Raw genomic sequence first — 56,398 nt, forward strand, 5'->3', positions numbered from 1 at the left:
CTGTAAGGCTCGAACCGCGTGAAAAAAGAGACCTTCGGGTCTCTTTTTTTGCCCGAAATTCCCCGGTGCCAGGCTGGCAATACACCCCATGTGGGAGGGGGCTTGCCCCCGATAGCAGTGTGTACAGCAACCTACAAATTGGCTGGTACACCGCCATCGGGGGGCAAGCCCCTCCCACATTTGACCGGGATCACCTCAGGATGTGTGACAATGGCCGCCACTTTGAGCCAACACCAGAATCATCATGACCGCCCCCAGCACACCAAAACCTGCGCGCAAGAAGCCTAAAACCGCTACCCCGGCCAAGCCCGTGGTACCCCGCAAAGAGGCTACCCTGCACCCGCGTAACCGCCACACAGGCCGTTACGACTTCCCGGCGCTGATCAAGACCACGCCGGAACTGGCGAAATTCGTGATCATCAACCCCTACGGCAAGGAAAGCATCGACTTTGCCAGCCCGGATGCGGTGCGGGTGTTCAACCGGGCGCTGCTCAAGTCGTTCTATGGCATCCAGCATTGGGATATTCCGCAGGACTACCTGTGCCCGCCAGTGCCTGGGCGTGCGGACTACGTGCACTTCCTCGCCGACCTGCTGGCCAGCGTCAACGACGGCAAGATTCCACGCGGTTCGATCGTCAAGGTGCTGGATATCGGCATGGGCGCCAACTGCGTCTACCCGCTGATTGGCTACATGGAATACCGCTGGAACTTCCTTGGCTCGGAAGTCGACCCGATCGCCGTGGCCGCCGCCAAGGCCATCGTGCAGTCCAACGACCTGAGCAAGGTCATCCAGCTGCGCCAGCAAGCAAACCCCAAGCACATCCTGTTGGGCCTGCTGGAGCCGGGCGAGCGTTTTGACCTGACCATGTGCAACCCGCCGTTCCATGCGTCCATGGACGAAGCCACCAAGGGCAGCGAACGCAAGTGGCGCGCCCTGGGCAAGGCGGATCCCAAGCGCAAGTTGCCGGTACTGAACTTCGGTGGCCAATCGGCCGAGTTGTGGTGTGAAGGCGGCGAAGCGCGCTTTGTGACGCAGTTGATCGCCGAAAGCGCCAATTTTGCCCACAAGGTGCTGTGGTTCAGCACCTTGGTGTCAAAAGCGTCGAACTTGCCCGCGATTGAGACAGCCCTGAAAAAAGCCGGCGTGCTGGAAAGCCAGGTAGTAGAAATGTCCCAGGGCCAGAAGCAGAGCCGTTTCGTGGCCTGGACCTTCCAGACCAAGAACGAGCAGCAGATCTGGCGCCAGCGCTGGGTTCGCGACTGAGTCATTGTGGCGAGGGCGCTTGCGCGCTTACCACACCAACCCGGCTGCCACAGTAAATCGCAGGCAACAAAAAACCGTGCCCGGATCGCTCCGGAGCACGGTTTTTTTTGCTGCGTCTTACTTGTTAACAGCGTCGGTCAGGCCTTTGGCCACAACCAGCTTGATAACTTTCTTGGCAGCGATTTCGATGGCAGCGCCAGTCGAAGGGTTACGGCCAGTACGGGCTGGACGCTCGGTCACTTTCAGTTTGCCAACGCCTGGCAGAGTGATTTCGCCGCCGTTTTCCAGCTGATCAGCAACAACTTGGCTCAGTTGGTCCAGCAGAGCGCGCACGGTAGTTTTCGGTGCGTCTACAGATTCAGCCAGGTCAGCGATCAGTTGGTCTTTAGTAATAGCCATTGTGGTGTTCCTTCCCTATCAAATTCATATGGATTGCAGAGTGCAGTGTCAGCCGTCGAGCCCGACCGTCTAGGCCTGGCACCCCAGGCTTATAACCTCGGAGAACGGGGTTATAGATGCTTGAAACGGGGATTGGTTCGACCTGACAGATGCTGAATGCACGCTTAACGCCGAGACTTGGCGTAAGACGGGGCAAAACTAGCACAGAGACGGGGAAATATCCGCCTCTACCTACCCATTTGGTCAGCTTTATCGCTCTAAACCGTGAAAAAAAGGCATATGCAATGTCAGACGGCGGTCAAAACCGCCTTCGAGGCGTGTCTTGACCAATGGGTGCGGTACACTGGGCGACTTTTCGGGGAGGCCAACCGCTCCCCTTCAACCAGCCGAGAAGCCCATGCCGATCCGTCATTGCATCGTCCACCTGATCGACAAAAAACCCGACGGCACGCCCGCAGTTCTCCACGCCCGCGACTCGGAGCTGTCCGAATCCGCTGCCATCGAGAACATGCTTGCCGACCTCAACGAGAGCTACAACGCCAAACAAGGCAAGGCCTGGGGTTTCTTCCATGCCGAGTCCGGCGCGCACCCGTTCAGCGGTTGGTTGAAGGAATATTTCGAGGGTGGCCAGGATTTCACCAGCTTCAGCCGCACCGCCGTCGAGCACCTGCAAAAGCTGATGGAGGAGTCCAACCTCTCCACCGGCGGCCACGTGCTGTTCGCCCATTACCAGCAAGGCATGACCGATTACCTTGCCATCGCCCTGTTGCACCACAGTGAAGGCGTGGCGGTGACCGACGAGTTGGATGTGACGCCGTCGCGCCATCTGGACCTGGGTCAATTGCACCTGGCGGCGCGGATCAACGTCTCCGAATGGCAGAACAACAAGCAGTCCAAGCAGTACATCTCGTTTATCAAGGGCAAGAATGGCAAGAAGGTCTCGGAGTACTTCCGCGATTTTATTGGCTGCCAGGAAGGCGTCGACGGCCCGGGCGAGACCCGCACCCTGCTCAAGGCCTTCAGTGACTTCGTCGAAAGCGAAGACCTGCCGGACGAGTCCGCCCGCGAAAAAACCAAGACCCTGGTGGACTACGCCAGCAGCCAGGCCAAGCTCGGCGAGCCCATGGGCCTGGAAGAATTGTCCGGCCTGATCGATGAAGATCGGCCAAAAGCGTTCTACGACCACATCCGCAACAAGGACTACGGCCTGTCGCCGGAAATCCCGGCCGATAAGCGCACCCTCAACCAGTTCCGCCGCTTCACCGGGCGCGCCGAGGGTTTGTCCATCAGCTTTGAAGCGCACCTGCTGGGCGACAAGATCGAATACGACGAAGCCGCCGGCACCTTGATCATCAAGGGCCTGCCCACCCAACTGACCGACCAGCTCAAGCGCCGCAACTGATGCTCGGCGGGGTCCTTAAAAAAGTCCTGCTGGTGTTGCTGGTGGTTGTCGTGATCCAGAACTGGGGCAAGATCGAGCGCCTCTTCAACCCCTCGCAGGTGGTTTCAGAGCAGGTCCGCACTTCGGCGCGGGTGGTGCTCTATGCCACCGAGTGGTGTGGTTACTGCAAGCAGATCCGCCGCTTTCTGGACCAGAAAGGCATTCCGTACCAGGCGTTCGACATCGAGAAGGACGCCCAGGCGCGCAAGGCGTATGAAGCGCTGGGCGGCGGTGGGATTCCGTTTGTGCAGGTGAATGGCACGTTGATCCGGGATTTCAATCACGACGCGATCATGGCCGCGCTGAAATAATCAGCGCACCACGATCACCCGCCCCAACAGGCTGTGCTGCTCAAACCCCAGCACCGCCTGCAGCGCATTCAGTACTGCCTGCGGGTCTTTGCTCGGGAAGCTGCCGCTGACGCGTTTGGCGCCCAGCTCTTCGTTGAGCAACAGGATGCGGCCGGGGTAGTAACGCCCCAGATCCTTCACGACATCGGCCAGCGGTGCCTTGTAGTAATTGAGCCAGCCGTCGCGCCAGGCCAGGCGGGATTCGCTGTCCACCCCATGCATCGGCTCGGCAATGCCGTCGGCGTAGGCCACTTGCTGGCCGGCCGTCAAAATCTGCTGCGGGCCCTGTTTCGACGGGGTCACACCGACACGCCCCGACAACACCGTCACTTGCGCCCCCGCCGGTTGCAGGCGCACTTCGAATTGCGTGCCAAGCACCCGCGCTTCACCGCTGCCCGCCTCCACCACAAAGGATTCGCCGGTGTGGGTCACGCTGAAAAAACCGGCACCACGCCGCAACTGGATATGCCGCTCGCCCTGGCTGAAATCCACGGCAATCGCGCTGTCGGCGTCGAGGGTGACTTTGGATTGATCGGCCAGGGTGATGGTCTTCACCTCCCCTGGCGCGGTCACGTAATCGGCGCCAATGTCGTCGATCCAACGAGACGGCTGCCAACCGGCGCCCATGGACACCATCAACAGCAGGCAAGCAGCCATGGCCAGGGCGCCGGACCAGCGCACTACACGCGAACGTTTGGAGGTGTTCATCGCGTTGAGATAGCCCTGCAACGCCAGGGCGTCTTCCTCGGCAAGTGCGCGTGCGGGCACTTCGCTCAATTCCCACAGCACTTGGGCCTGGGCGTAGGCCTCGACGTGTGCGGGGTCGGCGCGCAGCCAGTGGCTGAACGTCGCCTGGTCGCCGCTGCTGGGCTGGTCGTGCAACAGGCTCAGCCAGGCCAGCGCGGCGTGTTCCTGGTCGGGCGTGGGGGTGACGTTCACGGTGCTTTCCCTGGCGTGCGTGGGGGCAATGGGTCGCGAAGGCTGGCCTTGCAGGCTTCGAGGGCACGCATCATATGTTTTTCCACGGCACTTTGGGACAGCCCCATGGCCTTGGCGATTTCCGCGTATTTGCGGCCATGGATGCGATTGAGCAGGAAAATCTGCCGCGTGCGTTCGGGCAGGCTGCGCAAGGCCGCTTCGACATGGCGCAGATCGTTGCCCGCCTCCAGTGCGGCCTGGGGTTCGCAGCCCTGGTTGTCCTGCTGCTCGGGCAACCAGCCTTCGCTGCTGCGCACCCGCGCGCCTTCGCTGCGCAAGTGGTCGATGGCGATATTGCCGGCGCAGCGCAGCAGGTAGGTGCTGAGCTCTTCGACCTGCACCAGCGGCCGGCGCCAGAAGCGCAGGAACAGGTCCTGCACCAGGTCGGCCGCCGTGGCGCGGCAGCCGACGCGGCGGCTCACCAAGGCTTCCATCTGCGAACGCTGGGACAGAAACACCTGCAGAAAATGCGCACGCCCACCCGCCGCATCAGCCTGTGGGCTGTCCTGGGATTCGGGTGGGGTGCGGATCATCATGGCGAGGGCTCAGAGGGTGGCGAAGGCCGCAACGGGGCTGGCCAACAGACCGGCGCCCGCGAGGATCAGGGCCAGCCTTGGCCGATACGGCAACAGCAGCACCAGCAACAGTGCGCTGAGCATCAATACGGCGCACCACTGCACCAATCCCTGACCCCAACCAGCCACACTCACGGCGGGCCAGAGCGCAACGGCAAGCAGCGACCATCCGGCCACACGCAACCCCAGGCGTCGCCGGGGCGAGGGCTTGCTGTGCAGCAGTTCGCCGTGATGCCGGTCGGTGGACAGGCACAGTGCGGTAAACCCGGCATAGCACATCAGCAGCGCGAGGAGCATTCAGTTGGCCTCTTGCTTGAGGTTGAGCGCACGCGTCCGTTCAGCCTTGGGTTGCGCTGCAGTGCGGTGCTGCATCTTCCAGGCGGCCCAGGCGAGGAACACGCCGCTGCCCAGGCACGTCAGGTCGAAGCCGGCCATCGCCCAGTCGCCACTGGCCAGGGACACGCCCAAATGATGATCGGTGGTGATTGCGTTGAGCAGGGGTACCGCGACAAACAACATTGCACCGAAGCTCAATTGCTCGACCCACCCTTGGCGGCCGCGACGCACAACGGCGTGCATCAGGCTCAGGCCCCAGGCGATAAAGAACGCCTGCACTTCCCAGTCGGAGCGTTCGGCGAAGCTCACCGGCAGCAGACGGTTGGCCCAGAAGAACGCCGCAATGGCGATCAGCAGCCCGGACATGCTGGCGATGTTGAGCACTTCCACGAGTCGCAGCTCAAAGGGCATCACACCGCTCTTGGCATGCTTGAGCTGGCGCTTGCCGAGCCAGATCACCAGCCCGGTACCGATCATCGCCGTGCCCGCCAGGCCGCAGATAAAGTACAGCCAGCGCAGCACCGGCCCGGCAAAATGGCCCATGTGCAGGCCATAGAAGCTGCCGCCGACAATGGCGACCAACGATTGCCGTCGCTGGCGCGCAGCAGTTCGCCGGTGTGTCCGTTGAAGGACACAATGCTGTCGAATTCATGCACCACGCTGTCGGAACCTGCGCGGAACACATTGACCGACGCGTTGACATCACTGGGGTTGTTCACCCCGATGCGCCCCACGTGGCCGCCGTCCCAGTGCGCCCGCGCTTGCTCGTACATCGGCAGCAGCGGCGCCAGTTCGCCCGGCTGGCCCGACGCCGGCGCATTGTTGGTCGCGGGGAATATTTCGTTGAAGAACGCACGGGTGTCGTTGCCATAGGAGGCCATGATCGGCGCCGGCATCACCATGCTCATAAAGATCACCAGGCTGCTGTAGGTGATCATCAAGTGGAATGGCAGCACCAGCACACCCACCGCGTTATGCCCGTCGAGCCACGAGCGCTGGCCTTTGCGGGGGCGGAAGGTGAAGAAGTCCTTGAAGATTTTCTTGTGGGTGATGATGCCGGTGATCAGCGCCACGAACATCACCATCGCGGCGATGGTGGACAGCCAACGGCCCCAGGGATGCGGCATTTGCAGCTGGAAGTGGAAACGGTAGAAGAAATCCCCGCCCATGCTTTCGCGGGCCTCTACCGCTTGGCCGCTGACGGCGTCGAGGGTTTTGCGCATGAAATTGCCGCGCCGGCCGGGGTCGACCTTGTCTTGCCACATGACCAAAAGGCCAGGGTCGCGGCTGTCCGGCAGGGCGATAAACCAGCGCGCTGCCGTGGGTGCCACGTGTTGCAGGTAGTTTTGCGCGACGCTGAGGCTGCGCGCATCGTCCAAGGGATGGGCCTGCACCTCGGGCTGCATCCAGTGGCTGATCTCATCTTTGAAGTAAGACAGGGTGCCCGTGAGGAAAATCGCAAACAGCAGCCAGCCGAAAATCAAGCCCGCCCAGGTGTGCAGCCAGGCCATGGCTTGGCGAAATCCTTCTTTCATGTGCGCGCCATCCACAAGCCCACACCCGCCAGGGTGGCAAACGCGGCGCTGGGCAGCATCACGCCAAACCAGGCGCGCCATGCCGTACGGCAGGCGAAGCACCAGAGTACGGCCAGCAGATAGAACACAAATGAACTCATCATCCCGGTGATCACGGCATCGGCGCGAGAGGTCGGCATCCACAACGCCAGGCAGATGGCGGCGAGCGAGGCCATGAGGTAGCCACCGACCACGGCGGCCAGCACGCGGGACGTGACAGCCAATCGATACAGCGCGGGAAGTGAGGTTTTGCTTTTCATGCGGGAGGCGCCAGGTTCATCAGCGCGCAATATTAATGATAAATATTCTCATAAGCAAAACAGAACGGATGAATCACCTGCCCTGACGGATTGCCGAACGGTGTCACGAGCCATACAATGCGAACAATTCTTGTTCTCTGAAGCATGCCGATGCTTGTGGAGTGTTTGCGTTGAGCCCGTCCAACACCGTCGAAGTTCTGTACAACGACCATCACCACTGGCTCACCGGCTGGTTGCGACGCAAGCTCGGCTGCCCGGAAAGTGCTGCCGACCTGGCTCAGGACACCTTCATCCGTGTACTCACCGCACGGGAAACGCCCACGCTGGTCGAGCCGCGCGCGTTTCTCACCACTATCGCCAAGCGCGTGCTGTTCAACTTCTACCGCCGCCAGGACCTGGAGCGCGCCTACCTCGACGCCCTGGCGCAGATGCCCGAACACGTGGCGCCGTCGGAAGAAGAACGCGCAATCATCCTGCAAACCCTGGTCGAACTGGACCAACTGCTCGACGGCCTGCCCACCCAAGTCAAACGCGCCTTCCTGCTGGCCCAACTCGATGGCCTGACCTACGCGCAGATTGGCGCTGAACTGGGCATCTCCATCGCTACCGTCAAACGCCACCTGAATAAAGCGGCCCTGCGCTGCTACTTTGCCCTATGAATTTTTCCACGCAAGTCGCCGAACAGGCCGTGCACTGGCTGATGGAAATGCAGCAAGGCGCACTCAATCCTCGCCAGCAAGCCGCCTGGCAGCGCTGGCTGAACGCCCACAGTGAGCACCAGCGCGCCTGGGACCATATCCAGCGCGTCAACCAGCGCCTGCGCGGCATGCCCTCGCCCCTGGCCCATGCCGCGTTGAACGCGCCGACCTCCACCAGCCGGCGCCAGGCGCTCAAGCTGCTGCTGATCCTCGGCGCGGGCTCGGCCGCCGCCTGGAGCCTGCGCCAGCAACATATCCTGCCGCCGCTGACCGCCGACTACCGCAGCCCCGTGGGCCAGCGACGCAAAGTGCAACTGGCCGACGGCAGCCAGTTGCAGCTCAACACCGGCAGCGCGGTGGATGTGCATTTCGACGGCCAGCAACGGCTGATCCGCCTGCTCGAAGGCGAGATCATGCTGAGCGGCAGCGCCGGCAACACACCCTTGCGCGTCCTTACCGGCCAGGGCCTGCTCAGCAGCCAGGCTGCGCGCCTGAATGTTCGCCAGTTCAACGACCACACCCAACTGGCGGTGCTCGACGGCCAGGTCGAGGTGATGCCCAACACCTACAGCGGCCTGCCGTTGACGGTCGGGGCCGCGCATCAAGTCAACTTCACCCGCAAAGGCTGGGACACCCCGCGCCCGACTGACGTCAACAGCGGCGCCTGGGCCGACGGCATGTTGGTGGCCGCCCATATGCGCCTGGAGGATTTCCTCGGCGAACTGGGCCGCTATCGTCGCGGCCAGGTCAATTGCGATCCGCAGGTGGCCAACTTGCTGATCTCCGGCAGCTACCCGCTGGACGACAGCGAACGCATTCTTGAGCTGCTGGAAGTCAGCCTGCCGGTCAAAGTGCGGCGTTTTACCCGCTATTGGGTGACGGTGCAGGCGCGCGCCTGAAATTATTTTCCAAACCTGTGAGCCGTTTTCCACCCCTCGCGTGACAGAGAAGGAAAGCCACCTTGATCCTTCCTTCTCAGGACCGCTCTTCATGCCCCAGCAGCCGACCCTAATCGCCCGCACCTTGCGCCAATTGTTACTGGGCGCCAGCCTCAGTTTCGCGGTATTGCCTTCTGTGATGGCGGCCGACGCCAAGCCTTATCACATTGCCCCCACGTCGCTGGAAGCGGCCCTGAATCAGTTCGGTCGCGAAGCCGGCGTGTTGATTTCCTTCGGTTCCGAAGTCACGGCGGGCATGCAGAGCCGTGGGCTGTCTGGCAATTACAGCGCCGCCGAAGGCCTGCAAAAACTGCTGGAGGGCACCGGACTGCAAGCCCGCCCTGAAGGTGACAACGCCTTCAGCCTGCAACCGGAAAAAGCAGCGGCTGCGGTAGAGCTGGCGACGTCCAGCGTGGTCGGCGACTGGCTCGGCGATGCGGCGCAAACCAACGTGTTCGAACACCCCGGCGCCCGTGACGTGATCCGCCGCGAAGCATTCGAACGCCAGGGCGCCACCCAGGCCAAGGACGTGCTCAACCGCATCCCCGGCGTCAACGCTCCGGACAACAACGGCACCGGCAGCCATGACATGGCGCTGAACTTCGGCATTCGTGGCCTCAATCCGCGCCTGGCGTCACGCTCCACCGTGCTGATGGACGGCATCCCGGTGCCCTTCGCGCCGTACGGCCAGCCGCAGCTGTCCTTCGCCCCGATCAGCATGGGCAACATGGACGCGGTGGACGTGGTACGCGGAGGCGGCGCAGTGCGTTACGGCCCGCAGAACGTTGGCGGCGTGGTCAACTTCGTGACCCGCGCGATCCCGGATGCGCCCACGGTCAAAGGCGGCCTGCAGACGGAAACCAGCCCGTCCTCCAGCCACGACGGCTTCAAGACCACCGGCAACCTGCTGGCAGGCGGCACGGCCGATAACGGCCTGGGCGGCGCGATCCTTTATTCCGGCACCCGAGGCGGCGACTGGCGCGAAAACAGCAACACGCGCATCGACGACTTGATCCTCAAGGGCAAGTACCAGCTCGACGACGCCAACAGCTTCAACGCCATGGCGCAGTACTACGAAGGCCAGGCCGACATGCCCGGCGGCTTGAACGTGGCGGACTACAAAGCCGACCCGTACCAGTCCACCCGCCCCTACGACAAATTCTGGGGCCGCCGTACGATGTTTAACGTCGGCTACCGCTACGAGCAGGATCGCCGCGAATTCACCGCGAATACTTTCTTCACCAAGACCCTGCGCAGCGGCTACCTGGACCAGGGCACGTTCCTTTCGCTGTCGCCACGCGAATATTGGGTACGCGGCCTGGAAACCCGCTTCGCCCAAGGTTTTGACCTGGGCCCGACCAGCCATGAAGTGGGCGTCGGCTACCGCTACATCAACGAAGCTGGCCACGAACTGCGCTACCGCACGCCGATTTCGGCCAACAACCAGCAAATCCCCAGCACCGACAGCCGCAACGACCGCGACACCCGTGGTGGCACCGAGGCCAATGCTTTCTTCGTCGATGACCGGATTGATATCGGCAAGTGGACGATCACCCCGGGCATTCGCTACGAGATGATCGAGTCCCAGCAGAGCAACAACCTGACCAACGTCAAATACAAGGGTGACTACAACACCGCGCTGCCGGCGTTGAACGTGCTCTATCACCTCACCGACAGCTGGAACCTATACGCCAATACCGAAGGTTCGTTCGGCAGTGTGCAATACAGCCAGATGCCCAACCGCGTCACCAGCGGTGAAGTCAAACCGGAAAAAGCCCGCACCTGGGAACTCGGCACCCGCTACGACGACGGCACCTTGCGCGCAGAGATCGGCGCGTTCCTGATCAACTTCGACAACCAGTATGAAAGTAACCAGACCAACGACTCGGTAATCGCCCGTGGTGAAACCCGCCACCAGGGTATCGAGACCAGCGTCAACTATGCCCTCGACGGCTTGAGCCCGGCGCTGGCAGGCTTCGATGTGTACGCCACCTACGCCTACGTCGACGCCACCATCCGCGAAGACGGCCCGAACAAAGGCAACCGCGTGCCCTTCTCCTCCAAGCACAAAGGCACCCTCGGCGTGGGCTACACCGAAGGCCGCTGGAAGCTCAACCTGGACAGCAGCTACCAGAGCAGCCAATTCGCCGACAACGCCAACACCCAGGCCGAAAGCGCCAACGGTGCCAACGGCCGCATCCCCGGCTACATGCTGTTCAGCAGCCGTGCGGGGTACGATTTCGGCCCGCAATTGTCGGATCTGAATGTGGCGGTGGGGGTGAAGAACATCTTCAACACCCAGTACTTCACCCGCTCATTCGACGACAACAACAAGGGCAAATACGTGGGTGAGCCGCGTACGGTGTATGTGCAGACGTCTATCGCGTTCTGATCAACTGCCCGCCAGGCACGACGGCGTGCCGGCCACCAAGGCGTCGATGGCACAGCGCGTCTTGGCCGGCATATGGGTCGCCGTGGGCCAGATAACATGGATCGGTGAAGGCTGCTCGCGGTAGCTGGGCAGTACGGCTTCCAGTTGTCCGCGCAGCACATAGTGCGCAACCAGCCAACTCGGCAACCAGGCCAGGCCCACGCCCGCGATAGCGGCGTCGGCCACGGCCTGGAGGTCGTCCATCAGCAGCGGGGAGACCACGCGGGAACGGTGTGGGGTGTTGCAGCGGTAGGCGATGCCTCGGTGGCCGGCGAGGTCGTCGATGGATGCAATTGGCCCCACACGCTGCAAATACGTCGGTGCAGCCGCCAGGCACACGGACTGTTCACCCAGGCGTCGCGCGCTCAAGCGATCGGTGTCGGGCAGCGGGCCGATTCGCACGGCCACGTCGAAGCCTTCCTGGGCCAGATCCACCAGCCGGTCGGCGAAGCAGATCTCGATCTCCAGTTCTGGATAACGCGCCATCAAGCCCCACAGGGCGGGCGCCGCGTAGTGATGCCCGAACGCCAGCGGCAAGCTCACCCTCAAGCGCCCGCGTGGTTGTTGGCGGCCACTTTCCAGCACCGATTCGGCGGCCTCCAGTTCCGCCAGCGCACGCAGGCAATGTTCGTAGTAGGCCTGACCGTCTTCGGTAAGCCGTTGGCGGCGGGTCGAACGCTGCAACAGGCACGTACCAAGCCGCGCTTCCAGCCGCGCCAACCCCTTGCCCACCGCCGAGCGTGTGAGATTGAGCCGTTCGGCGGCCTCGGTCAGGTTGCCGCTTTCGACGATCTGCAAAAAGAGTTCAACGCCATCAAATCGTGGTGTGGCCATGCGGTAATTGTCGCCCTTAAGTCCCTTATCCAAAGAAAACTTATCACGAATAAAGAAATGGATTCCCCTGAGAATAAGTCCGTCGTTTATCCACAGGAGAATCCCATGCCACCCGCCGCCACCTTATCGGCCGTCAGAACGCCCAGCCATGCCAGAAACAACCTGGCCCTCACCGCCGTGTGCCTGGTGGCGCTGATGTTCGGCCTGGAAATATCCAGCGTACCGATCATCCTGCCCACCTTGGAACAGCAACTGGGCAGCGGTTTCCAGGACGCCCAATGGATCATGAACGCCTACACCCTGGCCTGCACCAGCGTGCTGATGGCGGCAGGCACCTTGGCTGACCGCTTTGGCCGTCGGCGCATGCTGGTGCTGTGCCTGTGGGTATTTGCCCTGGCCTCGCTGGCGTGTGGGCTGGCGGACAGCGCTGCCACGCTGATTGTGGCGCGGTTTGCCCAGGGCATCGGCGGTGGGGCAATGATGATTTGCCAGTTCGCCATCCTGTCGCACCTGTTCCGTGAACCGGCAGCGCGGGCGCGGGCCTTTGCCATATGGGGCGTGATTGCCGGCGTGGGCCTGGGCTTCGGGCCAATGGTCGGTGCGTTGATCCTGGCCGTGGCGGATTGGCGCTGGGTGTTCCTCGTGCATGTGCCACTGACGTTGTTCACGTTGCTGCTGCTGCGCATCAGCGTAGAAGAATCCCGCGACCCGGCCGCGCATCGCCTCGATATCGCCGGCATGCTGACGCTGACGCTCGCGGTGTTTGCGCTGGTCTACTTCATCACCCAAGGCAGCGAAAATGGCTTTGCACCGGGTTGGGCGGGGGTGTCGCTGGCTGCATTGCTGTTGTTTATCGTGATCGAACGGCGCAGCGCGCACCCGATGTTCGACTTCGCGGTGTTTCGCATCCAGCGTTTCAATGGCGCATTGATGGGCTCGATTGGCATGAACTTCAGCTTCTGGCCCTTCATGATCTACCTGCCGTTGTACTTCCAGGCCGGCCTGGGTTACGACACGCTGACCACCGGCGCGGCCCTGCTTGCCTATACCTTGCCGACCCTGCTGGTGCCGCCGCTGGCCGAACGCCTGGCCCTGCGCTACGGCGCCGAACGCATCATCCCTTTGGGCCTGGGCCTGATGGGCATGGGGTTTCTGGCCATGGCCGCCGCCAACATCGCCGAACACCCGAGTATCGGGCTGATATTGGCCAGCTGCGTAATGGCCGGCGTGGGCCTGGCGCTGACCAACTCGCCCACCACCAATACCACCACAGGCTCGGTATCGGCCGACCGCGCTGGCATGGCGTCGGGGATCGACCTCAGCGCGAGGCTGATTACCCTGGCAATCAATATCGCGCTGATGGGCTTGGTGGTGTTGCTGGGCATCAGCCATCAACTGGCAGAGGTGATGCCGGCCAGCACTGCATTGGAATGGCCAGCCATCAGTCAGGGCATTGCAGCGGGCAAGTTGCAATCGCCAGGACTGACGTTCAACGATGCCCAGGCGGCACTGCGCCACGGCGCCGGTTGGGCGATGCTGTTCGCGGGGTTGGGGGCTGGCGGACTGGCACTGCTAAGCCGGTATTTTTTCCGACGCAGCTAAACGAAAACGGGCCTGCAAATGCAGGCGTTTGTAGGGGATGAAAAATCGGTCAGCCGTTGATCACAGCGTTTTCGTTTTCCAGGAATTCCTGTTCCAGTGCGTCTTCATTCACTTTGTTGATTGGCTGGTTTTTCGCGGCAGCGCGTGGCTTGCCTTGCAGTCGGCCAAACAGATGTTCCAACGCGTGGTCCAGTTTGGTGGCCGCGCTGTCGATCGCCTGTTCCAGGGTATCGCCCTTGGCGGACACCGACAGTGGCTGGTGACCTTTTGGCCGCGCTTCCAGGCGGCAACTCAAATCGTGGGGACCAGGTTTGTCGCCGTTCTCATCCCGCAGGTAGACCTCAACGCGGGTCAGGTCTTCTTCATAACGTTCGAGCGTGCTCTCAATGGTAGTACGTACCCACTCCTCCAGTCGGATGCTGCTTTCAATATGGTTATCGCTATTGACTTGGATTTGCATAGTTCTTCCCTTATTTCAGCTAGCTCGCGAGAGGTCACAACTGCGACACCGGGGTGGTGAAACCATGACCTCTTGATTACACAATTGAGCAGCCAGAGAAACAATTCAACCCCTTTGCAAAGATAAATCCCACATTACAAATTAAGCCTGACGACGAGCAAAAACGCTGTTAGGGTGGGGAGTTAGTTACATCTTCTTACGCTCTGTAAACATCACAATTGCCCGTCTCCCAACGGGTGCAATCCGCGAAAAATCCCCGCTTCCTCCACCAGCCAGTCATGCACCGCCCGCACGCCCGGATGGCTCAGCGCACCCGGTGCGTACAGCAACACGTAGCGTTTGTGGTTGGGCACCGCCAGGCCGAACGGCACGATCAAGGTGCCGCGCTCCAGCTCATCGTTAAGCAAGGTACGCCGTGCAATGGCCACGCCCATGCCGGCGATGGCGGCTTCGATGGTCAAGTGGTTGCGGTTGAAGGTATGACCACGGCGAACATCGGCGTCGTGGTAGCCGATAGCGTTCAGGTAAAACTCCCACTCGGCGTACTCATAACTCCCACGCCAAGCGGTAATGTCGTGCAGCAAAGGGAAATGCACCAGGTCGGCCGGGCCATGCAACGGCGGGCGGCCGCGCAGCAGGCTGGGGGCGCACACCGGGAATATCTGCTCATCCAGCAGGGCTGTGGATAACAAGCCTGGGTAGCTGCCGTCGTTCAGGTCGATGGCCAGGTCGAAGTCGCCCTCATGCAGGGCAATGCTGCTGTCCTCGGCGACCATGCGCAACTGGATGTCCGGAAAGCGTTGCTGCAAGCGCGGCAAACGCGGCGTCAGCCACTTGCCCAGGAACGACGGAATCGAGCGCAGGCGCAACGTACCGCTGATCATCCCTGCATCCAGCCGCTGCAATTCGGCATCAATGCTGCCGTAAGCCTCCCCCACCGTGGCCGCCAATCGCTGGCCCTCGGCACTCAGTTCCACTCCCCGCGCCCGTCGATGGAACAGCCGAAAGCCCAAACGCTCCTCCAGCTGACGGATTTGCTGGCTCACCGCCCCCGGCGTGATGTGCAGTTCCTCGGCACAACGGGTAAACGACAGATGCCGCGCCGCGCAGGCAAACACGTGCAGCCAGACGTAAGTCTGACCATGGAGAGGGCGAGCCATAGGGTTTAGTCCTGCTAAAGGGTGTCTTAGGATAATTCGTTGGTCAGTGCCGATCCAGAGGCTCAGTATCGCGCCAATTGCGCTCGTCCTACAAAACATGGCAGCGATTCCTACTCCATTGCTTGTAAGGGTTTAGCATGGCTATCAGTGTTTTTGATCTATTCAAGGTCGGTATCGGCCCGTCCAGCTCCCATACCGTCGGCCCCATGCGGGCAGCGGCAACCTTCGCCCAAGCCCTCAGCGACCAGCAATTGCTCACTGAAACCCGACGGGTGGAAGTGCGTCTGTACGGTTCGCTGTCCGCCACCGGCGTCGGCCATGCCACCGACCGCGCCTGCGTGATGGGGCTGATGGGCGAATGGCCGGACCGTGTCGATCCCACCTCGATCAACACACGTATCCAGCAACTGCGCGAATCCGGCCGCTTATTGCTGGCCGGCACCCAGGACATTGCCTTCAACTGGCGCACCGATCTCCTGCTACTCGACGAAAGCCTGCCCTACCACCCCAACGCCATGTCCCTGCACGCCTATGGCGACAGTGGCCTGCTCAGCGAGCAAACGTACTACTCGGTGGGCGGCGGTTTCATCATCGAAGCGGCTGAGGCGGAGTCAGACATCGCGCCGACCAGCGATGTGCAGTTGCCCTACGACTTTTCCAGCGCCGTCGAACTGCTGGCCTTGTGCAACAAGCACGGCCTGCGCGTCTGCGAACTGATGATGGCCAATGAACGCGCGTGGCGCAGCGACGAAGAAATCCGCAGCGGCCTGCTGCATATCTGGTCGGTGATGCGCGAATGCGTGGAGCAAGGCCTGCGCGATGAAGGCATCTTGCCTGGTGGCCTGGATGTGCCACGGCGTGCAGCGAAACTGCACCGCAGCCTGTTGGAAATCGGCAAACCCAATGTGATCACCTCGACCTTGTCGGCCATGGAATGGGTCAACCTGTTCGCCTTGGCCGTCAACGAAGAGAACGCCGCCGGCGGGCGCATGGTCACTGCACCCACCAACGGCGCGGCGGGGATCATCCCGGCGGTGCTGCATTACTACATGAAGTTCAACGCCGACGCGTGCGACGACGATGTGGTCAATTTCTTCCTGGCCGCCGCCGCCGTCGGCATCCTGTGTAAGAAAAACGCCTCGATCTCCGGCGCCGAAGTCGGCTGCCAGGGCGAAGTCGGCTCGGCCTGCGCCATGGCCGCCGCTGGCCTTGCCGACATCCTCGGCGCCACGCCCGAGCAACTGGAAAACGCCGCCGAAATCGGCCTGGAACACAACCTCGGCCTGACCTGCGACCCGGTCGGCGGCCTGGTGCAAGTGCCGTGCATCGAGCGCAACGCCATCGCGGCGGTCAAGGCCATCAACGCCACGCAAATGGCCCTGCGCGGCGATGGCAAACACTTCATTTCCCTCGACCGTGTGATCCGCACCATGCGCGATACCGGCGCCGATATGCATGACAAATACAAAGAAACTTCACGGGGCGGCCTGGCCGTGAGCTGGGTGGAGTGCTGAGGAGCACCCCCTGACCGCCCCAACGTGAGCCCGCGCAAAAATAATAACGAGGCAATAACGATGACCGATGTACGTACACCTGCTGCCGAAAATCCTGTTGAAGTAGAAAACACCGTAACCACCGGCTGGACCAAACACGACACCACCTGGATGCTTGGCCTCTACGGCACCGCCATCGGCGCGGGCACCCTGTTCCTGCCGATCAACGCCGGCGTCGGCGGTTTCTGGCCGCTGATCGTGCTGGCGCTGCTGGCCTTCCCGATGACCTTCTTCGCCCACCGAGGGCTGACGCGCTTTGTGCTGTCAGGCAAATCCGGCGACATCACGGAGGTGGTCGAAGAACACTTCGGCGTCGGCGCAGGCAAGCTGATTACCTTGCTGTACTTCTTTGCGATCTTCCCGATTCTGCTGGTGTACAGCGTGGCACTGACCAATACCCTGGGCAGTTTCATGGAGCACCAGTTGCACATGACGCCGCCGCCACGGGCAATCCTGTCGCTGGTGCTGATCCTCGGTTTGATGGCCATCGTGCGCTGCGGCCAGGGCGTGATCGTCAAGGCCATGAGCGTGCTGGTGTACCCGTTCGTCGCCGCCCTGCTGTTACTGGCATTGAGTCTGATCCCCAACTGGAACGGCGCATTTTTCGCCTCCGCCAGCGAAGGCATGCCGCTGCCAATTTTCTTCAAGACCCTGTGGCTGGCGATCCCGGTGATGGTGTTCTCGTTCAACCACTCGCCGATCATCTCCGCGTTCGCCGTCGACCAGAAACGCGTGTACGGCCCGCAGGCCGAGCGCAAAAGCAGCGGCATCCTCGCCACCGCCCACGGCATGATGGTGCTGACGGTGATGTTCTTCTGCTTCAGTTGCGTACTGGCACTGTCGCCGGCGGACCTGGCCGCGGCCAAGGCCCAGAACATTTCGATCCTGTCGTACCTGGCGAACCACTTTCAGACGCCGGTGATTGCCTACGCCGCGCCACTGATTGCACTGGTGGCCATCACCAAATCTTTCCTCGGCCACTACATCGGCGCCAGCGAAGGCTTCCAGGGCTTGATCGTCAAATCCCTGCGCGGGCGTAACCGCTCCATGTCGGCCAAGTGGCTGGAGCGCTGCACCGCACTGTTCATGGTGCTGACCTGCTGGGCCGTGGCCACCTTTAACCCAAGCATCCTGGGCATGATCGAGACCCTGGGCGGGCCGATCATCGCGTGCCTGCTGTTCCTGATGCCGATGTACGCGATCCGACGCGTGCCATCCCTGCGCCAGTATTCGGGCCAGGTGTCGAACGTGTTTGTGGTGGTGATCGGCTTGATTGCGCTGTCTGCGATCGTTTTCTCCGTGCTGCCCTGAAATAGCCCACGGACTCAAGCACAACCGAAATCAAATGTGGGAGGGGCTTGCCCCCGACGGCGGTCTTTCAGCCGAGCATCTATTGGCTGACACACCGCTATCGGGGGCAAGCCCCCTCTCACATTGCGTGTACGGCACGCCCCTTGCTGTACAGCTTCTGAGGGAAACGGACTTTGGCCGGTGGTCAGGAGACGCGAACTAATCCCGATACCGGTCGTCAATGACTGCATGTTCTTATCAGGCGGTAACGCACCATGGACAATCCTTTTCAGATCATCACCGACACCTTTACCCCAACCTATCGGGTCAACCTGAGTATCCAACGGCTGGACGGCAGCATCATGCTCACCCTCTCGAATGAGGATGGCGTGGTTGCCAAACGCATGATCAGCGCCGCACAACGCAACGACCCGCAACGGCTCAAACGCCTGGTGCAGAGCATCCAGTTCGGCATCGCCATCGAGCAGGGCCACAGCGCCATGGAGATCCTGGCGGTGATGACAGATGGCGATCACCAATTGCTGCAGCGACCGCCCACCCGTACCCTGCCCTTCAGCGTCGGGCTTTAAAGCTCGCCTTTCTCGGTTTCAAGGCTCGCCTGGCCCTTGCGGCGCGGGCCTTCGACCTTCACCGACGGGAACGCCGACGAGGCGTAGCGCACCACCAGAATCGCGAACGCCAACAGCAAAATCCCACCGCACAGGTAGATGATGCCTACGTCCGGCGGGTTGTGATGGGACACGTTGGAGATCAACAGACGGGTCAGCGCAGTGATCGCCACGTAGATCAGGAAGCGCACGGGCATGTGGTTGGTCTTGAAGTAAATCCCGACCATGGCGCCCAATTCCAGGTAGATGAACAGCAGCAAGATGTCATCGATCTTGATGTGTCCGTTCTCCAGCATCCCCAGAAATTCCATCACCGCCGCCCAGGCGGTGACCGCACCAATGGCGAACAACGCCAGGTAGTGGAACGACTCCACGAACAGATTGCCCAGCGACTCAGCCAGCCCATGGACTTGCAGACGCAGCTTTTCGGCCCAGTTGATTTTCACGAGGGTACTTCCTTAGGTCGACTCGACCGGATAATGCGGGTTGGACGTGACGGTTGTTCTGCATGCAGAAAAAAGGCCAGCACTGGCATGAGATGATGGCGGCGTGACATGAGGCACGCCAAACCTGTATTTACGGGCTACATTAAAAAACTGCTACCCAAACCACACGGTTTGGCTTACCCTTTTCGCTGTATATAAATACAGTAGTCGAAAAAGACAACTATCGTGAAGGCATGTGAGGTGGTGAATGGCCGTCGAAGTGGTATACCGCAGCAGCCGAGATCTGGAGCGTTTGTTCATGGATAAAGCCGAAGCTGACCGTCATGACAAAATGCTTGAACTCGCTGAGTTGCTGGCAGAAGTGTTGCAAAAAGCCGTGCCGTCCCTGAGCGAGCAGCAGGTGGAAGAAGCCGGGATCTACATGGCGAAGAATCGCGATGTGTTTGCCAAGGCGTTCAAGAGCCAGCCGGACGCGTTGTCCGAGTTGCTCAACGCAGCGGCGGAATAAAGCCCGAATTGAACAGGCCCTGAATCATTGGTTCAGGGCCTTTTTAATGCGTGCTCATCCGTAGAGCAGGCGTTCGGCCAGTTCATCCGCCACCCGTGCGGGGGAGCGTTTTTCGGCTTGGGCGTGGGCGTAGATTTCGGTCAGGCGCTTGCCGATGTTGGACAGGTGCGCGGTGATGGTCGGCAGTTCGGCACCGCTGTGCTTGAGGGCGACGTAGATCAGGCCCCCGGAGTTGATCACGTAGTCCGGGGCGTAGAGGATGCCGCGCGCTTCCAATTGGTCGGCCACTTGCAGGTTGGTCAGTTGTGCACTGGCGGAACCGGCCACGGCGGCACAGCGCAGTTGGCCGACGCTGGTGCGGTTGAACACCGCGCCCAGGCCGCAGGGCGCGAGGATGTCACAGGGGGTGCTGAGCAAGGCGTCGTTGGCGATGGGGTGTGCGCCCAGTTGTTCCATGGCCAGTTGCACCTTGCCGTGATCGATGTCGCTGACCAGCAATTCGGCACCGGCGGCGTGCAGTTGTTCGGCCAGTGCATAACCGACGTTGCCCAGGCCCTGGACTGCCACGCGCAGGCCTTCGAGGTTGTCGCTGCCCAGGCGGGCCATGGCAGTGGTGCGAATGCCGGCGAACACACCCATGGCCGCATGGGGCGATGGGTCGCCAGCGGCGGTCGTGCTGGTGACAAAACAGGTGTGTTGGGCGATGCAATCCATGTCGGCCACCGAGGTGCCGCTGTCGATAGCGGTGATGTAGCGCCCATTGAGTTGCTCTACACAACGTCCAAACGCTTCAAACAACGCCGCCCGGTTCTCCACATGGGCGGGGCGCAGGATTACCGCCGTGCCACCGCCTACCGGCAACCCGGCCAGGGCCGCCTTGTAGCTCATGCCTTGGGCCAGGCGCGCGGCATCGGCCACGGCGCTTTCGTCGTCGGGGTAGGCGATATAACGACAGCCGCCCAAGGCTGGCCCCAGGCGGCTGTTGTGAATGGCGATGACCGCCTTGAGCCCGGTGACCGGGTCGACGCTCAGGTGCAGCGATTCAAGGCGGGTGCTGTGCATGAGAGCAAACATCGTCAAGCTCCCGAATCACTTCTGGTGTCGCCAAGTATAGGCTTGCGGTAGAAAACTGCCGAAGTGCGCTGGAATAAGCCGGCCGGTTTTGCAGGCCTTGCGACATAAGCGTGCAGGATATTTCCTATGCCACTGGACGAAAATTCCCAGCAAGGCTAAAACGGGGGCATCTGCCGGAGAACGCAATGAAGCCCCGCCAAGCCTTTTTCGCCTGCCTGCAACGTTCACCGCCGGCGCTGTTCGAAGCGGCGCTATGGATCGCCGCCGAGCACGACGCGGCAGTGCGGCCGCTGGAGATCCTGCAGAACCTGAGCTTACTGCAACAACAGGTCAGCCTGAGCATGCCCACGCTGCCAGTGGATGAACTGGGTCAACCGCTGCTGCGGTGCATGAATGACCTGGGGTTTGCCCAGGATGACTTCACCCCGCTGCGCCCTGCCGCCGCACTACTGGACAAGGTGCTACAGCGCAAACGCGGGCAACCCCTGGCCATGGGGTTGATTGCCATGGAACTTGCGCGACGCCTGGATATACCGATGGTTGGCGTGAACTTCCCCGGGCACTTCCTGCTGCGGGTGCCCGGTGCCGATCACCTGCTGGACCCGTGCGGCGGGCGGCGCCTGTACCCCAACGATTGCCGTGAACTGCTGCAACGCCAGTACGGGCCCAACCTCAAGTTGCAGGCCGACCACCTGCATACGGCCGACCCGCGCTCTATCCTGCAACGGCTGTCGCGCAACCTGCGCCAGTTGCACCTCGCCAACGACAACCCGCTGGCAGCCCTGGTGGACGCCGAGCGCGTATTGGAACTGGGCAGCGCCAATGCCGCCGACTACCTGGCACGGGCCAGCCTGTATCAACGCCTGGACTGCCCGAACGCCGAGCGTTTTGACCTGGAACACGCGCTGATGCTCAGTGAAGACCCGATCCAACGCCTGCGCCTGACCGAGCGGCTGGGGCACCTGCCGCCCAATTCAGTGGTGCACTAGCCCTCAGGCACCTTGAGAATATCGCCAGGCAGCGCGCTCTTCGGCCCATCACCCCCTGGCGACCGGACCTGAATAATCAACAATGCCGCCATCACCGCCGGTATCGCGCAGAAGAAAAAAATCTGCTGCACCGGAATATGCATCGCCAGCAGCATGCTGCCAAACAGCGGCCCCAGGATCGAACCAAAGCGCCCCACACCGAGTGCCCAGCCGGTACCGGTAGCACGCACATGTGCCGGGTAAAAGTTGCTGGCGAAGGCATTGAGGGTCAATTGTCCACCGATGATGCAGAACCCGGCCGCAAACACACAGGCCACCAGATAGCGCGGATTGTCGTGGTTCAGCCCCAGCAAAACGGTGCACACCGCAGCCGCCGCCAACACACCGGACAGCAGGCGCACCTTGCTTTTGAGCCGGTCGGCAAACCAGGCCATGCCGATCGCGCCCAAGGTGCCGGCAAACAGAAACATTGAGGTCACCAGGTTGGCTTCCTTCAACGCCAGGCCGCTCTCCAACAGCAGCGACGGAAGCCAACTGATCATGAAGTACAGCAGGATCAGGCTGACAAAAAAGGTCGACCAGATCAGCAGCGTCGGCCGTGCATAGCCGTTGCGAAACAGCTCCACCACCGTCAATTTGCTGCCCTGTTCTTGCAGGTTTTCTGCCGCACTCGCCAGTGGCGGCTGCCAGTCGGGCAGCATGCGGCCGGTCACTTTGCGCAATCGCACGTAGGGTGGCGCATCCCGCAGCAAACGCGGCAGGGACTCGGGCAACAGCCACAGCAAAAACGGAAACAACAGCAACGGGGTGACGCCACCTGCCAGGAACACCGCCTGCCAGCCAAAGCTGTCGATAAACCCCGCCGCCACAAACCCACCTGCCGCACCGCCGAACGAGAACCCGCACGCCGCCAAGGTCACCATCAAGGTGCGCAGGCGCGGTGGCGAATATTCCGACATCAATGCCATGGCGCTGGGCATCGCCCCACCCATGCCGATGCCGCAGATAAATCGCGCAGCCATCAGGGAGGTCAGTGAGTGGGCGAACACCATCAGCAGGGTCAGGCAGGCATAGATCAACACGCAGCCCAACAAGATGCGCCGCACGCCAAATCGGTCAGCCAAAGGCGTCACCAGCAGCGAGCCCAACGTGAGCCCCAGCAGGTTGGCGCTGAACACCGGGCCGAACGCAGCTTTTTCCAATCCCCAATCCGACGCCAACGCCGGCACTACATAGCCCAGCACCTGAGCATCGTAGCCGTCGGTAACCAACAGCAGCGCCAGCAACAGGAGGATCAACCACTGATAGCGCGACACCGGACGGGCGTCGAGTGCCGCGCGAAAGCTGGCAATCTGATTGTGCATCGCAAGGTACCTGTTTATTTTTATTGGTAGGTGACGCAAATCCAATGTGGGAGGGGGCTTGCCGTCCCACATTTTGTTCTGTGCAAGCCTTGAGCGTTATGGGGTGTCCGGTTGGTTGGCGGGATGGGCCTGAATGAACGCCGGATGCTGCGCCGCCAATGCCGCCACCCGGCCAATGCGCGGATACGCCGCCAACGGCACTTTGAAGCGCTCCGCCGCGTACAGTTGGGGAATCAGAAACGCATCCGCCAGCCCAGGCTGCTCGCCAAAGCAAAAACCCGCATCGCCAATCAACTGCTCCACCGCGCCCAGTCCCTGGCTGATCCAATGACCGATCCATTCCAGCAATTGCGCCTCATCGTGCCCCCACTGCCGCAACAGGTTCTGGGTGCTGGAGTTGTGCAGCGGGTGGATATCACAGCCGATGATCGACGCCACTGCACGCTCATGGGCGCGGGTGGCCAGGTCTTTGGAAAGCAGCGGCGCCTGTGGATAACGTTCGTCGAGGTACTCGATGATCGCCGGCGACTGAATCAACAGTTCGCCGTCATCGGTGCGCAGGGCCGGCACGCGGCCTTGGGGATTGATGGCCAGATACTCCGGCTGGCGATTGGCACCGCCCGCCGGCACCAGCAGGTTCACCGGCACCGCCGTGAAGTCCAGGCCCTTGAGGGCCAAGGCGATACGCACCCGGTATGACGAAGTGGAGCGATAGTAGGTATAGAGTTCCATCACCCTGCCCTCTTAACGCGCTGCGACCACAGTGCCACGGCATTCGCCGAAGCCGATGGAAGCAAAGCCTTCACGATTGCAGCGGGCGCGCAGGATGATTTCATCACCGTCTTCCAGGAACCTGCGCACTTCGCCGGATGGCAACTCGATGACCTTCTTGCCGCCTTCGGTCATCTCCAACAGGCTGCCGAACTGCCCTTCTTGCGGCCCGGACAGGGTGCCGGAACCGAACAAATCACCGGCCTGCAACTGGCAGCCGTTGACGCTGTGGTGCGCCACCAGTTGCGCGACGGTCCAGTACATATGCAGGCTGTTGCTCAGGGCCAGGCGCTGGGCCGGCAGGTTCTGTTCGCGCATGGCCGCGGTGGTCAGCAGCACTTCCAGTTCAATGTCCAGGGCACCGGCGGCCTGGTCACGTTTATCCAGCAAGTACGGCAGTGGTTGCGGATCGCCCTCGGGACGGGACGGTTGCGCCTTGCGGAACGGTTCCAGTGCTTCGGCCGTGACGACCCAGGGCGAAATCGTGGTAATAAAGCTTTTCGACAGGAACGGCCCCAGCGGCTGGTATTCCCAGGCCTGGATGTCCCGCGCCGACCAGTCGTTGAGCAGGCAGAAACCGGCGATGTGCTCGGCGGCGTCGCCGATGGCAATCGAGTCGCCCATGGCATTGCCCTGGCCGATCCAGATGCCCAGTTCCAGCTCGTAGTCCAACCGTGCGCAAGGGCCGAAGGTCGGTTCGGTCTGGCCCGCAGGCAAGGTCTGGCCTTTAGGGCGGCGCACGTCGGTGCCCGAGGTGCGAATGGTCGAGGCGCGGCCGTGATAACCGATCGGCACGTACTTGTAGTTGGGTAGCAGCGGGTTGTCGGGGCGGAACAGCTTGCCGACGTTCTGCGCGTGCTCGATGCCGACGTAGAAGTCGGTGTAGTCATTGATCCGGGCCGGCACATGCATCTGGCAATCGGCGGCACGGTGCAGTACCTGCGCCTCACGCGCTTGCAGCGGGCTGCCCTCGGCAAGCAGTTCCAACAGGCGCTCACGCAGCGCAACACGCGGGCCACGGCCCAGTTCAAAAAACGCGTTCAACTGGCCGCCCGCCGTCGCTTCAACCGCTCGGCGCGCTTCACCCTCAAATACTTCCAGAGCGGCATGCAGGTCGAAGATGCAGTCCCCAATCGCCACGCCACTGCGCGGGGCCGAACCGTTGATGCTGAACACGCCCAACGGCAGGTTCTGCAAAGGAAAGTCGCGGTGGCCGTTGGCGCAGGCCACCCAGCTTTGGGTAGTAGTGGGCTGAGTCATGGGTTATCTCCGGTTCGGGTTGAAGGTGTTGGGCAGCGAGGCCCAGCACGCGTCATAAGCAGGTTGAAGTTGCGGGCAGTCCAGGGCGAACTGGGTGGGACGCAGCACTTGGCTGGTCTCGAACATGAAGGCCATGGTGTTGTCGATCTTGTGCGGCGCCAACTCGACGTTGATCGCCTTGGTGCAGGTCTCGCCGTCCGGGCCGTGGGCGCTCATGCAACTGTGCAGCGACGCGCCGCCGGGCAGGAAGCCCTCGGCCTTGGCGTCGTAAGCGCCCTGGATCAAGCCCATGTATTCGTTCATCAGGTTGCGGTGGAACCACGGCGGGCGGAAGGTGTTTTCGGCGACCATCCAGCGCGGCGGGAAGATCACGAAATCAAGGTTGGCCAGGCCGTGCACGCTGGTGGGCGAGGTCAACACGGTGAAGATCGACGGATCCGGATGATCAAAACTCACGGTGCCGATGGTGTTGAAACGGCGCAGGTCATATTTGTACGGCACGTTGTTGCCGTGCCAGGCGACTACGTTCAGCGGTGAATGGTCGACTTCACAGGCCCACAGTTCACCGAGGAACTTCTGCACCAGGGTTGTAGGCTGTTTCAGGTCTTCGTAGTGGGCAACTGGGGTGAGGAAGTCGCGGGGGTTGGCCAGGCCGTTACTGCCGATAGGCCCAAGGTCCGGCAGGCGCAGCGGCGCGCCGTGGTTTTCCGCGACATAACCGCGTGCGTGCGCATCCAGCAGTTCGACACGGAATTTGAGGCCACGTGGGAGCACGGCGATCTCCAGCGGCTCCACCTCCAGCACACCGAGTTCGGTGGCGATACGCAAGCGGCCCTGCTCGGGGACGATCAACAGTTCGCCATCGGCATTGAAGAACACACGCTCCATCGAATGGTTGGCGCGGTAGGTATGGATGCTGATGCCTGAGGGTTTTTCTGACCCCGAGTTGGCCACCATCCCGACAAGGCCATCGATAAAGTCTGTCGGCTCGCCGGGAATATCCAAGGGGTTCCAGCGCAGGCGATTCGGCGTCACCGCGCCCAACGGGCCACCGGCCAATTGCCGTTCCAGCTTGACGAACGCCGGGTGATTGGCCGACGGCTGAATGCGGTACAGCCAGGTACGGCGGGCTTCGCTGCGCACCATGGTGAAGGCCGTGCCGGAGAACAGTTCGGTGTACAGCCCGTAGGGCGCTTTTTGCGGGGCGTTCTGGCCGACCGGCAGCGCGCCGGGCAGGGCTTCGCTGGCGAATTCATTGCCAAAGCCCGAAAGATATTCGAGGTTCATGGAGCTTCCTCTGGGGTCAGTTGTTTTTATCGTAATCCAGTTACGCATAACGTAATTTGATCACTATCGACCGTCAAGCTATAAAGACGCCCATTCATCTCTCGGATTCTCGCCCTTCCATGGAAAAGCCCCGCGACACCGGTAAACAGAAAGTCCGCTCGGCCGAAGTGGGCACCGATATCCTCAAGGCCCTGGCCGAGTTGTCGCCCGCCACGTCCCTGTCGCGCCTGGCCGAACATGTGCAGATGCCGGCAAGCAAGGTGCACCGCTATCTGCAGGCGTTGATCGCGTCTGGTTTTGCCGAACAGAACACCGCCACTAACCACTATGGCCTGGGCCGCGAGGCGCTGCGGGTGGGCCTGGCCGCACTGGGCAGCATGGACGTACTGAAAGTCGGCGCGATGCCCCTGGCAGAACTGCGCGACGAGTTGAATGAAACCTGCTTTCTGGCGGTATGGGGCAACCAGGGCGCGACTGTGGTGCAGATCGAGCCGGCGGTGCGCGCAGTCACGGTGGTGACGCAATTGGGCTCGGTATTGCCGCTGCTCAGCTCGTCCACCGGGCTGGTGTTCAGCGCGTTCCTGCCGTCGCGGGAAACCGTGGAACTGCGCGAGCGCGAGATCCAGGCCGGAATCGCCCATGCCCTGGCGGACGACCAGGCCTACGCCCTCACCTGCGAGCAGATCCGCAGCCGTGGCCTGCACTTTGTGCATGGCCTGCTGATGCCGGGGGTGGACGCGCTGTCAGCGCCGGTATTCAACGCAATTGGCCAAGTCGCAGCGGTGATGACCGTGGTCGGCCCCACCTCGCTGTTCCACGCTGACGAGGATGGCCCGGCGGCGCAGCGTTTGCTGGCGGCGACCCAGGCCGTGAGTTGGCGGATGGGCTATCAAACCTGAGCTAGTCGTGCCATTGGGTCAGGGCCAACGCAACACGGTTCTCCAACGCCCGGATGGGCGCGGCCTCACTGAGGTAGTTGTTGCTGATCATCGAGAACACCAGGCGCCGGCCTTGGGCATCGGTGATATAGCCGCTCAACGATGACACCCCGGCCATGGAGCCGGTCTTGGCGTGCAGGTTGTTTTCGGCAGCCGTCCCGCGCAGGCGATAGCGCAGGCTGCCACCGGTCATGCGGTCGGCGTTGCCGGCAATCGGCAAGGCGCTGTACCAGGCATCGAACCACGGTTGCCTGGCGGTCGCGAGCAGCAGGTCCGTGAGGTTCTGCGACGACACCAGGTTACGCCGCGACAAGCCCGAACCGTCGACCTGGACCAGCGTCGCCGGGTCCAACCCTTGGCGTCTCATGAACGCCGCCACCGCCGCCGCCCCCGCCTGCGCGTGCCCGCATTGACGGTCTTGCGCCCCATGGCCTTGAGCAACGCCTCGGACATGTTGTTGTTCGACAGTTTGAGCAGCGGCGTGATCAATGCCTGCAACGGTGCCGATTGATGCTCCGCCAGCACCCTGGCCGCCCCAGGGCTTGCACCGCCAATCACCCTGCGCCCCAGCACCTCAATACCCTGCTGCGCCAAGGCTTGCTCGAACAGAGTGGCCACCAGTTGCGTCGGCTCCCACACGCTCACCCACTGCCGGCTTTGCTTGCCCGGCGCCAACGTGCCTGTCAGTTGCAGCAGATTGGTGCCGTGCTGACGGGTGATGCCATAGCTGTCGCCGGGACCGCTGGCGGCGTGGTTGCTCAGTTGCACGTAATCCGTGGGCGGGCTTAGAGAAACAGTCACCGGCTGGCCGGCAATGACCGGCGCCTTGGCCGTGACGATCAGGGTGCCCGCGTCAAAATCCGCATTGGGCGATACCGTCAGCGCGGAAATCTGCGCGCCGTAGTAGGTGCTTTCGTCGTCCTGGGCCCAGTCGACGCCCAGGCGTTCGGCGTCGAAAAAGCTGTCGTCGAACACCAGGTCGCCCTGCACCTGGCGCACGCCCTGGCGCGCCAGTTGGGCGGCGAGTGCCTGGTAGTCGGCGAACTGGGTGGTCGGGTCACCCAGGCCGCGCAGGTAGAGGTTGCCGGTCAGGCGCTCACCTTGTTGCGGGCCATTGCTCAGCAGTTGCGTGGCGAACCGATACTGCGGCCCCAGCACGTCCATCGCCGCCGCCGTGGTCAGCAATTTGAGGTTGGACGCGGGGATCAAGCGTGTACGCGGGTTGTGCTGATAGAGGGTGCTGCCGCTGCGGGCGTCGCGCACCATCAGGGAGACGGTGGCGCCATTCAACGCCGGATCAGCCAACAGGCGTTCGAGGGTGGTCGGGGTGGAGGGCTGCGAAACGCTGGCGCAGCCGCCCAGTAAAAAGATCAAGCCCAGCAGGTGTAACCATCGGCCAAAGTGCATCGGTAGCGTTTTCCACAAAGCTAATCAGTGGCGGCAACGCTAACAGCTCCCCCCCTTTGTGCGAGCGGGCTTGCCACAGAAAGCTCGCTCGCCACAACCTGTCATTACTTTTAAAACTGCGCTCTTAAAACTGCAGCGTGCTGGACACCGACACCTGCCGCGCATCCCCAATGGACACAAACAACCGGCTGGCCGCCGAGGTGTAGTAGGTGCGGTCGAACATGTTCTTCACGTTGAGCTGGAACTTGACCTTCTGCCCTTCGATCTTGGTGTCGTAGGTGGCGAACGCGTCGGCCACGGTGTAGCCCGGCAGGTCGAAATCGTTGGCGGCGTCGCCGGCGCGTTCGCCGACGTAGCGAGCACCGGTGCCCACGCGCAACTGGTCGCCACCGAAAATGCTGCCGAAGTCATAGGCCACCGACAACGAGCCGGTGTGCTTGGCCACGTTTTGCAGGCGGTTGCCTTCCAGCGTCGGGTCGTTGTCCTTGATATCTTCGGCATCGGTGAAGGCGTAGCTGCCGATCAGGCTCCACTTGTCGGTCAATTGGCCGCTGGCATCCAGCTCCAGGCCACGGGAACGCACTTGGCCGGCGATGCTGTAGACGGTGTTCGCACCGGAGCCCACCGACACCAGCACGTTGCGCTTGTCGATGTTGAACAACGCCGCGCTGGCGGTGATGCGCCCAGGAATGTCGAGCTTGGCGCCCAGCTCCCACGACTTGGATTCTTCTGGCGTGAGGTCGCCGGTCAAGGTGCTGCCATCGGCCAGGGCGGCGATGGTGGAGTTGGGCTTGAACGACTCGGTGTAGCTGCCGTAGAACGACAGCTCATCGGTGTAGCGATACACCAGCCCCGCACGCGGCACCCAGGCCTGGCCGTTGCCGTCGGTGTTGGCCTTGAACGGCACGCCTTTGCCGGCGTATTGGTCGTACATCTGGTAGCGGGCGCCCGCCACGAATATCCACTGGTCGGTGAGGTGGATCGCGTCCTGGAAGAACAGCGAGTCGCTGCGCAGCAGGTCGGTCTGGGCGCTGTCGGCGGCGCTGACCGTGGTGCCCGCGACTTCGTTGCCATACACCGGGTTGTTGTAGTTGAACGTGGTGCGCGAGGCCTGGCGAATCAGGTCGGCGCGGTAGACCTTGCGGTACTCATCGTCCATGCCGAAGACCAGATCATTCTGCAGGCCAAACACATTGACCTTGCCTTCCAGGCTGGCGGTGGTGAAGCGATCGGTGGTGATCGCGCCCTTGGTGCCGTCCATCTTGCGGGTCAGGGTGCCGTCGGTATTCACCGCGCTGACGCGCACCTGGCTGGCGTCGTAGGTTTCGCGGTTCCAGCTGTAGCCGAAGTGGGCTTTCCAATCGTCGTTCAGGTCGTGGTCGGCTTCGAAGCGGTACAGGTCGGAACGGCCTTCCATGTTGTTGAACGGCTCATCCAGGCGTCGGGTGGAGGGGATGTCCAGCGGGTGGTTGGACTTGTCGATCGCCGTGCCACGGTCGAACGGCGAGAGAAACTCGCGGTGTTCGTAGGCGAACAAGAGCTTGGTGGTGTCGCCATACCAGGCCAGGGACGGAGCCAGCAGCGTCTCGCGGTGAGTGCCAAAGTTGCGCCAGTAGTCTTCGTCTTCATGGTCGACGATCAGGCGATAGGCCAGGCCCGAGTCACCGATCGGGCCGGTGGTGTCGAGGCTGCCGCCGCTGCCGTTCTTGCCGTTGCCGAAGGTGGAGCCGCGCACCGTCAGGGCGGTGGATTGGGTCAGTTCGGGCTTTTTGCTGACAATATTGACCACGCCGCCCGGATCCTGGATGCCATACAGCAGCGACGAGGGGCCTTTGAGCACTTCGACGCGCTCCGCCGTGGCGTTCAGGGCGCGGCCCTGCACCACCGGCATGCCGTCACGCATGATCGAGCCGTTACGGTTGTCGCCAAAACCGCGCAGCATCACGGCGTCCTGGGTGCTGGCCAGGGTGTTGGCCTGGGTGATGCCGCTGATATTGCCGAGGGCGTCATCCAGGTTACGGGGGGTCTGGTCGCGCAGCACTTGGGCCGGCACCACGTTGACGGTTTGCGGGGTTTCCAGCAGCAAGGCCCGGGAACGCATCACCGAGCTGGTGGGCGGCGGCTGGTAGCTGGTGCTGTCCTGGGTTTGGCCAACGCCACTGATGGTGGTGGCGCCGAGGTTGACCGCGCCATCGGTCGGCACCGGCTCAAGCGCCAAGGTGCGGGCGTCGATCTGGCGGAAGGTGAAACCGGAATTGCCCAGCAAGCGTTGCAGCGCCTGGGTCGCGCTCATCTGCCCACTGACCGCCGGGGCACTGAGGCCGTAGGGCGCTTCATCGGTGTAGATCACGCTGATCCCGGTGACCCGGCTGAAATCGCTCAGGGCCTGGGGCAGCGGTTTCGCGGCCAGGGCAAATTTGAACTGGGCGCTTTGCTGCTCCTGCGCCTGTGCCACGCATAGGGGCAGCAAGGCCAGCCCCGATACCGCCAATACCGAGGCTCCCAGCCACTGTTTAACCAAACCGCCCGCCGTCGACTTCATGCTGTGAGAACCCGTGTAGAAAACGCTGTTAATGCGAATAGATCGCAGTTTCATGCACTACACGGATCAGCCGGCGATTTACCTCACATTTATTTGCAAATATTTTTACTTATTGCGCCTGAAGGCGAAAACCGAAGCGCGGGAAGTGCACATGCACGGTGCCAGCCCGTGGGTCGGTGCGGCGCAGGATCAACTCTTCGCGCCCGGCAAACAGCAACTCGCCGGCGACCGGGTCGACGCCGTAGTCAATCGCGCTGATGGTCACTTGCTGGCCGGCCTTGAAGCCATTCAAGTCCTCGAACACTTCGTCCGGCAGCGCCGCCGGTGTGGCGTCGTGCGCAATCGCCAGCGCCTGCTCGGCCGTCATCTGGCTGGCCGTACCGTGGCCAAAACCGAGCACACGCCCCAGCCACGCCGACACGGCCGGATAGGCATCCACCAACGGCGAAGTCACCGGCGTGGCCTTGAGGAACCACAACGGATGGGCCATCGCGAAGTCGCAATCGACGCTCGCCAAACAGGAAGTCCCCGGACTCACGCTGCAGTTGCTGCTCCAGGCGCGCCATGATCGCCGGCCATTGGTGCTTGGCCAGCTCGGCCGGCAACTTGCTCGCCGTACCGCCGCTGAACAGCGCGGCGCGGTCGGCGAGAAACGCCTTGATCGCTTCCGGCGGCAACTTGCCAAAGCGCACCGCCACCGATTCCGGCTGGAACACCAGGCTCACGGCGTGGGCAAACACCACGCTGTCGGCCCAGGTGGCGAAGGTTTGGGTGATCATTTCCTGGCCCAGCGGGAACAGTGCCGGCGCGGTTTTTTCCTGCTCAAGGCGGCGGGCGATCAGGGCGGTGTCGCAATAGATATCAGCGCCAACCTGCAGCACGGGGGTTTTGCGATAGCCACCGGTCAGCGCCGTCAGGTCCGGCTTGGGCATCACCGGCGAAATATGCACCGAATGCCAGGACAAGCCTTTGAAGCCCAGCAGCAGCCGAGCTTTTTCCGCGAACGGGGAAGTTGGGTAGTGGTGCAGGATGAGCTCAGACATGCCGGGGTCCACATGAAAAAATGAACCCGCAGCTTAGCGCGCAACGGGCATTGGCGGCGTGATGGGAACCCATCAGTCAGATCAATGAGCCCTGCGCCGCCAGGCACTCCTTGGCACTCTTCTTCAGCTTCTTGATCAACCGCTCCTGGCGCAACGCCTCGCCCTTGCTTGCGCATTGCTCGGTGTACACCAGCGCCACGGCAGGGCTGGACAGGAAAAACCGGGCGCCCTTGCCGCTCTGGTGCGAGGCAAACCGGCGCACCGGGTCGTTGCTGATGCCGCAATACAGCGAGCCATTGGCGGCGCGCACCAGGTAGACAAACCAGGGTTTGGGTGGAGGAAGATCAGTCACAGGTCAGGTCGGCAGGCCAGAGGAGCGCCAATCTTATCAACGCCCGGCCTGAAATGCCTTGAGGCCTTTGCGTGCCTGGGCGCGGACAGCGTTTTTCAAGGCCGGCGACCAGCCCAGCAACAAGCCCTTGATGCCCAACGCCTGGCGCGACCAGCGCCACAGGTCGAAATGGTCGTGGTGCTCGCAGATTTTGCCGTCGCGGAACACGAAACGGGCGCCGATATCGTTGACCACGGTGTTGCCGGTGGCGCTGAACAGGTAGGTCGCCACCCAATGCGCGCTGCCGGTGGTGTCATCGCTGCGCACATGGTCGAACGTCAGGGAGAAATCCTTGGCCCGCGTGGTGAGCATGCGCCACATGTCGCCGGCATCACGGCCGCGCAGTTCGCCAAAGGCCGGGTCGCTGAACAGCACGTCCTCGGTGTAGCAGGCCGCCATGGCCTCGGCATCCAGCCGCTGGAAGGCGCTGTAGAACTCGGTGATCAGGGCGTTATGTGCGTCACTCATGGGCAGGTTCCAAACCAGGGGCTGTAGGGTATGCACGATAGTCTGCGCACCGGCAAAACTCTATCGGCATTCACATCGGCAATGGCCAGCCACACGCTATGGCACCATGCCGCAGCTGCGCGCATACGCGAACAGATCCACGTCGGTGGAAATGCACAGCCGGCTCATGGCGGTACTTTTCTGTTTGCTGATGGTGGAAATACTGCGATTGACCCGTGCCGCAATCTGGCTGACGGTCATGCCACTGGCCAGCATCCTTACCACCTCCCGCTCCTTGCTGGACAACTGCGGCTGTTGCATCTGGTCGCCGGTGCCCGCCTCTACCAACTGCGCCCGCAGGCATTCACTGGCAAACGTCTCGCCCTTGATCACCGCATTGATCGCGATGGGCAGCTCCCGGGCCGACGCGCTCTTGGCGACAATCGCCCGTGCCCCATGGGCAAAAGAAGCACGCAGGGTGGCCACGTTGGCAAACATGGTCACCAGGATCACCGGCAATGTCGGGTACTGACGACGCAACAGGCCCAACAGCCCGTAACCGTCGGCCTGCTGACCGCCGGGCATGGCGAAGTCAGTCACCAATACATCACAAGCCACAGAACTCAACAGTTTGAGCAACTCATCGGGCCCGTCGGCTTCGCCGACGACCTTGCACCTACCGCCCGCCTCAATCACCACCCGTTGCCCAATACGCACAATAGGATGGTCGTCGGCAATGATTACACGCAGCATAAATACCCACGAATGATGGCAACTGGAAATCACGCAAAATACCTTTGTCCACGCACCTCAACAACCACCCGGCGCGGTACGCTCCAGACCGCGCCCAGCATTTGATAGATAACAACTCCCAACCTACAAAACAAAAAGAAATTACCTACATCTTTAGCCCTTAACAGACCTCTTGCGATGTCCTACAGACTTATCCACTCATAACCGGCTCAAGTAAGTGATGTACACCCGCAAGTTGCGCTGAAAGGCTTGCAACTGCAGCGTACTTGCCGCGACACCACGGGCCTGTACCCGGGCAATCAATTGCTCGCCACACCGCTCCAGATCCGCCCCGCCAACAAACGCCAGGCTGCCCACCAGTCGATGCAGCCGCTCCACCACCAACAGTGCGTTGGCACTGCTCCATGCCTGTTCCAACAAGCTGTTGTCTTCCTGCGCTTCATTCATCAGGCTGACCAGCACCCGGTTCACTATTTCATCACTGCCGAAAATTTCGATCAGGCTTGCACGCGTCGGCCACGCAAGGCTTTCTGGACGATCAACCGGTTCCTCCACCAGCGGGGGCGAGGGTGAGGGTGCCAACTTCAGGACAGGTACTCGATTGGAAAATACCCTTGTCACCATGGTCACCTCATTGCGCTTACATTGATTTTTCAGCCCATGAGTACATCAACACCCAACTAAGTGGATGCAAAGGCACAACAGCCAAATATAGAACAGCGTGCAACACGCTTGATGGCACTCATATGACTGTTAGATGCAGTGATGAATACGCTCCTGGATATGAAAATGACGATACAAGAACTACGAAAAATCCAAATTTCCTACAAATCAGAACATTAATTCCCACGCTTTCAGGTCGAGATACCTGCCATTTCGATTGTCGTAATAGTTGTATTTCCCCCGCTCCGCCCCCCGGCTAAATTGCCGTCACCCGCAAAGAGGGAATGGGCCACGGTCTCCGGCGGCCCCAACCAAACACAACCTGCCGCCTTGCTCGCCCTTCCCACAGGATCGGACGATGCCGTGCGCGTGCCTTTATCAGCCAGACCCGCAGTGGAACGTATTGAAATGAGCAAGTCCCTTACCTTGATGAGCACTGTGCTGTTGCTCGCCACCTCCTTACCCGCCTTGGCTGCCAGCACGGTGGACCTGACAGTAAAAGGCTTGATCACCCCAAGCGCCTGTACACCCAACATGCCGGGCACGGTCGACTTCGGAAAAATCTCCGCGAAAGACCTCAAACTGGACAGTCAGACCGTACTCAAGCCCCAAAGCGTCCAACTGTCCATTAGTTGTGAGGCATCGACGCTGTTTGCAATCACCCCCATCGACAACCGCAGTGGCTCTTCCACTCGTAGCGGTGCGTATGGCCTGGGCCTGATCAATGAAACGGAGAAGCTGGGCAGGTATTACCTGAGCATGGGCAATTTGGTTGCCGACAAGCCGTCAAGCTTGTTGATCCAATACAACCCAGGCCGCTGGTCAGAACTACCCGACGACGAGGCAGTGGTGCCCAATGCCTTGATCTCACTGGGCGACCTGGACCTGTCGATCGGCTGGGTACCTCATCCTGTGCAAACCGCAACCCTGGACGTGGTGCTCAATACCGCCATTGCCCCCGCCAACACCCTGACGCTGACCAACGAGGTGGCACTGGATGGTTCGGCGACCTTTGAAGTGAAGTACCTGTAACGCTCCCTCTTACATAGACCCCCACTCACATGGTGCCGCCCCTATGAACCTATTTTTCACTCGCGCTGCGCTGGTGTTGCTGTTCACGCCTGCCGTGTTCGCGGCCAGCAATACCGACCTCAGCGTCAGGGGCAGCATCACGCCCAGCGCCTGTTCCCCACTGATTTCCGGCGGTGGCATGGTCGACTTCGGAAAAATGTCGGCCAAGACGCTCAATGCCGAGCAACACACTTCGTTGCCCAATCAGAGCATGCAGTTGAGTGTGCGCTGTGAAGGACCGACTTTTTTCACCCTCAACACCATCGATAACCGCGCCGGTACTTCGGCCAACCATGATCGCTGGCATGGCCTGGGTATGACACCGAACGATGAAAAGCTCGGCGGCTCCGCGTTTCACCTCTACACCCCAGTGGCCGACGGCGTCGCGGTACGCATGATTACCTCAGAGGATGGCGGCGTGACCTGGGGGCCCGCCAACGAGTTGAACCATCTGTGGCTGACCACGGTTGCGAGAATCAATCAAGAAACACCTATCGCCGTGCAGGATTTTGACGCCGAGATTCGCCTGTACACCCACGTCGCCCCCGCCGAGCGCTTGACCCTGCTGGACGAAGTCCCCATCGACGGGCACGCCACCATCCAACTCAAGTACCTGTAACCGCCCCCCTTAGCGAAAGGAGTTCGTCATGAAAACCCTGCTCAATAGCGTCGCCGCCAGCGTAATGCTACTTACCTGCGCCACCTCCTACGCCGCTTCCACCGTGGACCTGACGGTCAAGGGCCTGATCGTGCCCAGTGCCTGCACCCCCAGCCTGTCCAGTGGCGGGATCATCGACCACGGCAAGATTTCCGCCAAAGACCTGCGCCCGGACAACCCTACCCTCATCGGCAGCCACAGCATGACGATTGCGGTGATCTGTGATGGCGCGATCCCGTTCGCCCTGAACTCGATTGATAACCGTGCGGACTCGGCGCTGATGGGCTCGGTGTTCGGGCTGGGCTTTATCAACACCACGCAAAAACTCGGCTGGTACCAGCTGACCTTGCAAAACGCCGTCGCCGACGGTGTGCAGGTCAAGACCATCGCCTCCGGCGACGGTGGCAACACTTGGTACGACGAAAAGTTCTGGGACCCCAAACTCTACATGTCGGTCACCAACACCGATGGCGCACAGCCGATCGCCGTCAAGGAACTGGTCGCTCAGCTGTTGGTGAACACCTCGATCGCCCGTACCGACGGCCTGGACCTGAGCAACGAAGTCACCCTGGATGGGTCGGCCACCCTGGAAGTGAAGTATCTGTAAATGCCAGGGCGGCCATGCACCGGCATGGTCGCCCTTACATAACGGCCACCTACTCCCAGCCAGTGATACCCCATGAACATGCAGCCCCACCTATTCGTCGCCTTGCTGACGCTGAGCTTCGCCGGCCCCGCCTGGGCGGCCGCTATTGTCGATATCACGGTGACCGGCCGACTGACGCCGGACGCCTGTCACGTCGAGCTGTCGGAAGAGGGCGTTGTCGATCACGGCAAGATTCCCGCACACACCCTGAGCAGCGATGAATTCACCGTGTTGCCAAGCCGATTCCTGGAGCTGTCGGTGCGATGCGCCAGGCCCATGCTGTTTGCGCTGGTGGGCGTCGACAATCGCTCGGAATCGGCGCTTACGCCTGACCTGTACGGACTGGGCAGAAACATCCACGCCCCGGCAGAGCGCCTGGGCAGCGTGGCATTGTCCTATCTGAACCCGCAGGGCGATGCGCAACCCATGCAGGTGCTGATCTCCGCCGACAACGGAGAAACCTGGACGCCGAGCCCCCACGCCGAGCCCAAAGCCTATGTCGGTTTTGCGTTGCAGGGTGACCGTCAGCCGGACTTTATTCGCCAGTTGACCACCCGACTGCACGTCGAAACTTTCATCAGTTTTTCGAACTACCTGACCCTCGATCAAGAGGTCCCCCTGGACGGCTCCATCGTCCTGGATTTGCGCTACCTCTGATGCTTATTTCGCCCAATGGAACTCTCGTCATGACGACGCAAATTTTTACGGTGGCGGCCCTGGCCCTGCTGCTCAGCATGCATGCCCAGGCCGACGGTATGGTCCCCGACACCTCGGTGGTGATCGTGTACGAAAACGACGGCGAAGCCAGCGTTTCGGTGACCAACACCGACAGTCAACTGGCCCTGCTGCACGTCACCCTGGAAGACATCCCGGAGGATGACGAACCATTGCTGGTGGTCACGCCGCCGTTGTCGCGGGTGGAGCCGAAAAAATCACAGCTGGTGCGATTCATTCTGCAAGACCATCTGCCGCTCAAGAGCCAGCGTCTCAAGCGTGTGATTTTCGAAGGCATGCCCAAGGGTCGCCCTGCCACCGAAGCCGGACACGCCCGGGTCGGCGTCACGGTGCGCCAGAATCTGCCGGTGATCATTCATCCCAAGGGCCTGGCGCCCAATCGCACGCCGTGGACCGGCTTGACCTGGACCCTCGAAAACAACCAATTGGTGGTCAGCAACGACACGCCTTATGTGGTGCGGCTGGCCCAGGAACTGCGCCTGCTGCCCGGCGACGCCAGGGCGATGCTGCCGCGCACCTATGTGTTGCCAGGGGAACATCTGCGCGTCCCGGTCAGCGCCACGGGCGCCAGCACCGTCCGGCTGCAACCGGCCACCCTCTATGGCTTCGCCGTCGCAGCCTACGACGCGCCAATCACCCTGCACTGATTAAAACGACGTGACGGCCTGAGGATCGCCAGCGCACTGCGCAGCCGTCCAACCTTCGATTGCCTTTGGTGAAAACAGTCGTGAACTATCGTGACGGCAACGCCGTGCCCGCCTCGCCCTTTACCTTGCCGGCGTGGCTGCTGACCTGTGCCTTGCTCCCTGACGGAGTGCGGGCCGATGACTATGCTGGCTTCGACGCCAAGACCCTGAACCAACGCGGCATCGACCCGCAACTGGCCAGCCTGCTGCTGGACACCCCACGTTTTACCGCAGGTACACATGCGGTGAGCTTGCGGGTCAACGGGCAACGCCGTGGTCGCCTGCAAGCCAGCTTCGATCAGCACGGCGCCCTGTGTTTCGACCGCGCCTTACTGGATACCGCCAACCTGGTGGAGCCTGGGGACAGCGGTCGCTGCCATGACTTTCTCGCGCAATTTCCCCAAACCCTGGTTGAACCCGATCCGGCCACACTCACGGTGTCGCTGATAGTGCCGACCGAGGCCTTGCGGCCGGTACAGCAGGATGTCTCCGGCTATCAATCCGGAGGCGTCGCGGCCTTGCTCAACTATGACCTCACCGGGTTCTACAACCGCTTCGACGACGATGCCAGCCGCTTTGGCTCGGCCAACACCGAAGTCGGCTTCAACGCCGGTGACTGGATCGTACGCAGCCGCCAGGTCCAGACCTGGCAGGACGGCCTGTCGCGCAGCACCCACCTGGAAGCCTACGCCCAGCGCACCTTTGCGCGGTATCAGGCGGTGCTGCAAGCGGGGCAGATCAGCCTCTATAACCCAGTGTTGTCAGGTGCGCAGATCAGTGGGGTCCAGGTATTTACCGAACAAGCCCTGCAAGACCAGGAGCAAGGCGCAACCATCGAGGGTATCGCCAACAGTCCGGCGCAGGTTGAGGTGCGGCAGAACGGCGCGTTGATTCACTCGACCGTGGTCCCCGCCGGACCATTCGCCCTGACCGATGTACGTCGCTTGAATACCCGTTCGGACGTCGAGGTGACCGTCAAGGAAAGCACGGGCGGCGAGCGGCGTTTTACCGTGCCGGCGGCAATGCTCGGCCTCGGGCTGCCGGCGGCGGGTTACTCGGTGGCCGCTGGCCGTGTGCGCAACATCGGCAACGCCCACGGTGACGATCCATGGGTGGTCAGCGCCGGGTGGAACGGCGCCCTGAACCCGCAAATGTCCGTGGGCGGCGGCATGATGGTTGCCAGCCAATACCGCGCCGCAGGCGCGAGCGTGGCCTGGCGGCCGGGGTTGGACAGCCAGGTGCAACTCGCCAGCCAGCTCTCCGACGCCCAGGCCCGCGACAAGGCGCAAGGCGTGCAAACCGACCTGTCATGGTCCCAGCGCCTGAATGAACAGTGGTCGCTCAGTCTCGCCAACTCGTGGCGCACGCCTGGCTATCGCGAGCTGCAGGAAGCCACTTACGAAGCACAGCCCGACCGGCACCGCAGCACACGTTATCGCGATCAGCAGAGCGCCACGCTGGGCTGGTCCCACCTGTGGTTCGGGGCGTTCAGCGCCGGGGTGTCGCGCTCCAGCAACTTTGACGGCGCCAACAGCAGCCGCGCGCTGGCCTCTTGGGGCACCAGCGTCAACGGGGTGTCGCTGTCGGCCAGTGCCGAGTGGCAGATGGGCGGGCGCCAGCAGCAGGACAATGCGGTGTACCTGAACCTGAGCCTGCCCCTGGGCGAGAACCGCCGCGCTCGCGCCTGGGTGCGTAACTCGGGCGGTGAGCATCGCTCCGGGGTGGGGATGAACGAACAGGTCAACGATCAACTCGGGTATCGGGTCAGCGCCGAGTACGACACCGCGACCGGCAGGTGGAAACCACGCTGGGCCTCTCCGCCCTGCCCGCTATAGCCAGTTGGACTTCAGCTACAGCCGCAGCGACGCCCAACGGTCGAGCTATCAAGGCGGTGCGCGCGGCGCGGTGGTGGCGCATGGCAGTGGTGTCACGCTGTCGCCGTACCCGGTACGCGACACCTTTGCAGTGGTCTCGGTGGGCGATATGGCCGGTATCAAACTCAGCACACCCAGTGGGCCGGTCTGGACGGATTGGCAGGGCCAGGCAGTGGTGTCCCAGGTCAACGCTTACGGGCGCAGTCCGGTCGAGGTGCAGACGCGCTCGCTGCCGCGCAATGCCGACATCAACAATGGCCTGGCGATGATTTCGGCTGGGCGCGGCGCGGTGGATCGCGTGGACTTCGGCGTGGCGCTGACCCGTCGGCTACTGCTGACGGTGCGCACCGATCAGGACCGGCCGTTGCCCCGTGGCGCCATGGTGAGCACTGCCGATGGCGAGTTCGTCACCCTGGTCCAGGACGGCAGCCGAGTGTTCCTGCCCAATGTGCTGGAGCACACCACGCTGTGGGTCAGCACCGCCGATAACGGCCGCTGCGAACTGCGCTATGAACTGCCGGCCAAGGCTGATCCGACAGTGTATTTCGAAACCGCCCCCGCCCGCTGCCATACACCTGAAGGATGACCCATGACTGCCCGATTGCTTGCCCGGTTAACCACCACCTGCGCGCTGCTGGGGGCATTCACTGCCGCCCAGGCCCAGGACGAGTGCCAGTTGAACGTCAGCGAGGCGCGGCTGGATTTTGGCACGATGAACCGCGCCGCCCAGCGCGACAGCGCCGCGTTGCGCTTACTCGGCGAACGTCGCCTGAGCCTGACGTACAGTTGCCCGACCCCCACCGACCCGAGCCTGTTTTACCGCGCCTTGGCAGCGAGCGCCGAGCGCCTGCAGTTCACCGAGCATGGCAGCTACGCCATTCAGGTCAGCGACGGCGTGCTGGATGGGCAGGCGGTGACCTTGGGTCTATTGCCCGCCAGCGGCCAGCCACCCGTAGACACAGGTGCCGCGCTGGCGTGGCGTCCGGGCCACGGCATCGCGCCGGTACAGGGTGGTACGTTGCTGACCGGCAAGCACTTTTCGCTGCAATTGAGCGTCAGCGCCTGGGCCGACAGCGCCGCTACCCGTGTCAAGGACGCCACCACTTGGGAAGTGTCCGGGACCCTCTATAACCGCCACAGCGACCGCTCTCGCGAGCTGACGCTGCTGGCTCACTTTGCGCCCGTGGCTGCGTGCCACAGCTCTCCAATGGCGGGCTGGTGGACTACGGCACGCTAGCGGCCAAGGACCTGAGCGCCAGCAATGAAACACCCCTGCCCACCCGGACCTTGCAGTTCTCCGTCAGCTGCGACGCCCCCACGCCCTTCGCCCTGAAGATGCACGACAACCGCAACGGCTCGGCCACCGGCGGCAACGACGAAACCGCCTACGGCCTGGACCATGACAACAGCCAGAACAAGATCGGCCGCTACTACCTGAACATCGACCCGGCAGAGTTCACTGCCGACGCCCTCGGCACGCTGTATCGCACCGACTCCACCAGTGGCGGCGCAGCCTGGAGCAGTTCCAGCCCGCGGCAGATCCCTATCGCAGATAACAGCCTCATGGGGTTTACCGACCGCGCCGCCAGCACGCTGGGACCGGTGCCGATCCAGCACCTGTCCGGCACGGTACGCATCAAGGCCTACCTGGCCCCGACACAATCGCTGGACTTGCGCAGCGTGGTGCAGATCAACGGCTCCGGCACACTCGAAATCATCTACCTGTAACCCTTGGGAATCAGCTTCATGAAAAAGCACGACATCGCCCTGTTTTCCCTGCTGCTGCTCGGTAGTACGCCCCATGCACAGGCCGCTTCGGTCGTGGACCTGACGGTCAAGGGCCGGATCACGCCCACCGCGTGCAATCCATTGCTGTCCAACGGTGCAATGATCGACTACGGCAAAATATCCCACCAAGACCTGAGCCCGGACAAAAGCACCCGTCTGCCGGTCAAGCTGCTGCAAGTCACCGTCGCCTGTAGCGCGCCAAACCGCTTCGCCTTGCGCATGCACGACAATCGGGACGGCTCGGCCATGGTCAACAGCGAGATTTACTACGGCCTGGGCTTGGACAAGAGCGGCAACCGCATCGGCCTGTATTCCATGACCTTCGACCCTCGCCAGACTCAGGTCGACAGCACCACGCAGGTCTACGGCACAGAGTCCACCACTGGCGGGCTGGCCTGGCGTACCGCCAACCTCAACCCGATCAACATTGGCGCCAACAGCTACCTGGGCTTCACCGCCACCGCCGGCAGCACGGCCGGCCCGTCGGCGATCCAGGAGCTGATCAGCACGGTCAAGGTCGAGACCGTGATCAACGCCACGCAAAACCTTGACCTGAGCAGCGACACCCAGCTCGATGGCCTGGCCACATTGGAGGTGGTGTACCTCTAGCGTTTCTCGCTGTTGACTTGCACATACCGCGCACGCCCGGCGCCCAGCCCAGCGATGATCGCGCCCAGGCCGATCACCGCGAAAATCCAGCCGATGGCGGTCCAGCCGCCCGTCCAGTCATGCACCAGCCCAACGGCCAACGGGCCGAGGGAAGCCAGGGTGTAACCGATGCCCTGGGCCATGCTCGACAGGTTGGCCGCCACATGAGCGTCCCGCGAGCGCAGCACGATCAGGGTCAGTGCCAGGCTGAACGTGCCGCCCTGCCCCAGGCCGAGCAGAATCGCCCAGCCCCACAACCCGTCCAAAGGCGCATAGAGGCAACCGAACAGCCCGCCCAGGGTCAGCAGCATCACCACCACAATCGCCACGCGCTGGTCTTTGCCACGGGTGGCCAGCCACGGTGCGGCCAACGAACTGATCAACTGCATGATGATGGAACCGGACAGCGCCAAGCCGGCGTCGGTGGCGCTCAGGCCACGGCCGATCAGGATCGACGGCAGCCAGCCAAACACGATGTACGCCAGGGACGATTGCAGGCCCATGTACAACGTCACCTGCCAGGCCAGCGGGTCGCGCAGCAACCCCTTCACCCGATAGGCCACCTGATGGGCACCGTGCTTGTGACCCACCTGAGGCACCCAGCACAACGCCGCCACCAGCGCGGGCAGAATCCAGAAACCCAGGCCCATGGTCCAGCTATCGCCGAAGTAGTGACTCAGTGGCACCGTGGCACCCGCCGCCAGCGCCGCGCCCAGGCACAGGGCCATGGTGTACACGCCGGTCATGGCGCCAGCCTGCCTGGCAAAGTCGCGCTTGACGATGCCCGGCAGCAACACGCCGATGATGCCGATGCTCGCACCGGCGATCAGGCTACCGGCGAACACGCCCACTTCGCCGAAGGAACTGCGCAGGATGATACCGGCGGCCAAGGTCAGCAGAATCCCCAGCACCACGCGCTCGGCGCCAAAGCGCCGCGCCAGGATCGGAGCCATGGGCGCAAACAGCCCCAGGCACAGCACGGGCAAGGTGGTCAGCAGGCCGGCCTTGGCCGCCGACAACCCCAGGCTGCTGGACACATCACCGAGCACCGGCGCCATGCTGGACAGCGCCGGACGCAGGTTCAGCGCCACCAGCACCAGGCCCAGCAGCAACAGCCAGGGGCGGTTCACCGTCGCAGGCGCGTGCTGCACGACGTCATCGTCGGCTTCGGCGTCAATCAACAGTTCTTCGAGTTCGGTCGTGCGTTTGGATGGAAGGTTCATTGATCAACTGTCGGCAGAGGGATTTGGCGCGGGGTCCACCAGGCGTTTGTGACCAGATCGGCGCTGGTCGTCTGTCGTGGGATGCGGGCTTTCGTCCAATCGTTGGTTGAGTTTTCCCACAGGCTATTCGGAGTCGCCTACAAGGGCAAGGCACTAGGGTTCTTAGGCAGGAAAAGGAGCAGTATTTTCGATTGGTAAAATTACCCTTAGAGGGTAATTATTGGACTCAGGTGTCTTATGGAAAAGTACACACCTCATTACGATCTGGCGGGGATAAAGGCGGGTGTCAGGCGGCTTGGAAGGAAGGCGTTTACCCGCACTGCAGAAGAGTGCGGCGATGCTCTTGGCTTTAGTATCAAGGATATGCAGGAGGTCATCTATGAGCTGCAGAACTGGATGCTGCACAAGTCGATGACCACCTATGGAGACCATCGAGTTTGGCAAGATGTGTATCACATCCACTCAAAAGGTAAGGAGATTTACATCAAGGTCACATACCGCACTGACGGTAGGCCTCCGGTAGTCTCCTTCAAGGAGAAAAACCCATGAAAGAAAAAGAGCTTTGCTACATCTGTGGCGCTCCTGATGCGTTGAGCTATTACGAGGGACGCAGTGAAACCATCCGCATCAAAGGCATGGAGCGTCGGGTCGATAATCTTTCAGGCTGGGAATGCGAGGTGTGTGGCGACGGTTTCTGGGATCCCGACAACGACAGCGCTGACCGTTACGGCGAAGCGAAAGACGAACTCACCCTCGCCGCTCGGAAAATGATCGGCGCCGAGATTAAACGTACCCGCCGCAAACTGCACCTTACGCAAAAAGAGGCAGTAGATTTGCTGTCCGGGGCCGGCCACAACGCATTCTCTCGCTACGAACGCGGCGAGCTTCTTGCGCCCAAGCCCTTAGTGCTACTGATTCGGTTGTTGGATCGCCATCCGCATTTGCTGGCGGAAGCAAGAATTCTGGCCGAAGGTGCTGATTTGCGTGGCGCTTTCACCTATACCGTCCACGACGAGACTGAAACGCTGAAAGCCTCATAGATCACAAATAATAAACCCGGCGCCAAGGCCGGGTTTATTTTCAAGCATCATCTATCGATCAATGCAAAATCTGGCTCAAGAACAACTTGGTCCGATCATTCTGCGGATTGTCGAAGAAGTCATTCGGCGCCGCCTGCTCAACGATTTCGCCTTTGTCCATGAAGATCACGCGGTTGGCCACGGTGCGGGCGAAGCCCATTTCGTGGGTTACGCACAACATGGTCATGCCGTCTTCGGCCAGGCCGATCATGGTGTCGAGTACTTCCTTCACCATTTCCGGGTCGAGCGCCGAGGTCGGTTCGTCGAACAGCATGATTTTCGGCTTCATGCACAGCGCACGGGCAATCGCCACACGCTGTTGCTGGCCACCGGACAGTTGCCCCGGAAACTTGTGGGCCTGCTCCGGAATGCGCACGCGCTCCAGGTAGTGCATGGCGATTTCTTCGGCCTTGCGCTTGGGCATCTTGCGCACCCACATCGGCGCCAGCGTGCAGTTCTGCAGGATGGTCAGGTGCGGGAACAGGTTGAAGTGCTGGAACACCATGCCGACTTCACGGCGGATCGCTTCGATCTGCTTGAGGTCGTTGGTCAGTTCCACGCCATCGACCACGATGCGGCCCTGCTGGTGCTCTTCCAGGCGGTTGAGGCAGCGGATGGTGGTGGATTTGCCCGAACCCGACGGGCCGCACAGCACGATACGCTCGCCCTGCTTGACGTTGAGGTTGATGTCTTTCAACACGTGGAACTGGCCGTACCACTTGTTGACGCCCTGCATCTGGATAATGCCTTCAGGGCTCACAGGCTGTTTGATTGCTTCGCTCATAACAACAACTCCTAACGCTTGTGGCCTGTGTCGAGCTTGTGTTCCAAATGAATGGAATAGCGCGACATACCAAAACAGAAAATCCAGAACACCAGGGCGGCGAACACGTAGCCTTCAGTGGCCATGCCCAACCATTTAGGGTCGGCGGCGGCTTGCTTGACGCTGTTGAGCAGGTCGAACAGGCCGATGATGATCACCAGGCTGGTGTCCTTGAACAGCGCAATAAACGTGTTGACGATACCGGGGATCACCAGCTTCAGGGCTTGCGGCAGAATCACCAGGCCCATGCTGCGCCAGTAACCCAGGCCCATCGCCGCTGCCGCTTCGTACTGACCTTTGGGAATCGCCTGCAAGCCACCGCGCACCACTTCGGCCACATAGGCCGACTGGAACAGGATCACGCCGATCAACGCCCGCAGCAGCTTGTCGATGCCCATGCCTTCCGGCAGGAACAACGGCAGCATCACCGAAGACATGAACAGCACGGTGATCAACGGCACGCCGCGCCAGAATTCGATGAAGGTCACGCAGACCACACGAATCGCCGGCATGTTCGAACGCCGCCCCAACGCCAGCACGATGCCCAGGGGCAAGGCGCCGGCGATACCGACGGTGGCGATCACCAGGGTCAGCATCAGGCCGCCCCATTGGCTGGTCGCCACGTTGGCCAGGCCGAAGATGCCGCCGTGCAAAAGGAAGTAGGCGATGATCGGGTACAGCACCAGGAAGCCCAGGCCGTAGATCGCCTTGCGCTGGAAGCGCGAGATGAACAGCGGCGCCACGCCAACGATGGCCAGCCACACGGTCAGGTCTACGCGCCAGCGCAGGTCGCCGGGGTAGTAGCCGTACATGAACTGCCCGAAGCGCTGTTGGATAAACACCCAGCAGGCGCCCTCTTTGGTGCAATCGGCGCGTGTCGTGCCGACCCAGTTCGCATCGAGGATCGCCCAATGCAGGATCGGCGGTACGACCAGGTAGACCAGGTACAGCGACAGCAAGGTCAGCAGGGTGTTGAGCCAACTGGAAAACAGGTTGGCGCGCATCCATGCCACCGGGCCGAAGACTTTGTTCGGCGGCGGCATATCAGGTTTGAACGTATGCGTACTCATGGGCGTTTCCTCACCGCTCGATCAGCGCAATGCGCTTGTTGTACCAGTTCATCAGCAGGGAAATGCTGATGCTGATCGCCAGGTACACGCTCATGGTGATGGCAATGACTTCGATGGCCTGGCCGGTCTGGTTGAGCACCGTGCCGGCAAACAGCGAAACCATTTCCGGGTAACCGATACCGGCGGCCAACGACGAGTTTTTCGCCAGGTTCAGGTATTGGCTGGTCAGCGGCGGAATGATCACCCGCAAGGCTTGCGGGATGATGACCTTGCGCAGCGTCGGCCCAGGGCGCAGGCCCAGGGAGCGCGCAGCTTCGGTCTGGCCGTGGCTGACGGACTTGATGCCCGAACGCACGATCTCGGCGATAAACGCCGCCGTATAAACAGTCAGTGCCAGGGTCAGTGCCAGCAGTTCAGGGATCAGCACCCAGCCGCCGACAAAGTTGAAACCTTGCAGCTTGGGCATTTCCCAGTGCAGCGGTGCACCGAAGATCAAGGCGCACAACGCCGGGATCACGATGAACAGCGCCAGGCCCGCCCAGAACTTGTGGAACGGAACGCCAGTGGCTTCAAAGCGCTTGTTGGCCCAACGCGCCATCAGCACGATTGCAACGATCGCCACCACCACGCTGGCCACAAAGGGCCAGAACCCGTCGGCGGCCAGCGCTGCCGGCATGTTCAGGCCACGGCTGCTGACAAAGAAGGTGTCACCGAAGTTATGGCTATTGCGCGGCCCCGGCATGGTCAGGAACACCGCGAAGTACCAGAACAGGATCTGCAGCAGCGGCGGGATGTTGCGGAACACTTCCACGTACACCGTCGCCAGCTTGTTGATCATCCAGTTCGGCGACAGGCGCGCCACGCCGATGATGAAGCCGAGCAAGGTTGCCAGGACCACGCCGATCACGGTCACCAGCAAGGTATTGAGCAGGCCGATTACGAAGACGCGGGCATAGCTGTCCGATTCGGTGTAGTCGATCAAATGCTGCGCGATGCCGAAGCCGGCACTGCGCTCAAGAAAGTCGAAACCCGAGGTAATGCCCCGGTGTTGAAGGTTGGTCTGGGTATTGTTGAAGAGGTACCAGCCCAGCGAGACCACCGCCACAATCGTGATGATCTGGAAGAGCCACGCACGCACTTTGGGATCGCTGAAGCTGAGCTTCTGCTTTGGTGCGCCGATTTGATTTTGCATGAAGTGCCCCGGAAAGAATGGAACAGAACATCACCCGGCGGTTGGCCCACCGGGTGACAGAACCATCAGCGATCAGCGCACAGGTGGTGCGTATTGAATGCCGCCGTTGTTCCACAGTGCGTTCAGGCCACGGTCGATTTCCAGCGGGGTGCTCTTGCCGAGGTTGCGCTCGAACACTTCGCCGTAGTTACCGACTTGCTTGACGATCTGTACGACCCAGTCTTTCTTCACTTTCAGGTCTTTGCCGTATTCGCCGTCAGCACCGAGCAGACGCGCAACGTCCGGGTTCTTGGTGGACTTGGCTTCAGCTTCAACGTTTTTCGAGGTGATACCGGCTTCTTCAGCGTTGAGCATGGCGTAGCCAACCCAGCGCACGATGGCCAGCCACTCGTCGTCGCCGTTACGCACGACCGGGCCCAGGGGCTCCTTGGAAATGGTTTCCGGCAGAACCACGTAGTCCTTCGGCGCGGCCAGCTTGCTGCGCTGGGCGAACAGTTGGGACTTGTCGGAGGTCAGCACGTCGCAACGACCGGATTCCAGCGACTTGGCGCTTTCATCGGAGGTGTCGAAGGTGATCGGGGTGTATTTGAGGTTGTTGCCACGGAAGTAGTCGGAAACGTTCAGCTCAGTGGTGGTACCGGCCTGGATGCAGATGGTTGCACCGTCCAGTTCCTTGGCGCTTTTGACGCCCAGCTTGTTGTTTACCAGGAAGCCGATGCCGTCGTAGTAGGTAATGAAACCTGGGAATTTCAGGCCCATGCCTGCGTCACGGGAGCTGGTCATGGTGGTGTTACGGGACAGAATGTCGACTTCGCCGGACTGAAGCGCGGTGAAACGCTCCTTGGCGTTCAACTGGCTGAACTTGACCTTGGTTGCGTCGCCGAACACAGCTGCAGCAACTGCGCGGCAAACGTCAGCGTCGATCCCGAGGATCTTGCCGCTGGCATCCGGTACCGAGAAACCCGGCAAGCCATCACTCACGCCACATTGCACAAAGCCTTTCTTCTGCACGGCGTCCAGAGTGGCGCCAGCTTGGGCGAAACCACTGACACCCAGTACAGCGGCCGCGGTAACGATGGCCAGGGTGGATTTCAATACCTTCATTCAAACCTCCAAATACGCTCTTGTTGTGTCGAAGCTCCGAACCTCAGCGCACCCTTATGAGGCGATATCGACCCGTGTTGGTTTTTTTTAGGGCCAAGCGGCATGAGGCTGTCGCAGTAATTCCAGCTGCTATCCCGTAAGCGGCAGTCACTGATAGTGTTACCGTCACGGGATAGTTCTGACATCGACCTACACATAGCAAGCGCCGTACCAGAGTGCCGGCTGAGTCGTTTCAGCCCATGGTCAATAGAAAAAGATTCAACCGTGCGACATTCTCTTAACAGATCACCCTGTAGCGCACCGTTCCGTCGCACTTAATCGGAGCGCACGCACATTTATGGAGCAGACATGACCGAACCCTTGATTCTTCAGCCCGCCAAGCCCGCAGACGCCTGCGTAATCTGGTTGCATGGCCTGGGTGCCGATCGCTACGACTTCATGCCGGTGGCTGAAGCGTTGCAGGAACAATTTCTGACCACCCGCTTTGTATTGCCCCAGGCGCCGACCCGCGCGGTGACCATTAATGGCGGCTACGAGATGCCGAGCTGGTACGACATCAAGGCCATGAGCCCGGCCCGTTCCATCAGCCTGGAAGAGCTGGACGAGTCGTCCAGAATGGTCACCGACTTGATCAAGGAGCAGAAAAGCAGCGGAATAGACGCCTCGCGAATTTTCCTCGCAGGCTTTTCCCAAGGTGGCGCGGTGGTTTTCCACACAGCGTTTACCAAATGGCAGGGTGCGCTGGGCGGCGTGATTGCCCTCTCCACTTACGCACCCACCTTCAGTGACGAGCTGGAATTGTCCGCCAGCCAGCAGCGCATTCCGGCCTTGTGCCTGCACGGCCAGTACGACGACGTGGTACAGAACGCCATGGGCCGCACCGCGTATGAGCACCTGAAGAGCCGTGGTGTCACCGTGACATGGCAGGAATACCCAATGGGTCACGAAGTGTTACCTCAGGAGATACACGATATCGGCGCCTGGTTGAGCGCTCGCCTGGGCTGAAAACCCGTGTTTATGTAGCCGTATGACAGACGCACTACGCCGCGCCCGATTCTTGCATTACACTGGCCGGCGTACATTCCTTAACCAATTAATGAGATCACCGTGCTCAAAGCACTCAAGAAGATGTTCGGCAAAAGCGAGGCTGAGCCGCTCGCGCCTGTTCCCAGTGCTCCTGTCCCCTCCTCCGGCAGCCGCAATGACGGTCAACAGCCCGGCCGGACCGCACCTGTCGCGCAGCCGAAGACGCCGCCGGTGACACCGCCCGAACAGGCGACACCTCAGGCTGAAGCCGCGCCAGCCCCGAAGCCGCGCCGGGAACGTGCGCCCAAACCGGTCGTCATTCCCTGGAAACTCGAAGACTTCGTCGTCGAGCCCCAGGAAGGTAAAACCCGCTTCCACGATTTCAAACTGGCTCCGGAACTGATGCATGCCATCCAGGACCTGGGCTTCCCGTATTGCACGCCGATCCAGGCGCAGGTGCTGGGCTTTACCCTCGCCGGCAAAGACGCCATCGGCCGCGCCCAGACCGGCACCGGCAAAACCGCCGCGTTCCTGATCTCGATCATCACCCAGCTGCTGCAAACGCCGCCGCCGAAAGAGCGCTACATGGGTGAACCGCGTGCACTGATCATCGCCCCGACCCGGGAGCTGGTGGTCCAGATCGCCAAGGACGCTGCCGACCTGACCAAGTACACCGGCCTCAACGTGATGACCTTCGTCGGTGGCATGGACTTCGATAAACAGCTCAAGCACCTCGAAGCCCGCCACTGCGACATCCTGGTCGCCACCCCTGGCCGCCTGCTGGACTTCAACCAACGCGGCGACGTGCACCTGGACATGGTCGAAGTGATGGTGCTGGACGAAGCCGACCGCATGCTCGACATGGGTTTCATCCCGCAAGTGCGCCAGATCATTCGCCAGACCCCGCCGAAAAACGAGCGCCAGACCCTGCTGTTCTCCGCGACCTTCACCGAAGACGTGATGAACCTCGCCAAGCAGTGGACCACCGACCCGTCCATCGTCGAGATCGAAGCGCTGAACGTCGCCAGCGAAAACGTCGAACAGCACATCTACGCGGTCGCCGGTGCCGACAAGTACAAGCTGCTCTACAACCTGATCAACGACAACGGTTGGGAGCGCGTCATGGTGTTCGCCAACCGCAAGGACGAAGTGCGCCGCATCGAAGAGCGCCTGGTGCGCGATGGCGTCAACGCCGCGCAACTGTCCGGCGATGTGCCACAGCACAAGCGCATCAAGACGCTGGAAGGCTTCCGCGAAGGCAAGATTCGCGTGCTGGTGGCCACCGACGTGGCCGGGCGCGGGATTCACATTGATGGCATCAGCCACGTGATCAACTTCACCCTGCCGGAAGTGCCGGACGATTACGTACACCGGATTGGCCGTACCGGCCGTGCGGGTGCGGCGGGTGTGTCGATCAGCTTTGCAGGGGAAGATGACTCGTATCAGTTGCCGTCGATCGAGACGCTGCTGGGACGCAAGATCAGCTGCGAGACGCCGCCGACGCACTTGCTGCGAGCCGTCGAGCGCAAGCGCCCTTAAAGACTGGAACGCGGAAAAAAATGTGGGAGGGGGCTTGCCCCCGATGGCGGTGTATCAGTCATAACATCATTGACTGACATCCTGCCATCGGGGGCAAGCCCCCTCCCACATTTGATTTGAGGTGATTTTAAGAGAGGTGTTCGGCTGGCTATTTCCAGCGATCTGCTGCGGCGTGGTCGCTGTCCCGCCCTTCCACCCAGCGCGCCCCTTCAGGGGTGTTCTCTTTCTTCCAGAACGGCGCCCGCGTCTTCAAGTAATCCATCACAAACGCACACGCATCAAACGCCGCCTGGCGATGGGCACTGGCGGCCGCGACGAACACGATGGGCTCACCCGGCTCCAACGCGCCAACGCGGTGCAACACTTCCAGCTTGAGCAACGGCCAGCGCTGCTCGGCTTCCACGGCGATCTTGGCCAGGGCCTTTTGGGTCATGCCGGGGTAATGCTCCAGGAACATCCCCGATACGTCGCGACCGTCATTGAAGTCGCGCACGTACCCGACAAAGCTCACCACCGCGCCCACGCCCACATTGGCCGCGTGCATCGCGTTGACTTCGGCACCGGGATCAAACGCCCCGACCTGCACACGGATGGCCATGTTCAGCCTCCGGTCACGGGCGGGAAGAACGCCACTTCATCGCCGGCTTGCACCGGTTCGTCGAGGCTGCACAACTCCTCGTTGCGGGCGCACATCAGGCTCGTTTCGTTGAGAACTGCAAACTCCGGGTCACCGGCGAGCGCCAGGCGCACCGCATCAACGGTGGCAAACTCACCTTCCATCTCCAGCGAATCGAAGCCCACCGCTTCGGCATAGCGCGCAAAAAACAGTACGTTAATGCTCATACCTGATCCGCCTTGAAATGCCCGCTCTTGCCGCCCAGCTTTTCCAATAGGCGGATACTTTCGATGGTCATGCCGCGATCCACGGCCTTGCACATATCGTAGATCGTCAGTGCAGCGACACTGGCAGCGGTCAGCGCTTCCATCTCCACCCCGGTCTGCCCGGACAATTTGCAGCGCGCCACGATATGCACCGCATCAACGCCATCGGCGCTCAGTTCAACCTTGACGCCGGTGAGCATCAGCGGGTGGCACAGGGGGATCAAGTCACTGGTTTTCTTGGCAGCCTGGATCCCGGCGATGCGGGCCACGGCAAACACGTCGCCCTTTGGGTGGGCGCCGTCGACAATCATTTGCAGGGTGCTTGGCAACATGCGCACCCGCGCTTCAGCCACCGCCTCACGGAACGTCACGGACTTGTCGGTGACATCGACCATATGGGCACGACCTTGGGAATCGAGATGAGTCAGCACGGGGCCTCCTTGAGGCAGCAAAAAGCTACAAGCTGCAAGCGGCAAGTGAACAGCTCACTGGATCCGCTTGAAGCTTGTAGCTTAAAGCTTGCTACTCAGAGATGCGACTCTGCATATTCAGCCAGAATCGAGCGAGGCACCCCTTGCAGCGCAATGTGCACGCCGTTCGGGAAGTCTTTGAAGCGTTCCGTCAGGTACGTCAGTCCGGAGCTGGTCGCGGACAGGTAAGGGGTGTCGATCTGCGCCAAGTTGCCCAGGCACACCACTTTTGAACCGGCGCCGGCACGGGTGATGATGGTTTTCATCTGGTGCGGCGTGAGGTTCTGGCATTCATCGATCAAAATCAGGCTTTGCTGGAAGCTGCGACCTCGGATGTAGTTGAGGGATTTGAACTGCAACGGCACTTTGCTGAGGATGTAGTCGACGCTGCCATGGGTGTTTTCGTCATCCATGTGCAAGGCTTCGAGGTTGTCGGTGATCGCCCCCAGCCACGGCTCCATTTTTTCCGCTTCGGTGCCGGGCAGGAAACCGATTTCCTGGTCCAGGCCCTGCACGCTGCGGGTGGCGATGATGCGGCGATAGCGCTTGGTCACCATGGTCTGCTCGATAGCAGCGGCCAGGGCGAGAATGGTTTTACCGGAACCCGCGGCACCGGTCAGGTTGACCAGGTGGATGTCCGGGTCGAGCAGCGCATACAGCGCCAGGCTCTGGTAGATATCACGCGGTTTCAGGCCCCAGGCTTCCTGGTGCAGCAGGGGTTCCTGATGCAGGTCGAGGATCAGCAGTTTGTCGACCTGGATCTCTTTGATCCAGCCTACAAAGCCCTGTTCGTCGATGATGAATTCATTGATGTGCACGGCCGGCAGGTTGTCGATCAGTTGTACCTGATGCCAGGTGCGGCCGTGGTCCTGACGGGTTTCGACCTTGCTCACAAGGTCCCAGAACGAGCCGGTCACCGTGTGATAACCACGGGACAGCATTGAAACGTCATCGACCAGTTGGTCGGTGCTGTAGTCCTCGGCCGCGATCCCACACGCTCGTGCCTTGAGGCGCATATTGATGTCTTTGGTCACCAGCACCAGGCGCAGGTCCTTGTCGCGCGCGTGCAGGTCGATCAATTGGTTGATGATTTTGTTGTCGTTGAGGTTTTCCGGCAGCAGGCTGTTGGGCTCGCTGCGCTTGCTCATCAGGATCGACAGCAGGCCCTTGGGCCCGCTTTTGCCACGCTGGATCGGCACACCGACTTCAACATCCTCGGGTGAGGCTTCGCCCAGGGTCTTGTCGATCAGGCGGATGGCCTGGCGGCATTCGGCGGCAACGCTATGGTGCCCACTTTTGAGCTTGTCGAGTTCCTCAAGCACAATCATCGGGATGGCGACGTGGTGTTCTTCGAAGTTGAGCAGTGCGTTTGGATCGTGGATCAGTACGTTGGTATCAAGCACATAAAGGATTGGCTGGTCGGAAGAAGGGGTGCGTCCATGATCATCCATACTCGGTCACCTTTGTGGGAGCCAGTCGACGCAATACCACGACAGTGCTGCGCCTCGATTGACCGCCGAACACACCGCAAAAGGAGTCTTGGAAGACGCCACCTGTGGTGCAGGTTTCGGCGATCTGACTTCGTAATACCGCAAAACCCATGACAGAAAAAAGCACTTTGACGCTTTTTTGAAGTTTATTTTTCAGGATGACGAATAGCACTAGCCGAGTGTCATGCACCCCGTTAAAGTCGGAAGTCCGCCTGCATCGAAACGTCGTGCAAAATCCCCCCCATTTCGCCTTAAGCCCAACAGGGACGGGCACTTCATCTTTTTAACGAAAGGCTTCCCGGCAGTCCTGCCAACCCAAGCCACTTTGCGCCGTTGCCTGTAACAACAGAGGCAATGCCACCCGCGCCTTGTCCTGGGTGTCGTGAAACACAATCACCCCTTTGCGCCACAGCAGCATCAGCGTGAGCACACGCTGCATCGACTCATCGGCCTTGAGCTTGCCCGGCTCATCCTGGGAATCGATGTCCCACAACGCCACCTGCAAACCCTGGGACTGAAAGAAACCCTGGCTGTCCGCACGGCGCTGCCCGTACGGTGGGCGGAACAGCGGCACATAGTTTTCCGGCATCAGGTTCTGCACCAGCGCCGCGCTGCGGGTGATGGAGCTTTGCCAGTCCACCCAATGGCTGTGAGAGCGGTACTGCCAGCCCTGGGTGCCGACGCACTGGCCCTGGTACAACGCCTCCACCTCAGCGGCGGAACTGCGCTCAACGCGGGTTTGCAGGCTGCTGCCGAGGGCAAAGAAGGTTGCGTTCATCTTCTGCTTGCGCAGGTAGTCGGCGAGCCAGTCGGTATTGCCACTGACTGGCGCCGGGCCGCCGTCGAAGGTCAGCAGGAACAGACGGTCGTTAAACTCGTCGCCGTTACGTTCATGGTCGCCGAACCGCGCGACTTCGCTGCTGATCTGCGGGAACAACGCGGCCTTGCGCAGCAGTTCGTCCAGGTAGCGTTCATGGAAGTTATGGCTGGGGGCGGACCAGCCTATATAGAAGGAGTCTTCGCTGATTTCGAACTTGCCGGCTTGTTCGCGCAGGTCGTCCATGTTTTCCACCAGGTAGCAGAACGAGGCGTCCACCTCGCAGCTCTGTTGGGCGACGATGTAGTTCTCCAACAGGCGTTGCCAGAGCTGGCGGCGCAGGTCGTCAATGGCGGCCTGGTTGATGATCTTCAGGCCCAGGCGCTGTTTGAGCGCCGTGTCGTCCAAGGACTCACTGGCCAGCAGGCTGCGGGCGAACATCAGGATTTCGGCGCGCGAGGCGACGTCGAACAGCGCAGGGCTGCTGAGCTTTTCGGGCCAGGTGCCGCGATCCAGGCTGGCGACATCCATCGGCGCCGCATAGGCGTTCAGGCTTAACAGACACGCGGACAATAACAGTGCTATTCGCACACGGGGTCTCCCTCTCCAGAGTCGTCGGCCACTATAACGGATCGCGCCTATCGCCATCATAGGTGGAGTCAAACCGCCCCAGCCCCTAGAATCCCCCCACGATTACAGGAGACGACTTCATGCTGACGGTGATTTCCCCCGCCAAGACCCTCGATTTCGAGTCAAAACCGGCCACCCCACGCTTCACCCAACCGCAATACCTCGACCACTCCCAGGAGCTGATCGAACAATTGCGTGAGCTGAGCCCGGCGCAAATCAGTGAGCTGATGCACGTTTCCGACAAAATCGGCGGCCTCAACGCCGCACGTTTCGGCAGTTGGACCCCCGCCTT

The 56,398-nt window shown here is 61.5% G+C and carries 53 protein-coding genes and 5 pseudogenes (1 of these 58 cut by a window edge); 26 read left to right on the forward strand and 32 right to left on the reverse strand.

What is annotated here, in order from left to right:
* Positions 1 to 244 precede the first annotated feature (244 nt).
* Positions 245 to 1,264, forward strand: coding sequence for a 23S rRNA (adenine(1618)-N(6))-methyltransferase RlmF (rlmF, locus tag IQK56_RS14770; RefSeq protein WP_193861714.1), 1,020 nt, complete (start codon positions 245 to 247; stop codon positions 1,262 to 1,264).
* A gap of 117 nt (positions 1,265 to 1,381) precedes the next feature.
* Here rlmF and IQK56_RS14775 read toward each other — a convergent pair whose 3' ends face one another.
* A complete protein-coding gene (locus IQK56_RS14775; RefSeq protein WP_099584997.1) occupies positions 1,382 to 1,663 on the reverse strand; it encodes an HU family DNA-binding protein in 282 nt (93 codons plus the stop codon).
* A 397-nt stretch (positions 1,664 to 2,060) separates the two neighbouring features.
* Between IQK56_RS14775 and yejK the strand changes: the two genes are divergently transcribed.
* Entirely contained in the window at positions 2,061 to 3,065 is a 1,005-nt protein-coding gene (gene yejK / locus IQK56_RS14780) for a nucleoid-associated protein YejK (protein WP_122309935.1), read from the forward strand.
* Complete coding sequence (locus IQK56_RS14785; RefSeq protein WP_193861715.1) at positions 3,065 to 3,415, forward strand: glutaredoxin family protein; 351 nt, start codon at positions 3,065 to 3,067, stop codon at positions 3,413 to 3,415. Before yejK ends, IQK56_RS14785 begins: the two co-directional genes overlap by 1 nt.
* Here IQK56_RS14785 and IQK56_RS14790 read toward each other — a convergent pair whose 3' ends face one another.
* The 5 genes and pseudogenes from IQK56_RS14790 to IQK56_RS14810 all read right to left on the reverse strand — a co-directional run bounded on the left by IQK56_RS14790 (position 3,416) and on the right by IQK56_RS14810 (position 7,177).
* Positions 3,416 to 4,393, reverse strand: a complete 978-nt coding sequence (locus IQK56_RS14790; RefSeq protein ID WP_193861716.1) for a FecR domain-containing protein — start codon at positions 4,391 to 4,393, stop codon at positions 3,416 to 3,418.
* Entirely contained in the window at positions 4,390 to 4,968 is a 579-nt protein-coding gene (locus IQK56_RS14795; protein ID WP_193861717.1) for an RNA polymerase sigma factor, read from the reverse strand. The genes IQK56_RS14790 and IQK56_RS14795 overlap by 4 nt, the downstream gene beginning before the upstream one ends.
* Before the next feature lie 9 nt (positions 4,969 to 4,977).
* Entirely contained in the window at positions 4,978 to 5,304 is a 327-nt protein-coding gene (locus tag IQK56_RS14800) for a DUF3325 domain-containing protein (protein WP_150676717.1), read from the reverse strand.
* Positions 5,305 to 6,878, reverse strand: a pseudogene (locus tag IQK56_RS14805) (PepSY-associated TM helix domain-containing protein).
* Positions 6,875 to 7,177, reverse strand: coding sequence for a DUF3649 domain-containing protein (locus IQK56_RS14810; RefSeq protein WP_122306279.1), 303 nt, complete (start codon positions 7,175 to 7,177; stop codon positions 6,875 to 6,877). Before IQK56_RS14810 ends, IQK56_RS14805 begins: the two are co-directional and overlap by 4 nt.
* A gap of 170 nt (positions 7,178 to 7,347) precedes the next feature.
* Between IQK56_RS14810 and IQK56_RS14815 the strand changes: the two genes are divergently transcribed.
* The 3 genes from IQK56_RS14815 (at position 7,348) to fecA (ending at position 11,205) form a co-directional block, all read left to right on the forward strand.
* Complete coding sequence (locus IQK56_RS14815) at positions 7,348 to 7,836, forward strand: sigma-70 family RNA polymerase sigma factor (protein ID WP_112193609.1); 489 nt, start codon at positions 7,348 to 7,350, stop codon at positions 7,834 to 7,836.
* Positions 7,833 to 8,774 carry a FecR domain-containing protein gene (locus tag IQK56_RS14820; protein WP_193861718.1) on the forward strand — a complete coding sequence of 314 codons (942 nt, stop codon included), beginning with the start codon at positions 7,833 to 7,835 and terminating at the stop codon, positions 8,772 to 8,774. Before IQK56_RS14815 ends, IQK56_RS14820 begins: the two co-directional genes overlap by 4 nt.
* Positions 8,775 to 8,865: 91 nt before the next feature.
* Complete coding sequence (gene fecA, locus IQK56_RS14825) at positions 8,866 to 11,205, forward strand: TonB-dependent Fe(3+) dicitrate receptor FecA (protein WP_193861719.1); 2,340 nt, start codon at positions 8,866 to 8,868, stop codon at positions 11,203 to 11,205.
* Here fecA and IQK56_RS14830 read toward each other — a convergent pair whose 3' ends face one another.
* Positions 11,206 to 12,078: a LysR family transcriptional regulator gene (locus IQK56_RS14830; protein ID WP_150760487.1), complete on the reverse strand. Its 873-nt coding sequence runs from the start codon at positions 12,076 to 12,078 to the stop codon at positions 11,206 to 11,208.
* 105 nt (positions 12,079 to 12,183) lie between these two features.
* Between IQK56_RS14830 and IQK56_RS14835 the strand changes: the two genes are divergently transcribed.
* Positions 12,184 to 13,680: an MFS transporter gene (locus tag IQK56_RS14835; RefSeq protein WP_193861720.1), complete on the forward strand. Its 1,497-nt coding sequence runs from the start codon at positions 12,184 to 12,186 to the stop codon at positions 13,678 to 13,680.
* 49 nt (positions 13,681 to 13,729) lie between these two features.
* Here the strand turns inward: IQK56_RS14835 and IQK56_RS14840 are convergent, their stop codons facing one another.
* On the reverse strand, positions 13,730 to 14,140 hold the full coding sequence (locus tag IQK56_RS14840; protein ID WP_027604683.1) for an HPF/RaiA family ribosome-associated protein: 411 nt from the start codon (positions 14,138 to 14,140) through the stop codon (positions 13,730 to 13,732).
* A gap of 212 nt (positions 14,141 to 14,352) precedes the next feature.
* Positions 14,353 to 15,300 carry a LysR substrate-binding domain-containing protein gene (locus IQK56_RS14845; RefSeq protein WP_150760485.1) on the reverse strand — a complete coding sequence of 316 codons (948 nt, stop codon included), beginning with the start codon at positions 15,298 to 15,300 and terminating at the stop codon, positions 14,353 to 14,355.
* A 137-nt stretch (positions 15,301 to 15,437) separates the two neighbouring features.
* Here IQK56_RS14845 and IQK56_RS14850 point away from each other — a divergent pair, with 137 nt between their 5' ends.
* The 3 genes from IQK56_RS14850 (at position 15,438) to IQK56_RS14860 (ending at position 18,733) form a co-directional block, all read left to right on the forward strand.
* A complete protein-coding gene (locus tag IQK56_RS14850; RefSeq protein ID WP_193861721.1) occupies positions 15,438 to 16,814 on the forward strand; it encodes an L-serine ammonia-lyase in 1,377 nt (458 codons plus the stop codon).
* Between the two features lie 60 nt (positions 16,815 to 16,874).
* Positions 16,875 to 18,164 (forward strand): serine/threonine transporter, encoded by a 1,290-nt coding sequence (locus tag IQK56_RS14855; protein WP_150676710.1) that lies wholly within the window; start codon positions 16,875 to 16,877, stop codon positions 18,162 to 18,164.
* A gap of 254 nt (positions 18,165 to 18,418) precedes the next feature.
* A complete protein-coding gene (locus IQK56_RS14860; protein ID WP_122306287.1) occupies positions 18,419 to 18,733 on the forward strand; it encodes a DUF3509 domain-containing protein in 315 nt (104 codons plus the stop codon).
* Here IQK56_RS14860 and IQK56_RS14865 read toward each other — a convergent pair.
* On the reverse strand, positions 18,730 to 19,218 hold the full coding sequence (locus tag IQK56_RS14865; RefSeq protein WP_122306288.1) for a phosphate-starvation-inducible protein PsiE: 489 nt from the start codon (positions 19,216 to 19,218) through the stop codon (positions 18,730 to 18,732). The genes IQK56_RS14860 and IQK56_RS14865 overlap by 4 nt on opposite strands.
* A 247-nt stretch (positions 19,219 to 19,465) precedes the next feature.
* Between IQK56_RS14865 and IQK56_RS14870 the strand changes: the two genes are divergently transcribed.
* Positions 19,466 to 19,726: a YebG family protein gene (locus IQK56_RS14870; RefSeq protein WP_003171979.1), complete on the forward strand. Its 261-nt coding sequence runs from the start codon at positions 19,466 to 19,468 to the stop codon at positions 19,724 to 19,726.
* A gap of 54 nt (positions 19,727 to 19,780) precedes the next feature.
* On the opposite strand, the gene IQK56_RS14875 is transcribed toward IQK56_RS14870, so the two are convergent.
* Positions 19,781 to 20,800 carry a Glu/Leu/Phe/Val dehydrogenase family protein gene (locus IQK56_RS14875; protein ID WP_122306289.1) on the reverse strand — a complete coding sequence of 340 codons (1,020 nt, stop codon included), beginning with the start codon at positions 20,798 to 20,800 and terminating at the stop codon, positions 19,781 to 19,783.
* Positions 20,801 to 20,985: 185 nt separating this feature from the next.
* Between IQK56_RS14875 and IQK56_RS14880 the strand changes: the two genes are divergently transcribed.
* Entirely contained in the window at positions 20,986 to 21,789 is an 804-nt protein-coding gene (locus IQK56_RS14880; protein ID WP_122306290.1) for a SirB1 family protein, read from the forward strand.
* On the opposite strand, the gene IQK56_RS14885 is transcribed toward IQK56_RS14880, so the two are convergent.
* The 4 genes from IQK56_RS14885 to hmgA all read right to left on the reverse strand — a co-directional run bounded on the left by IQK56_RS14885 (position 21,786) and on the right by hmgA (position 26,471).
* Entirely contained in the window at positions 21,786 to 23,153 is a 1,368-nt protein-coding gene (locus IQK56_RS14885; protein ID WP_122306291.1) for an MFS transporter, read from the reverse strand. The two genes, IQK56_RS14880 and IQK56_RS14885, sit on opposite strands and share 4 nt — an antisense overlap.
* Positions 23,154 to 23,249: 96 nt before the next feature.
* Positions 23,250 to 23,885: a maleylacetoacetate isomerase gene (gene maiA, locus IQK56_RS14890; protein ID WP_122306292.1), complete on the reverse strand. Its 636-nt coding sequence runs from the start codon at positions 23,883 to 23,885 to the stop codon at positions 23,250 to 23,252.
* A gap of 12 nt (positions 23,886 to 23,897) precedes the next feature.
* A complete protein-coding gene (fahA, locus tag IQK56_RS14895; RefSeq protein WP_193901747.1) occupies positions 23,898 to 25,184 on the reverse strand; it encodes a fumarylacetoacetase in 1,287 nt (428 codons plus the stop codon).
* A 3-nt stretch (positions 25,185 to 25,187) separates the two neighbouring features.
* Positions 25,188 to 26,471 carry a homogentisate 1,2-dioxygenase gene (hmgA, locus tag IQK56_RS14900; RefSeq protein ID WP_193861722.1) on the reverse strand — a complete coding sequence of 428 codons (1,284 nt, stop codon included), beginning with the start codon at positions 26,469 to 26,471 and terminating at the stop codon, positions 25,188 to 25,190.
* A 119-nt stretch (positions 26,472 to 26,590) separates the two neighbouring features.
* Here hmgA and IQK56_RS14905 point away from each other — a divergent pair, with 119 nt between their 5' ends.
* Positions 26,591 to 27,370, forward strand: coding sequence for an IclR family transcriptional regulator (locus tag IQK56_RS14905; protein ID WP_193861723.1), 780 nt, complete (start codon positions 26,591 to 26,593; stop codon positions 27,368 to 27,370).
* Between the two features lies 1 nt (position 27,371).
* Here the strand turns inward: IQK56_RS14905 and dacB are convergent.
* From dacB to IQK56_RS14940, 7 genes and pseudogenes are all read right to left on the reverse strand, one after another.
* Positions 27,372 to 28,816: pseudogene (gene dacB / locus IQK56_RS14910) on the reverse strand (D-alanyl-D-alanine carboxypeptidase/D-alanyl-D-alanine endopeptidase).
* 124 nt (positions 28,817 to 28,940) lie between these two features.
* The gene (locus IQK56_RS14915; protein WP_193901748.1) at positions 28,941 to 31,358 is read right to left on the reverse strand and encodes a TonB-dependent siderophore receptor; all 2,418 of its coding nucleotides are present in this window, start codon (positions 31,356 to 31,358) and stop codon (positions 28,941 to 28,943) included.
* 109 nt (positions 31,359 to 31,467) lie between these two features.
* Positions 31,468 to 32,401 (reverse strand): annotated as a pseudogene (locus IQK56_RS14920) (glutathione S-transferase family protein).
* Positions 32,402 to 32,477: 76 nt separating this feature from the next.
* Positions 32,478 to 32,753, reverse strand: a complete 276-nt coding sequence (locus IQK56_RS14925; protein WP_150676702.1) for a GIY-YIG nuclease family protein — start codon at positions 32,751 to 32,753, stop codon at positions 32,478 to 32,480.
* Between the two features lie 36 nt (positions 32,754 to 32,789).
* The gene (locus IQK56_RS14930) at positions 32,790 to 33,260 is read right to left on the reverse strand and encodes a nuclear transport factor 2 family protein (protein ID WP_122306300.1); all 471 of its coding nucleotides are present in this window, start codon (positions 33,258 to 33,260) and stop codon (positions 32,790 to 32,792) included.
* Between the two features lie 96 nt (positions 33,261 to 33,356).
* Complete coding sequence (locus tag IQK56_RS14935; protein WP_122306301.1) at positions 33,357 to 33,992, reverse strand: response regulator; 636 nt, start codon at positions 33,990 to 33,992, stop codon at positions 33,357 to 33,359.
* A gap of 198 nt (positions 33,993 to 34,190) precedes the next feature.
* On the reverse strand, positions 34,191 to 34,463 hold the full coding sequence (locus IQK56_RS14940) for a hypothetical protein (protein WP_193861726.1): 273 nt from the start codon (positions 34,461 to 34,463) through the stop codon (positions 34,191 to 34,193).
* Positions 34,464 to 35,063: 600 nt separating this feature from the next.
* Between IQK56_RS14940 and IQK56_RS14945 the strand changes: the two genes are divergently transcribed.
* The 8 genes and pseudogenes from IQK56_RS14945 (at position 35,064) to IQK56_RS14980 (ending at position 42,722) form a co-directional block, all read left to right on the forward strand.
* Entirely contained in the window at positions 35,064 to 35,687 is a 624-nt protein-coding gene (locus tag IQK56_RS14945) for a DUF1120 domain-containing protein (RefSeq protein ID WP_150676700.1), read from the forward strand.
* A gap of 43 nt (positions 35,688 to 35,730) precedes the next feature.
* Positions 35,731 to 36,345 carry a DUF1120 domain-containing protein gene (locus IQK56_RS14950; protein ID WP_193861727.1) on the forward strand — a complete coding sequence of 205 codons (615 nt, stop codon included), beginning with the start codon at positions 35,731 to 35,733 and terminating at the stop codon, positions 36,343 to 36,345.
* A gap of 28 nt (positions 36,346 to 36,373) precedes the next feature.
* On the forward strand, positions 36,374 to 36,991 hold the full coding sequence (locus IQK56_RS14955; protein ID WP_150760476.1) for a DUF1120 domain-containing protein: 618 nt from the start codon (positions 36,374 to 36,376) through the stop codon (positions 36,989 to 36,991).
* Between the two features lie 72 nt (positions 36,992 to 37,063).
* Positions 37,064 to 37,687: a DUF1120 domain-containing protein gene (locus IQK56_RS14960; RefSeq protein ID WP_193901749.1), complete on the forward strand. Its 624-nt coding sequence runs from the start codon at positions 37,064 to 37,066 to the stop codon at positions 37,685 to 37,687.
* Between the two features lie 29 nt (positions 37,688 to 37,716).
* Positions 37,717 to 38,412, forward strand: a complete 696-nt coding sequence (locus tag IQK56_RS14965; RefSeq protein WP_122306307.1) for a fimbria/pilus chaperone family protein — start codon at positions 37,717 to 37,719, stop codon at positions 38,410 to 38,412.
* A gap of 80 nt (positions 38,413 to 38,492) precedes the next feature.
* Positions 38,493 to 40,911: pseudogene (locus IQK56_RS14970) on the forward strand (fimbria/pilus outer membrane usher protein).
* Between the two features lie 3 nt (positions 40,912 to 40,914).
* Positions 40,915 to 42,053, forward strand: a pseudogene (locus IQK56_RS14975) (DUF1120 domain-containing protein).
* A gap of 18 nt (positions 42,054 to 42,071) precedes the next feature.
* Complete coding sequence (locus IQK56_RS14980; protein WP_193861730.1) at positions 42,072 to 42,722, forward strand: DUF1120 domain-containing protein; 651 nt, start codon at positions 42,072 to 42,074, stop codon at positions 42,720 to 42,722.
* Here IQK56_RS14980 and IQK56_RS14985 read toward each other — a convergent pair.
* A complete protein-coding gene (locus IQK56_RS14985) occupies positions 42,719 to 43,984 on the reverse strand; it encodes a CynX/NimT family MFS transporter (protein WP_193861731.1) in 1,266 nt (421 codons plus the stop codon). The genes IQK56_RS14980 and IQK56_RS14985 overlap by 4 nt on opposite strands.
* Positions 43,985 to 44,221: 237 nt before the next feature.
* Here IQK56_RS14985 and IQK56_RS14990 point away from each other — a divergent pair, with 237 nt between their 5' ends.
* Both IQK56_RS14990 and IQK56_RS14995 read left to right on the forward strand, forming a co-directional pair.
* On the forward strand, positions 44,222 to 44,533 hold the full coding sequence (locus IQK56_RS14990; protein ID WP_193861732.1) for a type II toxin-antitoxin system MqsR family toxin: 312 nt from the start codon (positions 44,222 to 44,224) through the stop codon (positions 44,531 to 44,533).
* Complete coding sequence (locus IQK56_RS14995; protein ID WP_150676692.1) at positions 44,530 to 45,024, forward strand: type II toxin-antitoxin system MqsA family antitoxin; 495 nt, start codon at positions 44,530 to 44,532, stop codon at positions 45,022 to 45,024. Before IQK56_RS14990 ends, IQK56_RS14995 begins: the two co-directional genes overlap by 4 nt.
* Positions 45,025 to 45,082: 58 nt before the next feature.
* On the opposite strand, the gene IQK56_RS15000 is transcribed toward IQK56_RS14995, so the two are convergent.
* The 4 genes from IQK56_RS15000 to IQK56_RS15015 form a co-directional block, all read right to left on the reverse strand.
* On the reverse strand, positions 45,083 to 45,847 hold the full coding sequence (locus tag IQK56_RS15000; RefSeq protein WP_003171943.1) for an amino acid ABC transporter ATP-binding protein: 765 nt from the start codon (positions 45,845 to 45,847) through the stop codon (positions 45,083 to 45,085).
* A gap of 11 nt (positions 45,848 to 45,858) precedes the next feature.
* Positions 45,859 to 46,956 (reverse strand): amino acid ABC transporter permease, encoded by a 1,098-nt coding sequence (locus IQK56_RS15005; RefSeq protein ID WP_099584958.1) that lies wholly within the window; start codon positions 46,954 to 46,956, stop codon positions 45,859 to 45,861.
* Positions 46,957 to 46,966: 10 nt separating this feature from the next.
* Complete coding sequence (locus IQK56_RS15010; RefSeq protein WP_099584957.1) at positions 46,967 to 48,148, reverse strand: amino acid ABC transporter permease; 1,182 nt, start codon at positions 48,146 to 48,148, stop codon at positions 46,967 to 46,969.
* A gap of 72 nt (positions 48,149 to 48,220) precedes the next feature.
* Positions 48,221 to 49,252, reverse strand: a complete 1,032-nt coding sequence (locus IQK56_RS15015) for an amino acid ABC transporter substrate-binding protein (protein WP_016978213.1) — start codon at positions 49,250 to 49,252, stop codon at positions 48,221 to 48,223.
* A 348-nt stretch (positions 49,253 to 49,600) separates the two neighbouring features.
* Between IQK56_RS15015 and IQK56_RS15020 the strand changes: the two genes are divergently transcribed.
* A complete protein-coding gene (locus IQK56_RS15020) occupies positions 49,601 to 50,257 on the forward strand; it encodes an alpha/beta hydrolase (protein ID WP_193861733.1) in 657 nt (218 codons plus the stop codon).
* Positions 50,258 to 50,353: 96 nt separating this feature from the next.
* Entirely contained in the window at positions 50,354 to 51,817 is a 1,464-nt protein-coding gene (gene rhlB / locus IQK56_RS15025) for an ATP-dependent RNA helicase RhlB (protein ID WP_177411600.1), read from the forward strand.
* 148 nt (positions 51,818 to 51,965) lie between these two features.
* Here rhlB and moaE read toward each other — a convergent pair whose 3' ends face one another.
* The 5 genes from moaE to IQK56_RS15050 all read right to left on the reverse strand — a co-directional run bounded on the left by moaE (position 51,966) and on the right by IQK56_RS15050 (position 56,067).
* A complete protein-coding gene (gene moaE / locus IQK56_RS15030) occupies positions 51,966 to 52,415 on the reverse strand; it encodes a molybdopterin synthase catalytic subunit MoaE (RefSeq protein ID WP_150675012.1) in 450 nt (149 codons plus the stop codon).
* Positions 52,416 to 52,417: 2 nt separating this feature from the next.
* Complete coding sequence (gene moaD, locus IQK56_RS15035) at positions 52,418 to 52,660, reverse strand: molybdopterin converting factor subunit 1 (protein ID WP_099584953.1); 243 nt, start codon at positions 52,658 to 52,660, stop codon at positions 52,418 to 52,420.
* A complete protein-coding gene (gene moaC, locus IQK56_RS15040; RefSeq protein ID WP_122306318.1) occupies positions 52,657 to 53,130 on the reverse strand; it encodes a cyclic pyranopterin monophosphate synthase MoaC in 474 nt (157 codons plus the stop codon). The genes moaD and moaC overlap by 4 nt, the downstream gene beginning before the upstream one ends.
* Positions 53,131 to 53,225: 95 nt before the next feature.
* Positions 53,226 to 54,620, reverse strand: a complete 1,395-nt coding sequence (locus IQK56_RS15045) for a PhoH family protein (RefSeq protein ID WP_032886372.1) — start codon at positions 54,618 to 54,620, stop codon at positions 53,226 to 53,228.
* A gap of 322 nt (positions 54,621 to 54,942) precedes the next feature.
* Positions 54,943 to 56,067 (reverse strand): polysaccharide deacetylase family protein, encoded by a 1,125-nt coding sequence (locus tag IQK56_RS15050; RefSeq protein WP_193863931.1) that lies wholly within the window; start codon positions 56,065 to 56,067, stop codon positions 54,943 to 54,945.
* A gap of 119 nt (positions 56,068 to 56,186) precedes the next feature.
* Between IQK56_RS15050 and yaaA the strand changes: the two genes are divergently transcribed.
* Positions 56,187 to 56,398, forward strand: partial view of a peroxide stress protein YaaA gene (gene yaaA / locus IQK56_RS15055; protein WP_150675014.1) — the beginning only. 568 nt of this gene lie beyond the right edge of the window; the window shows 212 of its 780 coding nt (coding positions 1-212); it begins with the start codon at positions 56,187 to 56,189; its stop codon lies beyond the right edge, outside the window.

The organism is Pseudomonas cyclaminis (assembly GCF_015163715.1).
Taxonomy (GTDB): domain Bacteria; phylum Pseudomonadota; class Gammaproteobacteria; order Pseudomonadales; family Pseudomonadaceae; genus Aquipseudomonas; species Aquipseudomonas cyclaminis.

Excerpts from the sequence above, each read along its gene's own strand:
- rlmF (WP_193861714.1), top strand. The coding sequence starts at position 245 with ATGACCGCCCCCAGCACACCAAAACCTGCGCGCAAGAAGCCTAAAACC.
- IQK56_RS14775 (WP_099584997.1), bottom strand. The coding sequence starts at position 1,663 with ATGGCTATTACTAAAGACCAACTGATCGCTGACCTGGCTGAATCTGTA.
- yejK (WP_122309935.1), top strand. The coding sequence starts at position 2,061 with ATGCCGATCCGTCATTGCATCGTCCACCTGATCGACAAAAAACCCGAC.
- IQK56_RS14785 (WP_193861715.1), top strand. The coding sequence starts at position 3,065 with ATGCTCGGCGGGGTCCTTAAAAAAGTCCTGCTGGTGTTGCTGGTGGTT.
- IQK56_RS14795 (WP_193861717.1), bottom strand. The coding sequence starts at position 4,968 with ATGATGATCCGCACCCCACCCGAATCCCAGGACAGCCCACAGGCTGAT.
- IQK56_RS14800 (WP_150676717.1), bottom strand. The coding sequence starts at position 5,304 with ATGCTCCTCGCGCTGCTGATGTGCTATGCCGGGTTTACCGCACTGTGC.
- IQK56_RS14810 (WP_122306279.1), bottom strand. The coding sequence starts at position 7,177 with ATGAAAAGCAAAACCTCACTTCCCGCGCTGTATCGATTGGCTGTCACG.
- IQK56_RS14820 (WP_193861718.1), top strand. The coding sequence starts at position 7,833 with ATGAATTTTTCCACGCAAGTCGCCGAACAGGCCGTGCACTGGCTGATG.
- fecA (WP_193861719.1), top strand. The coding sequence starts at position 8,866 with ATGCCCCAGCAGCCGACCCTAATCGCCCGCACCTTGCGCCAATTGTTA.
- IQK56_RS14830 (WP_150760487.1), bottom strand. The coding sequence starts at position 12,078 with ATGGCCACACCACGATTTGATGGCGTTGAACTCTTTTTGCAGATCGTC.
- IQK56_RS14835 (WP_193861720.1), top strand. The coding sequence starts at position 12,184 with ATGCCACCCGCCGCCACCTTATCGGCCGTCAGAACGCCCAGCCATGCC.
- IQK56_RS14840 (WP_027604683.1), bottom strand. The coding sequence starts at position 14,140 with ATGCAAATCCAAGTCAATAGCGATAACCATATTGAAAGCAGCATCCGA.
- IQK56_RS14845 (WP_150760485.1), bottom strand. The coding sequence starts at position 15,300 with ATGGCTCGCCCTCTCCATGGTCAGACTTACGTCTGGCTGCACGTGTTT.
- IQK56_RS14850 (WP_193861721.1), top strand. The coding sequence starts at position 15,438 with ATGGCTATCAGTGTTTTTGATCTATTCAAGGTCGGTATCGGCCCGTCC.
- IQK56_RS14855 (WP_150676710.1), top strand. The coding sequence starts at position 16,875 with ATGACCGATGTACGTACACCTGCTGCCGAAAATCCTGTTGAAGTAGAA.
- IQK56_RS14860 (WP_122306287.1), top strand. The coding sequence starts at position 18,419 with ATGGACAATCCTTTTCAGATCATCACCGACACCTTTACCCCAACCTAT.
- IQK56_RS14870 (WP_003171979.1), top strand. The coding sequence starts at position 19,466 with ATGGCCGTCGAAGTGGTATACCGCAGCAGCCGAGATCTGGAGCGTTTG.
- IQK56_RS14875 (WP_122306289.1), bottom strand. The coding sequence starts at position 20,800 with ATGTTTGCTCTCATGCACAGCACCCGCCTTGAATCGCTGCACCTGAGC.
- IQK56_RS14880 (WP_122306290.1), top strand. The coding sequence starts at position 20,986 with ATGAAGCCCCGCCAAGCCTTTTTCGCCTGCCTGCAACGTTCACCGCCG.
- IQK56_RS14885 (WP_122306291.1), bottom strand. The coding sequence starts at position 23,153 with ATGCACAATCAGATTGCCAGCTTTCGCGCGGCACTCGACGCCCGTCCG.
- maiA (WP_122306292.1), bottom strand. The coding sequence starts at position 23,885 with ATGGAACTCTATACCTACTATCGCTCCACTTCGTCATACCGGGTGCGT.
- fahA (WP_193901747.1), bottom strand. The coding sequence starts at position 25,184 with ATGACTCAGCCCACTACTACCCAAAGCTGGGTGGCCTGCGCCAACGGC.
- hmgA (WP_193861722.1), bottom strand. The coding sequence starts at position 26,471 with ATGAACCTCGAATATCTTTCGGGCTTTGGCAATGAATTCGCCAGCGAA.
- IQK56_RS14905 (WP_193861723.1), top strand. The coding sequence starts at position 26,591 with ATGGAAAAGCCCCGCGACACCGGTAAACAGAAAGTCCGCTCGGCCGAA.
- IQK56_RS14915 (WP_193901748.1), bottom strand. The coding sequence starts at position 31,358 with ATGAAGTCGACGGCGGGCGGTTTGGTTAAACAGTGGCTGGGAGCCTCG.
- IQK56_RS14930 (WP_122306300.1), bottom strand. The coding sequence starts at position 33,260 with ATGAGTGACGCACATAACGCCCTGATCACCGAGTTCTACAGCGCCTTC.
- IQK56_RS14935 (WP_122306301.1), bottom strand. The coding sequence starts at position 33,992 with ATGCTGCGTGTAATCATTGCCGACGACCATCCTATTGTGCGTATTGGG.
- IQK56_RS14945 (WP_150676700.1), top strand. The coding sequence starts at position 35,064 with ATGAGCAAGTCCCTTACCTTGATGAGCACTGTGCTGTTGCTCGCCACC.
- IQK56_RS14950 (WP_193861727.1), top strand. The coding sequence starts at position 35,731 with ATGAACCTATTTTTCACTCGCGCTGCGCTGGTGTTGCTGTTCACGCCT.
- IQK56_RS14955 (WP_150760476.1), top strand. The coding sequence starts at position 36,374 with ATGAAAACCCTGCTCAATAGCGTCGCCGCCAGCGTAATGCTACTTACC.
- IQK56_RS14960 (WP_193901749.1), top strand. The coding sequence starts at position 37,064 with ATGAACATGCAGCCCCACCTATTCGTCGCCTTGCTGACGCTGAGCTTC.
- IQK56_RS14965 (WP_122306307.1), top strand. The coding sequence starts at position 37,717 with ATGACGACGCAAATTTTTACGGTGGCGGCCCTGGCCCTGCTGCTCAGC.
- IQK56_RS14980 (WP_193861730.1), top strand. The coding sequence starts at position 42,072 with ATGAAAAAGCACGACATCGCCCTGTTTTCCCTGCTGCTGCTCGGTAGT.
- IQK56_RS14985 (WP_193861731.1), bottom strand. The coding sequence starts at position 43,984 with ATGAACCTTCCATCCAAACGCACGACCGAACTCGAAGAACTGTTGATT.
- IQK56_RS14990 (WP_193861732.1), top strand. The coding sequence starts at position 44,222 with ATGGAAAAGTACACACCTCATTACGATCTGGCGGGGATAAAGGCGGGT.
- IQK56_RS14995 (WP_150676692.1), top strand. The coding sequence starts at position 44,530 with ATGAAAGAAAAAGAGCTTTGCTACATCTGTGGCGCTCCTGATGCGTTG.
- IQK56_RS15000 (WP_003171943.1), bottom strand. The coding sequence starts at position 45,847 with ATGAGCGAAGCAATCAAACAGCCTGTGAGCCCTGAAGGCATTATCCAG.
- IQK56_RS15005 (WP_099584958.1), bottom strand. The coding sequence starts at position 46,956 with ATGAGTACGCATACGTTCAAACCTGATATGCCGCCGCCGAACAAAGTC.
- IQK56_RS15010 (WP_099584957.1), bottom strand. The coding sequence starts at position 48,148 with ATGCAAAATCAAATCGGCGCACCAAAGCAGAAGCTCAGCTTCAGCGAT.
- IQK56_RS15015 (WP_016978213.1), bottom strand. The coding sequence starts at position 49,252 with ATGAAGGTATTGAAATCCACCCTGGCCATCGTTACCGCGGCCGCTGTA.
- IQK56_RS15020 (WP_193861733.1), top strand. The coding sequence starts at position 49,601 with ATGACCGAACCCTTGATTCTTCAGCCCGCCAAGCCCGCAGACGCCTGC.
- moaE (WP_150675012.1), bottom strand. The coding sequence starts at position 52,415 with ATGGCCATCCGTGTGCAGGTCGGGGCGTTTGATCCCGGTGCCGAAGTC.
- moaD (WP_099584953.1), bottom strand. The coding sequence starts at position 52,660 with ATGAGCATTAACGTACTGTTTTTTGCGCGCTATGCCGAAGCGGTGGGC.
- IQK56_RS15045 (WP_032886372.1), bottom strand. The coding sequence starts at position 54,620 with ATGGATGATCATGGACGCACCCCTTCTTCCGACCAGCCAATCCTTTAT.